A 55510-nucleotide genomic window follows, 5' to 3' on the forward strand; every position below is an offset into this window, starting at 1 on the left:
CGGCGCGGCCCCCGGCCTTGCCGGGGGCGTACCCCACGGCCGTACACTGGGCCGGGGAAGTCTGGCACTCGCGCACCGTGAGTGCCAGGGACAGACAGTGAGACAGGCAAGACGCCGGGCGGACGACGACATGCTGGAGGTGTGCGCGAGTGCTCAGTGAACGCAGGCTCCAGGTGCTGCGCGCCATCGTCCAGGACTACGTCGGCACCGAGGAGCCGGTCGGTTCCAAGGCGCTCACCGAGCGGCACAACCTCGGCGTCTCCCCGGCCACCGTGCGCAATGACATGGCGGCCCTGGAGGACGAGGGGTTCATCGCGCAGCCGCACACCAGCGCCGGGCGCATCCCGACCGACAAGGGCTACCGGCTCTTCGTCGACAAGCTGGCCGGCGTCAAGCCGATGACCCCGCCCGAGCGGCGCGCCATCCAGAACTTCCTGGAGGGCGCCGTCGACCTCGACGACGTGGTGGCCCGCACGGTGCGGCTGCTCGCGCAGCTGACCCGGCAGGTCGCCGTCGTGCAGTATCCGTCGCTGACCCGCTCGACCGTGCGGCACGTGGAGCTGCTCGCGCTGGCGCCCGCGCGCCTGATGCTCGTGCTGATCACGGACACCGGGCGGGTCGAGCAGCGGATGGTCGACTGCCCGGCGCCGTTCGGCGAGGCGTCCCTCGCGGACCTGCGCGCGCGGCTGAACAGCCGGGTCGCCGGGCGCCGTTTCTCGGACGTGCCGAGCCTGGTGGAGGAACTGCCGGAGGCCTTCGAGGCCGAGGACCGCGGTACGGTCTCGACGGTGCTCTCCACACTTCTGGAGACGCTGGTCGAGGAGAACGAGGAGCGGTTGATGATCGGCGGCACCGCCAATCTGACCCGCTTCGGGCACGACTTCCCTCTGGTGATCCGACCCGTCCTCGAGGCGCTGGAGGAGCAGGTGGTGCTCCTCAAGCTGCTCGGCGAGGCGAAGGATCCGGGCGTGACCGTCCGAATCGGTCATGAGAACGCCCATGAGGGACTCAACTCCACGTCCGTCGTGTCGGTGGGCTACGGTTCGGGCGGCGAGGCGGTTGCCAAGCTCGGCGTGGTCGGACCGACCCGCATGGACTACCCGGGAACGATGGGAGCGGTACGCGCAGTGGCACGGTACGTCGGACAGATCCTGGCGGAGTCGTAGGTGGCCACGGACTACTACGCCGTACTCGGCGTACGCCGCGACGCGTCCCAGGACGAGATCAAGAAGGCGTTCCGGAGGCTCGCCCGCGAGCTGCACCCGGACGTCAACCCCGATCCGAAGACCCAGGAGCGGTTCAAGGAGATCAACGCCGCCTACGAGGTGCTGTCGGACCCGCAGAAGAAGCAGGTCTACGACCTCGGCGGCGACCCCCTCTCGCAGGCCGCCGGCGGTGGCGCGGGCGGCTTCGGCGCGGGCGGCTTCGGGAACTTCTCGGACATCATGGACGCGTTCTTCGGTACGGCGTCGCAGCGCGGGCCGCGCTCGCGCACCCGCCGGGGCCAGGACGCGATGATCCGCATCGAGGTCGAGCTGGACGAGGCCGCGTTCGGTACGACCAAGGACATCCAGGTCGACACGGCCGTCGTCTGCAACACCTGCAACGGCGAGGGCGCGGCGCCCGGCACGTCGGCCCAGACGTGTGACATGTGCCGCGGTCGCGGTGAGGTCTCGCAGGTCACCCGGTCCTTCCTGGGCCAGGTCATGACCTCGCGGCCCTGCCCGCAGTGCCAGGGCTTCGGCACCGTGGTCCCGACCCCGTGCCCCGAGTGCGCGGGCGACGGCCGGGTCCGCTCCCGGCGCACGCTCACCGTGAAGATCCCGGCCGGCGTCGACAACGGCACCCGGATCCAGCTCGCGGGCGAGGGCGAGGTCGGCCCCGGCGGCGGCCCCGCCGGCGACCTGTACGTCGAGATCCACGAGCTGCCCCACTCGACCTTCCAGCGCCGCGGCGACGACCTGCACTGCACGGTCACCATCCCGATGACGGCGGCGGCCCTCGGCACGAAGGTTCCGCTGGAGACGCTCGACGGCATGGAGGAGGTCGACATCCGCCCGGGCACCCAGTCCGGCCAGTCGATCCCGCTGCACGGCCGCGGCGTCACCCACCTGCGCGGCGGCGGCCGGGGCGACCTCATCGTCCACGTCGAGGTCATGACCCCGAGCAAGCTCGACCCCGAGCAGGAACGCCTCCTGCGAGAGCTGGCCGCACTACGCGGCGAGGAGCGCCCGACGGGGCAGTTCCAGCCTGGGCAGCAAGGGCTGTTCTCGCGGCTGAAGGACGCCTTCAACGGACGCTGACGTGGTGCTCCCGAGGGCTGTGCCTGCTTGTCGGCGTGGCGCTCGGGGGGTCTGCCGGGGGTCCGGGGGTCGTCCCCCGGGTGGGCACTGTCAGCCTGGGCAGCAAGGGCTGTTCTCCCGTCTGAAGGACGCGTTCAACGGGCGCTGACGGGCACCGGTCACGGCGTACCGCCAGGGGCGTTCCGATGCGGATGCTCCTGGCGTATGCCAACGGAAGCCCGGATTCGGACTTGTTCGGAGGACGTGACAACATGCCGTCATGTCCTCCGCACTGACCGATCTCTTCCCCTACCCGATCGTGCAGGCGCCCATGGCGGGCGGCGTCTCCGTGCCGCAGCTCGCCGCCGCGGTCTGCGAGGCGGGCGGGCTGGGATTCCTCGCCGCCGGGTACAAGACCGCGGACGGGATGTACCAGGAGATCAAGGAGCTGCGCGGACTGACCGGCCGCCCCTTCGGCGTCAACCTCTTCATGCCGCAGCCCGAGACGGCCGACCCCGCCGCCGTCGGCGTCTACGCCCACCAGCTGGCCGGCGAGGCCGCCTGGTACGAGACGGAGCTCGGCGACCCCGAGTGCGGCCGGGACGACGGCTACGACACCAAGCTCGCGGTGCTGCTGGACAACCCGGTACCGGTGGTCTCGTTCCACTTCGGCGTCCCCAGCCGCGAGGTCGTCGACTCGCTGCACCGCGTCGGCACCTTCGCCCTGGTCGCCGCGACCACCGCGGAGGAGGCCAGGGCCGTGGAGCTGTCCGGCGCCGACGCGGTGATCGCGCAGGGCGCCGAGGCCGGCGGACACCAGGGCACCCACCGGGACCACCCCGAGACCGGCGGCGCCGGCACCGGGCTGCTGTCGCTGGTCGCCCAGGTCCGGGAGGCGGTGAGCCTGCCGATCGTCGCCGCCGGCGGCATCATGCGCGGCGGCCAGATCGCCGCGGTCCTCGCGGCCGGCGCCAGCGCCGCCCAGCTCGGCACCGCCTTCCTCGCCACCCCCGAGTCCGGCGCGCACGCCCTGCACAAGCAGGCGCTGACCAACCCCCTCTTCGTCCGCACCGAACTCACCCGCGCCTTCTCCGGCCGCCCCGCCCGCGGCCTGGTCAACCGCTTCCTGCGCGAGCACGGCCCCTACGCCCCCGCCGCCTACCCGGAGGTGCACCACCTCACCGCCCCGCTGCGCAAGGCGGCGGCGAAGGCGGGCGACGCGCAGGGCATGGCGCTCTGGGCGGGACAGGGCCACCGGATGGCCCGGGAGCTGCCCGCCGGGCAGCTGGTGGAGGTGCTGGCGGCCGAACTCGCCGCCGCGGGGACAGCGTTGTCAGCGTTCGTGACGGGAGGTACGGGCCGATGACGGCGCCGGTGTTCGTGGTCGACTCCCTCCCGCCGGGGGACCTGCCCGGAGGCGAGTACGTCCTGGACGGCCCCGAGGGACGGCACGCCGTCTCCGTGAAGCGGCTTCGGGCCGGCGAGGACGTCGTCCTCACCGACGGGCGCGGACGCTGGGCCGAGGGCGTGGTGAAGACCGCCGAGGGCAAGGACCGCCTGGTCGTCACGGACCTGGAGAGCGTCCGGGAGGAGCCCGAGGAGCGACCCCGCATCACCGTCGTCCAGGCCCTCCCCAAGGGCGACCGCGGAGAGCTGGCCGTCGAGACGATGACCGAGGTCGGCGTCGACGCGATCGTGCCCTGGGCGGCGTCCCGCTGCATCACGCAGTGGAAGGGCGACCGCGGCCTGAAGGCGCTCGGCAAGTGGCGGGCGACGGCCCGGGAGGCCGGCAAGCAGTCCCGCCGGGTCCGCTTCCCCGACGTCGCGGACGCGGCGACGAGCAAGCAGGTCGCCTCACTTCTTGCCGACGCCGACTTCGCCGCCGTACTCCACGAGAGCGGCGAGGAGCCACTGGCCGCCACCGAACTCCCCACCGCCGGGGACATCGTGCTGGTCGTCGGTCCCGAAGGAGGGGTGTCCCCCGAGGAGTTGGCGCTCTTCGCCCAGGCCGGTGCCAGGCCCTACCGTCTGGGGCGCAGCGTCCTGCGCACCTCCACCGCCGGTACCGCGGCGACGGCGGTGCTCCTGGCCCGCACCGGCCGCTGGTCCTGAGACCGGTCAGGCCGCCGACGCCAACGCGGGGAACAGCTCCCAGCCGTCCAGTTCCACCGGCCGCCCCTCGGCCCCGGGCAGCAGCCCGCGCCGTCCGGCCTCGTCCAGCAACTGCCGTACGACACCGGGTTCGCGCAGGTTGAGCAGGTTGCCGCGGCCGTCCGCCACGCAGCCCTCGCACCAGTAGCCGCCCTCGGAGGTGTACCGGCCCGAGTCCGGGCCGCCCGCGAGGAAGACGAACCGGATGCGGACCCCGTCGCGGTAGAGGGTCAGCGCGTCCCGCCAGACGCCGTCCCGGCCCCGTTTCTGCCGGTGGCTCCAGAGATACGTCGTCCGCTCGTCCACGACGAGCCTGCGCAGCCTGCGATCGTTGCCCACACGCCCACGGTAGTAAGGAGTGGCCGTATGCGCTCTACCGCGGGACGCCGCACCGGTGGCAGGCTGCCCTCCATGGGGGCATTGAGGCGGATTCGGCGTGTGGCTCCGGTGGTCGTCGGCTCGGTCGTCGCCGTCGGCGGTGTCGTCGCGTGCGACCCTGGCGGACTCAGTTCCGCGTCGGTGGCGTTCACGACCGACCAGACCGTGACCCGTGAACTGGAGCGGCAGAAGGCGGAGGTGCGGTGGCTCACCTGCACCGCCTCCTTCGGCGACGACGGTGGCGAGGGTGGCGAGGGTGGCGACAGCGGCGAGGGCGGCGACGGTGGCGGCGGGAAGACCGCCTCGGCCGGCGAGGACACCGTCGCCTCCGTCGACTGCGAGGGGGAGACCGACGACGGGAAGGACATCACCGTCGACGGCGAGGTGACCCGGGTCGTCAACGGCGCCTGCGTGCGCGGCGATCTGACCGCGAAAGTGGACGGCAAGGAGTGGTTCCGCGTCAAGGGGCTGGGCAACTGCGACGCCAAGAGCGCCCCGCCCGCGAACCGCCCCTCCCCGCACCAGCCGGGGCCCACGGTGACCGTCACCCGCACCATCTGGTGCCCGGACGACCCCCACTGCCGACCGGTCGAGGGCAAATAGCCCGGTGGCCCGGTGGCCGGTAAGTGATCCAAACCTCTGTCGGCGGGCCCCGCCCCTGCATAGGGTGAGGGGGTGACACAGCCCGCAGCGCCTGCCTACCTCCGCTTTCCGCACCCGCACGGCGAGTTGGTCGCCTTCACCGCCGAGGACGACGTGTGGCTCGCCCCGCTCGACGGCGGCCGGGCCTGGCGGGTCAGCTCCGACAACGTGCCCGTCAACCACCCCCGCGTCTCGCCCGACGGCACCACGGTCGCCTGGACCTCCACCCGCGACGGCGCACCCGAGGTGCACATCGCCTCCGCCGACGGCGGCCCCGCCAAGCGCCTCACGCACTGGGGCAGCCTGAAGACCCAGGTGCGCGGCTGGACCCCGGAAGGTCAGGTCCTCGCCCTCAGCACCTACGGGCAGGCCAGCCTGCGCCGCAGCTGGGCCCGTGCCGTCCCGCTCGACGGCGGACCGGCCACCACCCTGCCGTACGGGCCCGTCGGCGACGTCGCGTACGGCCCGCGCACCGTGCTGCTGTCCGCGCCGATGGGCCGCGAGGCCGCCTGGTGGAAGCGCTACCGGGGCGGCACGGCGGGCAAGCTGTGGATCGACGACACCGAAGGCGACGGCGAGTTCGTCCGGCTGCACAGCGACCTCGACGGCAACATCGAGTACCCCTTCTGGGTCGGCGACCGGATCGCGTTCCTCTCCGACCACGACGGCACCGGCGCGCTCTACTCCTCCCTCGCCGACGGCTCCGACCTGCGCCGCCACACCCCCCTCGACGGCTTCTACGCCCGGCACGCCGCCACCGACGGCACCCGCGTCGTCTACTCCAGCGCCGGTGAACTGTGGGTGCTGGACGACCTGGACGCGGCCGAACCGCGCCGGCTCGACATCCGGCTCGGCGGCTCGCGCGTCGACCTCCAGACGTACCCGGTGAACGCCGCCCGCTGGTTCGGCTCCGCGTCCCCCGACCACACCGCGCGCGGCAGCGCCGTCGCCGTACGCGGCGGCGTGCACTGGGTCACCCACCGCGCCGGACCGGCCCGCGCGCTGGCCGCGCAGTCCGGCGTACGCACCCGGCTGCCGCGCACCTTCCGCGCCGACGGCGAGGAGTGGGTGGTGTGGGTGACGGACGCCGAGGGCGACGACGCCCTGGAGTTCGCGCCCGCCACCGGACTCGCGCCCGGCGCCACCGCGCGGCGTCTCGCCGCCGGGCAGCTGGGCCGGGTGCTCGCCCTCGCCATGGCACCGGACGGCAGCCGCGCCGCCGTCGCCTCGCACGACGGGCGGGTCCTGCTCGTCGAGCGCGAGACCGGCGAGGTCCGCGAGGTCGACCGCAGCGACAACGGCGACGCGTCCGGGCTGGTCTTCTCGCCCGACTCCGCCTGGCTCGCCTGGTCCCACCCCGGCCCCGACCCGCTGCGCCAGCTCAAGCTCGCGGGCACCACCGACCTGTCGGTGAGCGAGGCGACCCCGCTGCGCTTCAAGGACTACTCGCCGACCTTCACCCTGGACGGCAAGCACCTCGCCTTCCTCTCCACCCGCTCCTTCGACCCGGTCTACGACGAGCACGTCTTCGACCTGGCCTTCGTCGAGGGCGCCCGCCCGTACCTGATCACGCTGGCCGCGACCACCCCGTCGCCCTTCGGCCCGCAGCGCCACGGCCGCCCCTTCGAGACCCCGGACCGGGACGAGACCCCCGACAGCGAGGGCACCCCGACCACCCGGATCGACATCGAGGGCCTCGCCGACCGCATCGTGCCGTTCCCCGTCGAGGCCGCCCGCTACTCCGGGCTGCGCGCCGCCAAGGACGGCGTCCTGTGGCTGCGCCACCCGGTCACCGGCGTGCTCGGCGCCTCCCGCGCCACCCCGGACGCCCCCGACCCGCACACCGAGCTGGAGCGCTACGACCTGGCCCAGCAGCGCGTCGAGCACCTCGCCGCCGACGCCGACCACTTCGAGGTCAGCGGCGACGGCAAGCGGGTGCTGCTGTGGACCGACGGACGCCTCAAGGTCGTGCCCAGCGACCGGCGGGCCTCCGGCGACGAGGACAGCGACACCAACATCACCGTCGACCTGAGCCGCGTGCGGCAGACCGTCGACCCGGCCGCCGAATGGCGGCAGATGTACGCCGAGACCGGCCGCATCATGCGGGACCACTTCTGGCGGCCCGACATGAGCGGCGTCGACTGGGACGGCGTACTCGACCGCTACCGGCCGGTCCTCGACCGCCTCGCCACCCACGACGACCTGGTCGACCTCCTGTGGGAGGTGCACGGCGAACTGGGCACCTCGCACGCCTACGTCACCCCGCGCGGCGGCGCCGGCGGCGGCGCCCGGCAGGGCCTGCTCGGCGCCGACCTCTCCCGGCACGAGGACGGCACCTGGCGCATCGACCGGGTCCTGCCCTCGGAGACCTCCGACCCCGACGCCCGCTCCCCGCTCGCCGCGCCCGGTGTCGCCGTGCGCGCAGGGGACGCGATCGTCGCGGTCGCAGGCCAGAGCGTCGACCCGGTCACCGGGCCCGGCCCGCTGCTGGTCGGCACGGCGGGCAAGCCCGTCGAGCTGACCATCTCCCCGTCCGGCGGCGGCGAGCCGCGGCACGCCGTCGTCGTCCCGCTCGCCGACGAGGAGCCCCTGCGCTACCACGCCTGGGTCGCCGACCGCCGCGCCTACGTCCACGAGAGCTCCGGCGGCCGGCTCGGCTACCTCCACGTCCCCGACATGCAGGCCCCCGGCTGGGCCCAGATCCACCGCGACCTGCGCGTCGAGGTGGCCCGGGAGGGCCTGGTCGTCGACGTCCGCGAGAACCGCGGCGGCCACACCTCCCAACTGGTCGTCGAGAAGCTCGCCCGGCGCATCGTCGGCTGGGACCTGCCGCGCGGCATGCGGCCGGCCAGCTATCCGCTGGACGCGCCCCGCGGCCCGGTCGTCGCCGTCGCCAACGAGTTCTCCGGCTCCGACGGCGACATCGTCAACGCCGCGATCAAGGCACTCGGCATCGGCCCGGTCGTCGGTGTCCGCACCTGGGGCGGCGTCATCGGCATCGACAGCCGCTACCGCCTGGTCGACGGCACGCTGATCACCCAGCCCAAGTACGCCTTCTGGCTGGAGGGTTACGGCTGGGGCGTGGAGAACCACGGCGTCGATCCGGACGTGGAGGTGCCGCAGCGTCCCCAGGACCACGCGGCGGGCCGGGACCCCCAGCTGGACGAGGCGATCAGGCTCGCGCTGGCGGCGCTGGAGGAGACCCCGGCGAAGACCCCGCCGAGCCTGCCGGCCTCGGACTGAGTGCCCGATCGATACGATGCCCCTGTACAAGATCACCAGCGTGAGGAGGCCCCATGACCGGGGAACCGCAGGACGACTGTCTGTTCTGCAAGATCGTCGCGGGGACGATCCCGGCGACCATCGTCCGTGAGACCGAGACGACCGTCGCCTTCCGGGACATCAACCCCCAGGCGCCCACCCACGTCCTGGTGATCCCCAAGGCCCACTACCGGGACGCCGCGGCCCTCGCCGCCGGCGCCCCGGAACTCGCCGCGGACGTCCTGCGCGAGACCCAGGCGATCGCGGACCAGGAGAAGCTCGACAGCTACCGCACGATCTTCAACACCGGCACCGGCGCGGGCCAGACCGTCTGGCACACGCACGCCCACGTGCTCGGCGGCCGCGGCCTCGAATGGCCCCCCGGATAACCCGGACGACCCGGATAACCCACGATGTCCGTACGTGAACTCGTCGTCCTCGGCACCGCCAGCCAGGTCCCCACCCGGCACCGCAACCACAACGGCTACCTGCTGCGCTGGGACGGCGAGGGCATCCTGTTCGACCCCGGCGAGGGCACGCAGCGCCAGATGCTGCGCGCCGGGGTCGCCGCCCACGACCTGAACCGGATCTGCGTCACGCACTTCCACGGCGACCACAGCCTCGGCCTCGCCGGCGTCATCCAGCGCATCAACCTCGACCAGGTGCCGCACGAGGTCACCGCCCACTACCCGCGCTCCGGCCGGCGCTTCTTCGACCGCCTGCGGTACGCCACCGCCTACCGCGAGACGGTCACCCTCACCGAGGCCCCGGTCGACTCCGACGGCGTCCTCGCGGTCACCCCCGCCTACACCCTCGACGCCCACCGGCTCTCCCACCCCGTCGAGTCCTACGGCTACCGCCTCACCGAGCCCGACGGCCGCCGCATGCTGCCCGAACGCCTGGCCGCGCACGGCATCAAGGGCCCCGACGTGGGCCGCGTCCAGCGCGAGGGCTCACTGAACGGCGTCCCGCTCGACGAGGTCAGCGAGGTCCGCCGGGGCCAGCGGTTCGCGTTCGTCATGGACACCCGGCTCTGTGAGGGCGTGCACGCGCTCGCCGAGGGCTGCGACCTGCTGGTCATCGAGTCCACGTTCCTCGACGAGGACGAGCGACTCGCCACCGACCACGGCCACCTCACCGCCGGCCAGGCGGCGCGGGTCGCCCGGGACGCGGGCGTACGGCACCTGGTCCTCACCCACTTCAGCCAGCGCTACTCGGACCCGGAGGAGTTCGAACGGCAGGCACGGGCGGCGGGCTACGACGGGGAGCTGACCGTCGCCCACGACCTCCTCAGAGTCCCGGTTCCGAAACGTCGGTAATGCGGCCGTACGATTCTCTGATGCCCCTACCCAAAGCTGAACTGCACCTGCACATCGAAGGCACCCTGGAGCCCGAGCTGGCCTTCGCGCTGGCCGCCCGCAACGGCGTGTCCCTGCCGTACGCGGACGAGGACGCCCTGCGCGAGGCGTACCGGTTCGAGGACCTCCAGTCCTTCCTGAACCTGTACTACGAGCTCATGGCCGTCCTGCGCACCGAGCGGGACTTCGAGGACCTCGCGGGCGCCTACCTCGCCCGCGCGGCCGCACAGGGCGTGCGGCACGCGGAGATCTTCTTCGACCCGCAGGCGCACCTCGCCCGGGGCGTGGAGATGGGCACGGTCGTGGAGGGCCTGTGGCGGGCGCTGAGCCGCAGCCGAGAGAACCACGGCGTCTCCACCCGCCTGATCATGTGCTTCCTGCGCGACGAGTCCGCCGAGTCGGCGCTGGCGACCCTCGACGCAGCGAAGCCCTACCTCGACCGGATCACCGGCGTCGGCCTGGACTCCGCCGAGGTCGGCCACCCGCCGGTCAAGTTCCGCGAGGTGTACGAGGCCGCCGCCGCCCTCGGGCTGCGCAGGGTCGCGCACGCGGGCGAGGAGGGGCCGCCGGAGTACGTCACCGAGGCCCTGGACATCCTGGGCGTCGAGCGGATCGACCACGGCCTGCGCTGCGTGGAGGACCCGGCGCTGGTCGAGCGGCTGGTGCGCGAGCGCGTCCCGCTGACCCTGTGCCCACTCTCCAACGTCCGGCTGCGCACGGTCGACACCCTCGCCGACCACCCGCTGCCCGCGATGCTCGACGCCGGGCTGCTGTGCACGGTCAACTCCGACGACCCGGCCTACTTCGGCGGCTACGCGGGCGACAACTTCGACGCCGTACGCGAGGCCCTGGGCCTCACCGAGGAGCGGCTGCGGGAGCTGGCCCGCAACTCCTTCCTCGCGTCCTTCCTGGAGGACGACGAGGAGCTTCGGGCGCGCTACCTCGCCGAGGTGGAGGCCTACCGCTTCGCGTAGCCGCGTTCAGCTCGGGTGGTGGCGGGCGCCAGCGCCAGTGGACCGAGCCGCTCGCGGGCGGAAGCACCGCTGGATTGCCGCCGACCCGTTGACGCCGCGCGTTCACCTATCTAACCTCCATTTCCATACGTGGATGACATCTGCATACGGAGACACCGCCGGACTCGCCCTCGTAGGAGCCGCCCTGTGAACCTCACCGTCGCCCACGTCCGCCTCACCCCGATCCTCGTCGCCGACCCGCCGCTGCTCAACACGCAGGGCGTCCACCAGCCGTACACCCCCCGCCTGATCGTCGAGGTGGAGACCGCCGACGGGATCACCGGCGTCGGCGAGACCTACGGCGACGCCAAGTACCTGGAACTGGCCCGGCCCTTCGCGGAGAAACTGGTCGGCCGTCAGGTCCGTGACCTCAACGGCCTGTTCGCCCTGGCCGACGAGGTCGCCGTCGACTCCTCCCGGGTCTCCGGGCAGGTGGACGTCGGCGGGCTGCGCGGCGTCCAGACCGCCGACAAGCTGCGCCTGTCGGTCGTCTCCGGCTTCGAGGTCGCCTGCCTCGACGCCCTCGGCAAGGCGCTCGGCCTGCCGGTGCACGCGCTGCTGGGCGGCAAGGTGCGCGACGCCGTCGAGTACAGCGCGTACCTCTTCTACAAGTGGGCCGACCATCCGGCGGGCGTGGCGTGCGAGAAGGACGACTGGGGTGCCGCCCTCGACCCGGCCGGCGTCGTCGCACAGGCCCGCGCCTTCACCGACCGCTACGGCTTCACCTCCTTCAAGCTCAAGGGCGGTGTCTTCCCGCCCGAGGAGGAGATCGCCGCGATCAAGGCCCTCGCCGAGGCGTTCCCCGGCCACCCCCTGCGCCTGGATCCCAACGGGGCCTGGTCCGTCGAGACCTCGCTCAAGGTCGCCGCGGAACTGGGGAACGTCCTGGAGTACCTGGAGGACCCCGCGCTCGGCACCCCGGCCATGGCCGAGGTCGCCGCGAAGACCGGCGTGCCGCTCGCGACCAACATGTGCGTGACCACGTTCGCCGAGATCCAGGAGGCGTTCACCAAGGGCGCCGTGCAGGTCGTGCTCTCCGACCACCACTACTGGGGCGGGCTGCGCAACACCCGGCAACTCGCCGCCGTATGCCGCACCTTCGGTGTCGGCATCTCCATGCACTCCAACACCCACCTGGGCATCAGCCTCGCCGCCATGACCCACGTGGCGGCCACTGTCCCCGACCTCCACCACGCCTGCGACTCCCACTACCCCTGGCAGTCCGAGGACGTGCTCACCGAACGGCTCACCTTCGACGGCGGCAAGGTCACCGTCTCCGACGCGCCCGGCCTCGGTGTCGAACTCGACCACGAACGGCTGGAGTTCCTCCACCGGCGCTGGCTCGACGATGACGGCACGCTGCGCGACCGCGACGACGCGGCCGCGATGCGGGTCGCCGACCCCGAGTGGGTCACCCCGTCCGTGCCGCGTTGGTGACTGACGGTGCGCTGAGCGTACGGCTGGGGCGCGGCGGCGGACGCGACGACCGGGTCCGTACCCGGTGCCACCACCTGACACCACCGGCGCGAACGCCACCGTCCTGTCGGTGGCGTGGTGCACACTGGCGGGGTCCGCACCATGCCAGGGAGCGCACCGTGACAGCGTCCACCGCGTCCGGCGTGCCCGCCATGCCCGTCATGCCGGCCGCCGAGAGAACACACCGCCATGCCTCGGACGAGGGATCGCACCACCGCCCCCAGGTCGATCCCCTCGCCGTCCTGCGCACGCCGCAGGACCCGCCCTGGGACGTGTATCTGACCGGCACCGTCTTCCTCGACGTCGTCTTCACCGGGCTCGATTCCGCACCGGTGCGCGGGACCGAGTCCTGGGCGCGCGGGATGGGGTCGAGCCCGGGCGGCGTGGCGAACATGGCGACCGCGCTGGCCCGCCTCGGCCTGCGCACCTCGCTGGCCGCGGCCTTCGGCGACGACCACTACGGCGACTACTGCTGGGACGCCCTCGCACAGGGCGAGGGCATCGACCTGACCCCCTCGCGCACCGTGCCCGGCTGGCACTCGCCGGTGACGGTCTCGATGGCGTACGAGGGGGAGCGCACGATGGTCTCCCACGGCCACGAGCCGCCGCCCGAGGAACCGTCCCCCGACTGCCCGCCCCGCGCGCGTGCCGCCGTCGCCTCCCTCACGCCCGGCGTCCGCGCCCCCTGGATCGCCCAGGCCGCCGCGCGCGGCACCCGCGTCTTCGCCGACGTCGGCTGGGACGACACCGGCGCCTGGGACCTGGCCGAGCTGCCCGACCTCGCGCACTGCGAGGCCTTCCTGCCGAACGCGGAGGAGGCCATGCGCTACACCGGCGCCACCTGCCCGCGCGCCGCCGCGCACGCCCTGACCGAGCATGTGCCGCTCGCCGTGGTCACCCTCGGCGCGGACGGCGCGTACGCGGTGGACCGGCGTACGGGGGAGAGCGCCGAGGTTCCGGCCATCGAGGTCGAGGCCCTGGACCCGACCGGCGCCGGGGACGTCTTCGTCGCCGGGTTCGTCACCGGCACCCTGGCCGGCTGGCCGCTGGCCGACCGCCTGGCCTTCGCCGGTCTGACCGCCGCCCTCTCCGTCCAGGAGTTCGGCGGCTCCCTGTCGGCGCCCGGCTGGTGCGAGATCGCCACCTGGTGGCGCAAGGTCCAGTCGGTCGAGAGCCAGGACCCGACGGCCCTGCGCCGTTACGCGTTCCTCGCGGACCTGGTCCCGGCCGACCTGGTGGCACCGTGGCCCCTGCGCCGCGCCGTCCCGACCATCGGCTTCCGCCCCCCGACCTGACCGGCCCCGCCCCCCGGAAGCCTCAGAACCCGAGCCGCCGCAGCTGCTTCGGGTCGCGCTGCCAGTCCTTGGCGACCTTCACGTGCAGGTCCAGGCTGTGTCGATGTGCGGCTGCCGCCGCGTGGCCGGCGTGCGGAGGCCGGCTGCGAGGGGCGGCGGGCGGCCCTGCGGGGCGGCCTCAGAACCCGAGCCGCCGCAGCTGCTTCGGGTCGCGCTGCCAGTCCTTGGCGACCTTCACGTGCAGGTCCAGGCTGTGTCGATGTGCGGCTGCCGCCGCGTGGCCGGCGTGCCGGGCCGGTCCCGGGCGTCGGACCGGAACGCCCCCGGGCGGTCTCAGAACCCGAGCCGCCGCAGCTGCTTCGGGTCGCGCTGCCAGTCCTTGGCGACCTTCACGTGCAGGTCCAGGAAGACCGGGGTCCCGAGCAGGGCCTCGATCTGTTTGCGGGACTTGATGCCGACGTCCTTCAGGCGCTTGCCCTTGGGGCCGATGATGATGCCCTTCTGGCTGGGGCGCTCGATGAAGACGTTGGCGTGGATGTCCAGGAGAGGCTTGTCGGCGGGGCGGTCCTCGCGCGGGAGCATCTCCTCGACGACCACCGCGATGGAGTGCGGCAGCTCGTCCCGTACGCCCTCCAGCGCGGCCTCCCGGATCAGCTCGGCGACCATGACCTGCTCGGGCTCGTCGGTCAGGTCGCCCTCGGGGTAGAGCGCGGGGCCCTCGGGCAGCAGCGGGGTCAGCAGGTCCGCGAGCAGGTCGACCTGCTGGTTCGCGGTGGCCGACACCGGGACGATCTCCGCCCAGGTGATCCCCAGCTCCTGGCCGAGCTGATCGATCGCGATCAGCTGCTCGGCCAGGGTCTTGGAGTCCACCAGGTCGGTCTTCGTGACGATCGCGACCTTCGGGGTCTTCTTGATCCCGGCCAGTTCCTTGGCGATGAAGCGGTCGCCGGGGCCCAGCTTCTCGTTGGCCGGCAGGCAGAAACCGATGACGTCCACCTCGGCCCACGTCGTGCGCACGACGTCGTTGAGCCGCTCGCCCAGCAGCGTGCGCGGCTTGTGCAGCCCCGGGGTGTCCACCAGGATCAGCTGCGCCTCCGGGCGGTGCACGATGCCCCGCACGGTGTGCCGGGTCGTCTGCGGACGGTTCGAGGTGATCGCCACCTTCTGCCCGACCAGAGCGTTCGTGAGGGTGGACTTGCCCGCGTTGGGGCGGCCCACGAAGCAGGCGAAACCGGCCCTGTGGACAGCCTCGGCCGACTCTTCGGATGACTGGGTACGAACGCTCATGGCGCCCATTGTCCCTGATCGCCGGAGCCCCGCCGTACCACGGTCGCCCACCGGGCCCGCGACGGTCGGGTCAGCCCGCGCGCACCGTGTCGCGCACCGTGCCGTCCGGCCCGGCGACGAGAACCGGCGTCTCGGGACCCCCCAGGTCCCGTACCGCCGCCCGGTCCTCCTCCGACGCCGACTCCGCCTCCGTCACCACGGCCGCCGCCTCCAGCGACTTCGCGCCGGACGCCACCGCCATCGCCACCGCCGTCCGCACCGCGCTGAGCTGCAGGGAGTCGAGCGCGACCGTGCCGGCGACGTAGGTGCGGCCGGTCTCGTCGCGTACGGCCGCCCCCTCGGGCACACCGTTGCGGGCCCGCGCGGAACGGGCCAGGGTGACGATCTTGCGGTCCTCGGGGTCGAGGTCGGGGGTCTCGGTCATGAGGTGAGCATACGTAGCCGCCCCGGCCGCAGACATGGCCGCCCCGGCCGCAGACGCAGCCGCCCCGGCCGCCGACCCGGTCACCCCGCCACCGGGTACATCGCCCCGCGCCGCCCCTCCGGCGAGGCCAGCCACTCCAGCTTCGCCGCGCTGTTCGCCTCGTCCAGCGGCGTGTGCAGCACGATCGTCAGATCGGGCCGCGCGGGCACCTTCAACGCCGTCGACTCCAGGCTGAGCAGCCCGACCAGCGGATGGTCCAGCTCCTTGCGGATCTGCCCGGCGTCCTCGATGTCCCGCTCCTCCCACAGCGCGGCGAACTCGGCACTGGCCGCCTTCAGGTCCGCCAGCACCTGCTGGAATCCCTCGTCGTCCGGATTGGCCGCGCAGGTGGCGCGGAACTGGGCGACGACCGTGCGCGCGTTCTGCTCCCAGCTGCGGGCACGGGCCCGGTACAGCGGGTCGGTGAAGAAGTCGACGATGCAGTTCCACGTCGTCCCGGGCCGCATGCCGAGCACCATCGACGCCGAGTCGTTGTACATCACGCAGTTGTAGTACCGGTCCATGATGTGCGCCGGATACGGCATCCACGTGTCGATCAGCCGCCGCAGCCCCTCGCACATGTCCCGCTTCGCCGGCTCCACCTCGGCCGCGGGCGGGTTCAGCCCGGCCAGCACGTACAGATGGCGGCGTTCGGCGTTGCTGAGCCGCAGCACCCGGGCCACGGCGTCCAGGACCTGCGGGGAGACGGAGATGTCGCGGCCCTGCTCCAGCCACTGGTACCAGGAGGCGCCGACCCCGGCGAGTACGGCCACCTCCTCGCGGCGCAGTCCCGGCGTCCGGCGCCGTGCCCCGCCGTCCGGCAGGCCGACCTCGGCCGGGGAGACCCGGGCCCGCCGGCTCATCAGGAACTCCCGCAGCTCACTGCGGCGACGGTCCCTGCCCGCCGACGCCACCTCGGCCCTCACGATCACGTCCGGCACGTATGCACTCCCCCGTAGCCATGCTGGCGGTGGCTGGTGGTGCCACCACCAGGACAACTTGCCGCTCCCCAGGCCTATTCCGGGGCCGTCAGGCTCCTCCCCATGGCGATCGACACCCCCTCAACCACCCCGACCACCCCAAAGACATCAACCACCCCACCGTCCGCCGAGCAGGCGGCTCCCCGCCTCTCACCCCGCGACCGGCTGGTCCTGTTCGTGCTCTGCGCGGCCCAGTTCATGGTCGCGCTCGACTTCTCCGTCCTGAACGTCGCCCTGCCCGTCCTCGGCGCGGACCTCGGCATGAGCACCTCCGCCCTCCAGTGGGCGGTCACCGCCTTCGCACTGCCGTCCGGCGGGTTCCTGCTGCTCTTCGGCCGCATGGGCGACCTGTACGGCCGCCGCCGGCTGTTCCTCACCGGCCTCGCGGTCTTCGGCGCCGCCTCGCTGCTGGCCACCTTCGCCTGGGACCCGGCCTCCTTCCTCACCGGACGCGCCCTCCAGGGCCTCGGCGCGGCGGCCATCGTCCCGACCGGCATGTCCCTGCTGACGACGACCTTCCCGGAGGGCCCGGCCCGCGACCGCGCCCTCGGCATCTCCGGCACCCTGCTCTCGCTCGGCTTCACGGTGGGCATGGTGGCCGGCGGGGTGCTGACCGACCTGCTGAGCTGGCGGTCCACCATGGGCCTGCTGGCGCTGTTCGCCCTGATCGTGCTGCCCCTCGCCCCGCGTCTGCTGCCCGAGTCCCGCACCCCCGAACGCCCCCGCCTGGACGTCCCCGGCGCGGTCACCGTCACCGGCGGTCTGCTGTCCCTGATCTACGCCCTGTCGACGGCCGCCGAGCACGGCTTCGGCCGCACCGACGTCCTCGTCACCCTCGTCGCGGGCCTGCTGCTCCTGGCCGCCTTCGTCCTCGTCGAGTCCCGTACCGAGGCCCCGCTCGTCTCGCTGCCGATGCTGCGGCGCCGCACGGTGGCGTGGGGCAACCTGGGCGGGCTGGTCACCTTCTCGATGATGTCGACGGTGGTCTTCGTCCTCACCCTGTACCTCCAGGAGGTTCTGCACCTCTCCGCCTTCGAGACCGGCCTGGTCTTCGGCGTGCAGGGCGTGCTGTCGGTGGTGGCCGGTTCCTACGCCCCCCGCGTCATCGGACGCTTCGGCGCCCGCCGCACCCTGGCCGGCTCGCTCGCCGGGCAGGGCGTGATCGGCCTGTCCCTGCTGGCGCTGGGGGAGGGCGGCTGGTCGGTCGTGCTCGCCACGGCCGCCGTCTCGCTGGCCAGCATGTGCCACCTGGGCGCGATCATCTCCTACGGCCTGACCGTCACCTCCGGCGTCCCCGACGAGGAGCAGGGCCTGGCGACCGGCCTGGTCACCTCCACCCAGCAGGTCGGCATCACCGTCGGCATCCCGCTGCTGGGCGTCCTGGCCACCACGTCCACGGATCTGACGTCCGGCGTCCACACGGTGCTCGTCCTGGACGCGGTGATCGTGCTGGCGGCGGCCGTGCTGGTCGCGTTCGGGCTGCGGGTCGGGCGCTCAGGGACGGTCGAGGCGGAGCCTGTCCGCGCGCGGTAGGCCGGCGACCACCAGGTCGTACGAGTCCTCGACCAGCTCCCGGACGACACGGTCCGGGAGCCCGCCGTCCACCGTGACCGTGTTCCAGTGCCGTTTGCTCATGTGCCAGCCCGGGACGATCAGGCCCGGGTGGTCGGCGCGCAGCCGGATCGCGTCGTCCGGGTCGCACTTCAGGTTGACGGTGAGGGGGCGCCCGTCCAGGAAGGACAGCGCGAACATCTTGCCCAGCACCTTGAAGACCGAGATCTCGGGGCTGAAGGGGAAGTCCTCCACCGAGGCGTTGAAGGACAGACAGAAGTCGCGCAGTTCCCCGGGGGTCATTCCGACACGGCCTCCTCGGCGCGCTTCACCGCGCCCACCGGCTCCACCAGCACCGTCACGATCTTGTTCCGGCGGCCCGCCGCGGCCTCCGCCGTCAGCCGCAGCTCGCGGCCGTCGGGCAGCTCCACGATCGACGAGGCACCGGCGATCGGCACCCGGCCGAGCGCCTTCGCCAGCAGACCGCCCACCGTCTCCACGTCCTCGTCGTCGAACTCCTCCAGGCCGTACAGCTCGCCCAGGTCGCCGATGTCGAGGCGGGCGGTGACCCGGAAGCGGTCCTCGCCCAGCTCCTCGACGGGCGGGAGCTCCCGGTCGTACTCGTCGGTGATCTCGCCGACGATCTCCTCCAGGATGTCCTCGATGGTGACGATGCCCGCCGTGCCGCCGTACTCGTCGATGACGACGGCGACGTGGTTGCGCTCCTTCTGCATCTCGCGCAGCAGGTCACCGGCGTTCTTGGTGTCGGGCACGAAGAACGCGGGCCGCATGGCCGTCGAGACCAGGTCGCTCTCCGCGTCCCGGCTGATGTGCGTCCTGCGGACCAGGTCCTTCAGGTAGACGATGCCGACGATGTCGTCCTCGCTGTCACCGGTCACCGGTATCCGCGAGAAACCGGAGCGCAGGGCGAGGGTGAGGGCCTGCCGGATGGTCTTGTAGCGCTCGATGACGACGAGGTCGGTCCGCGGGACCATGACCTCCCGCACCAGCGTGTCGCCCAGCTCGAACACCGAGTGCACCATGCGGCGCTCCTCGGCCTCGATCAGCGACTCCTTCTCGGCGTAGTCGACCAGCGCGCGCAGCTCCGCCTCGGAGGCGAAGGGGCCGCGGCGGAAGCCCTTGCCGGGGGTGAGGGCGTTGCCGATGAGGATGAGCAGCGACGGGATCGGGCCCATGATCCGGGCCAGCGGCACCAGGACGTACGCCGCCGCGGTCGCCGTGTTCAGCGGGTGCTGGCGTCCGATGGTGCGCGGGGAGACCCCGACGGCGACGTACGAGACGAGCACCATGACCGCGATGGCGATCACCAGCGCCTCGCCGGTGCCGTCGAACTGCTGCAGACAGGCATACGTGACCAGCGCGGCGGCGGCCATCTCGCAGGCGACGCGGACCAGCAGCGCCACGTTCAGATAGCGCGTCGGGTCGGCGGCGACCTTGGCGAGCTTCTCGCCGCCGCGCCGCCCGGACCGTACGGCCTCCTCGGCGCGGAAGCTGGAGACCCTCGCGAGCCCCGCCTCCGCGCACGCGGCGAGCCAGGCGATCACGACCAGGGCGACCGCGCCGGCGATCAGCGGGAGGCTCATGAGACGGTCGGAGCCGGGGACGGGCCGGTCAGGCCCTTCTCCGCACGCCAGCCGTCCACGATGGCGGCCTGCAGACCGAACATCTCGGCCTTCTCGTCCGGCTCCTCGTGGTCGTACCCGAGCAGGTGCAGCACCCCGTGGACGGTGAGCAACTGGAGCTCCTCGTCCATGGAGTGCTGCGTGGGTGCCTCGGTGCCCTGCCTGGTGGCGACCTCCGGGCAGAGCACGATGTCGCCGAGCAGCCCCTGCGGCGGCTCGTCCTCGTCCTTGGCCGGCGGACGCAGCTCGTCCATCGGGAAGGACATGACATCCGTCGGACCCGGCAGGTCCATCCACTGGATGTGGAGCTGCTCCATGGCGTCGGTGTCCACGACGATCACCGAGAGCTCGGAGAGCGGGTGGATGCGCATCCGCGCGAGCGCGTAGCGGGCGATGTCGAGGATCGCCTGCTCGTCGACCTCGGTTCCGGACTCGTTGTTGACGTCGATCGACATGGTCGTGCTGGTCTACTTCCCCTTGGCCTTGGCACCGTGCTTGGGTGCGCGACCGCCGTTGTGGCCGCCGTTCTCGGTGCCGTTCCTGCTGTCGTACTGCTCGTACGCGTCGACGATACGGCCCACCAGCTTGTGCCGGACGACGTCCTGGGACGTCAGCCGGGAGAAGTGGACGTCCTCGACGCCCTCCAGGATGTCCTGCACCTGACGCAGACCGGACTTCGTGCCGCCGGGCAGGTCGACCTGCGTCACGTCACCCGTGATCACGATCTTCGACTCGAAGCCGAGGCGGGTGAGGAACATCTTCATCTGCTCGGGGCTGGTGTTCTGCGCCTCGTCGAGAATGATGAAGGCGTCATTGAGCGTCCTTCCGCGCATGTACGCCAGGGGCGCGACCTCGATCGTCCCCGCCGCCATCAGCCGCGGGATCGAGTCCGGGTCGAGCATGTCGTGCAGCGCGTCGTACAGCGGGCGCAGGTAGGGGTCGATCTTCTCGTAGAGCGTGCCCGGCAGGAAGCCGAGCCGCTCGCCGGCCTCGACCGCCGGGCGGGTCAGGATGATGCGGTTGACCTGCTTGGACTGCAGGGCCTGCACCGCCTTGGCCATCGCCAGGTAGGTCTTGCCGGTGCCCGCGGGGCCGATACCGAAGACGATGGTGTGCTTGTCGATCGCGTCGACGTACCGCTTCTGGTTCAGCGTCTTGGGGCGGATCGTGCGGCCGCGAGAGGACAGGATGTTCTGCGTGAGCACCTCGGCCGGGGTCTCCTGGCCGTCGCTCTCCCCGTTCTCGCTCGCCTTGAGCATGGCGATCGAGCGTTCCACTGCGTCCTCCGTCATCGGCTGCCCCGTGCGGAGCACCAGCATCATCTCGTCGAACACGCGCTGGATGAGGTCGACGTCATGGGTGTCGCCGACCGCGCTGATCTCGTTTCCCCGGACGTGGATGTCGGCCGCCGGGAAGGCCTTCTCGATCACGCGCAGGAGGGAGTCGCCGGATCCCAGCACGGTCACCATGGGGTGCTGGGCGGGGACGGTGAACTGTGCTCTCGCCTGCCCCTGCGCGGGGGTGTGAGCTGTGGGTGTCTGAGTCATGGGCCGGCGCTCGAGGCCTGCAAGTCCTCCTCTGCGGCGTGCGCCGCGTGACTGGCGTGTCTGATGTCTCCAGCGTACGACTCCCCACCGACAGCGCCGAGGCCTTTTATCCGACCGGTGCCCGGCGTACCGCCCGCGTTCACCCCACGCCCCGGATGCGGCCCGTCGCCACTGCCGTCGAACACCGTCCCCACCCCGTCTGATCACCCTGCGTGACCAGACGTCACCCGTGCCGGTCACGCTGAGCCCGCAGCACCTCCCGGAACCAGCCGTACGACGCCTTGGGCGTGCGCCGCTGGGTGTCGAAGTCGACGTGCACCAGCCCGAACCGGCGCGCGTACCCCTCGGCCCACTCGAAGTTGTCCAGCAGCGACCACACGAAGTAGCCGCGCACGTCCACGCCCGCCTCCAGCGCACGGTGCAGGGCGCGGACGTGCCCGTCGAGGTAGGTGATGCGGTCCTGGTCGTCGAGCCCCTCGTAGGAGCAGCCGTTCTCCGTGATGACGACGGGCGGGAGCCGGTCGCCGTAGCGGTCGCGGAAGCCGGTGAGCAGCTCGGTGAGCCCCTCGGGGACGACGGGCCAGCCGAAGTCGGTCAGCGGCCGGCCCTCGATCCCGCGCACCGAGAAGGGCAGTTCCGCGGGGAGCGCCAGCCCCCCGAACTCGATCTCCGCACCCTGCGGGGCACCCACCCTCGTCGGCGCGTAGTAGTTCACGCCGTACCAGTCCAGCGGCTCGGCGATGATCTCCAGGTCCGCCCGCACGTCCCCCGGCATCAGCTCCCCGATGCCGTCCGGGTAGCGCCCGGTCAGGACGGGGTCGGCGAACAGCCGGTTCAAGAGGACGTCGTAGAACTCGGCCGCCTCCCGGTCGGCCGGGTCGTCCGATGCCGGCCAGGTCGGACCGTGCGAGTTGGCGATCCCGATGTCGGCGGCGCCACACGCGCGCAGGGCCCGTACCGCCAGGCCGTGCGCGAGCAGCTGGTGGTGGGCCGGCGGCAGCGCGTCGAACAGCAGCTTCCGGCCGGGGGCGTGCGCGCCGAGGGCGTGGCCCAGCAGGGTGTGCTCGGCTGGCTCGTTGAGGGTGATCCACTTGCCGACGCGGTCGCCGAGCCGGTCCGCGACCACCGACACGTACTCCGCGAAACGCGACGCCGTGTCCCGTTCCAGCCAGTCCAGGCCCGCCGGCAGGTCCCAGTGGAAGAGCGTCGGCACCGGCCGGACGCCCGCCGCGCACAGCTCGTCGACCAGCCGGTCGTAGAAGCCGAGGCCGCCGGGGGAGTCCACCCGCGGCCAGGAGACCGAGAAGCGGTACGCGTCCACGCCCAGGTCCGCCAGCAGCGCCACGTCCTCGCGGTAGCGGTGGTAGTGGTCGCAGGCCACCGCCGCCGTCGAGCCGTCCTTCACCCGCCCCGGCTCGGACGTGAAGACGTCCCACACGGACGGTCCCCGCAGCTCGGCCGCGCCCTCGATCTGGTGCGCCGAGGTCGACACGCCCCACAGGAAGCCGTCCGGGAACCGGGGTACCGGGTTCGTCGCCATGCGCGCCTCAGTCGCCATGCGCGGATCATCCGTACCGCCGGTAAGGGAAGTCAACGCCCGTGCACGCCAAGGGCGTTACGCACCCTCCTTCAGTACCCGCGAGATCAGCCTCCGCTGCTCGTCCGTCAGCCGGGGATCGGCGGCGTACACCGTCTTCCCGTCCACGGTGATCTGGTAGCTGAACCCGTCCGGCACCCCGACGGGCGGCGTGCCCCGGCCGTCGGCGGCCGCCCGCTCGGCCAGGGCGTGCCAATCGGCCGCGTCGGGGCGTCCCGCGGTGTCGACCTCCGCGTGGCGTTCGATGCCCGCGAAGCCTCCTGTGCGCCTCACCTGAATCCGCATGGGTCCGTGTCTAGTACGGAACTAGAGCGTGCGCACCCCGACCTGCTCCCAGGCCTTGCGCACCGCCTCCAGCTCCTCGGCGTCGCCGTAGCGCTCCCGGGCGGCCTTCACCGTCAGCGTCGCGAAGTCCGCGAACAGCGCGTCCTGCGCCAGCTCGCCGCCGGTCAGCACGTCGTACCAGACCAGTCCCGCCCGCTCCCAGGCGTGCCCGCCGAGCGCCGTGGCGACCAGGTAGAAGGCGTGGTTGGGGATGCCGGAGTTGATGTGGACGCCGCCGTTGTCGCGGCCGGTGCGCACGAAGTCGTCCATCGTCGCGGGCTGCGGGTCCTTGCCGAGGACGTCGTCGTCGTACGCCGTGCCCGGCGCCTTCATGGAGCGCAGCGCCACTCCCGTCACGCGCGGGGCGAGCAGCCCGGCGCCGATCAGCCAATCGGCCTCGGCGGCGGTCTGGCCGAGCGAGTACTGCTTGATGAGGGCGCCGAGGACGTCGGAGACCGACTCGTTGAGGGCGCCCGGCTGGCCGTAGTAGGTCAGGTTGGCGGTGTGCTGGGTGACGCCGTGGGTCAGCTCGTGGCCGATCACGTCGAGGGGGATGGTGAAGTCGAGGAAGATCTCCCCGTCCCCGTCGCCGAAGACCATCTGCTCGCCGTTCCAGAAGGCGTTGTTGTACTCGCGGTCGTAGTGCACGGTGGCGTCCAGCGGCAGCCCGCCGCCGTCGATGGAGTTGCGCCCGTACACCTTGAGGAAGTGCTCGAAAGTCGCTCCCAGGGCCGCGTAGGCGCGGTTCACGGTGGCGTCCTTGCCGGGCTCCTCGCCCTCCCCGCGCACCTTCTTGCCCGGCAGGTCGGTGCCGTGCCGGGCGTCGAAGATCGTGCGCTGCGGCTTCCCGGTCTCGGCGTCGGCGCGCGGGGCGACGGTGGGGGCGCCGATCACCGTGGTCAGCTGGCGGTGGGTGCGCTCGAAGGCGTCGCGCTGGAGGGTCCGGCGGGCGGGACCGGCGAGCACGGGGTCCTCGTGCTGGGCGAGCTTGTCGAGGACGTGGGGCGGCACGATGGTGCAGAAGACGGGCTCGAAGCCCCCGTATGTCGTCATGTCCGGCACCCTTGCACTGCGTGATGTGACTGTCACCATTCGCCACCACGATTGGTGAAAAGCGACGCCAAGACGGCCCCGTGGCGGGTCGCGAGTGGTATACGGCACTTTTTGTCCCGGTTCCCTCCGTGGTCCCGCATACTGATACGGACCCACGCGCGCGGCGTGACTCGGCTAAGGTGCTGGGCATCATGCGTTTCGGGCTGCTTCTCCTTAGCTGCCGCGGCGAGGGCCTGTAGAGGCCGACTCCCTCCCCGCGGAGCTTGGTGGTGCCGTCGGCCGTCCTTCCGGAACACGCGGACGTCGCGGACGTCGCGCACACCGCGGACATCACGAGGAGCCCACGCCATCATGGCCAACCGCCAGCAGCCCACTTCCATGCCGACCGCCAAGTACCGCGGGTACGAGCAGGTCGACATCCCCGACCGCACCTGGCCGGACCGGCGCGTCACCACCGCCCCCCGCTGGCTCTCCACCGACCTGCGCGACGGCAACCAGGCGCTGATCGACCCCATGTCGCCCGCCCGCAAGCGCGCGATGTTCGACCTGCTGGTCAAGATGGGCTACAAGGAGATCGAGGTCGGCTTCCCGGCCTCCGGCCAGACCGACTTCGACTTCGTACGGTCGATCATCGAGGACCCGGACGCCATCCCGGACGACGTGACGATCTCCGTACTGACCCAGGCCCGCGAGGACCTGATCGAGCGCACGGTGGAGTCCCTGAAGGGCGCCAGGCGGGCCACCGTCCACCTGTACAACGCCACCGCCCCCGTCTTCCGCCGCGTCGTCTTCCGCGGCTCCAGGGACGACATCAAGCAGATCGCCGTCGACGGCACCCGCCTGGTCATGGAGTACGCGGAGAAGCTGCTGGACCCCGAGACGGAGTTCGGCTACCAGTACAGCCCCGAGATCTTCACCGACACCGAGCTGGACTTCGCGCTGGAGGTCTGCGAGGCGGTGATGGACACCTACCAGCCGGGACCCGGCCGCGAGATCATCCTCAACCTGCCCGCCACCGTGGAGCGTTCCACCCCCTCCACCCACGCGGACCGCTTCGAGTGGATGGGCCGCAAGCTCTCCCGCCGCGAGTACGTCTGCCTGTCCGTCCACCCGCACAACGACCGCGGTACGGCGGTGGCGGCGGCCGAACTGGCGGTCATGGCCGGCGCGGACCGCGTCGAGGGCTGCCTGTTCGGGCAGGGCGAGCGCACCGGCAACGTCGACCTGGTCACCCTGGGCATGAACCTGTTCTCCCAGGGCGTCGACCCGCAGATCGACTTCTCCGACATCGACGAGATCCGTCGCACGTGGGAGTACTGCAACCAGATGGACGTCCACCCGCGCCACCCGTACGTGGGCGACCTGGTCTACACGTCCTTCTCCGGCTCCCACCAGGACGCCATCAAGAAGGGCTTCGACGCCATGGAGGCCGACGCGACCGCCAAGGGCGTGTCCGTCGACGACATCGAGTGGGCCGTCCCCTACCTGCCGATCGACCCCAAGGACGTCGGCCGCTCCTACGAGGCGGTCATCCGCGTCAACTCGCAGTCCGGCAAGGGCGGCATCGCCTACGTCCTGAAGAACGACCACAAGCTGGACCTGCCGCGCCGGATGCAGATCGAGTTCTCCAAGCTGATCCAGGCCAAGACGGACGCCGAGGGCGGCGAGATCACGCCCACCGCCATCTGGGACGTCTTCCAGGACGAGTACCTGCCCAACCCGGACAACCCCTGGGGCCGCATCCAGGTCGCCAACGGCCAGACCACGACCGACCGCGACGGCATCGACACCCTCACCGTCGACGCCACGGTCGACGGCGCGGAGACCACCCTGGTCGGCACCGGCAACGGCCCGATCTCGGCGTTCTTCCACGCGCTGCAGGGCGTCGGCATCGACGTACGGCTGCTCGACTACCAGGAGCACACGATGAGCGAGGGCGCCTCCGCGCTGGCCGCCTCCTACATCGAGTGCGCCATCGGCGACAAGGTGCTGTGGGGCATCGGAATCGACGCGAACACCACGCGCGCCTCGCTGAAGGCGGTCGTCTCCGCCGTCAACCGCGCAACTCGCTGACCAGCCGAATCGGCGGTTTGAGGCCCCGCTCGCCGGAAGACGGCGGGCGGGGCCCCGTCGTATACCGGCCATCTCCGTGTGCAGGTCACGGAAAGGTCTCGTCCTGGGTACTGACTCCACGTCGGTGATGTGGCTAACATCACGCCAGCGCGACGATGCTGTCGCGCGGTTACGGAGGTGCGACGTGCTGCCTGGACGGGGACGAAACGGCCGAGCTGCCCGGCTGCCGCGCATCCTGGGCACACGCACCGCGTGGACACCCGTCGGCGACGGCGAGTTCTTCTGCCCCGGCTGCGGAGGCGACCGCAACTACCAGCGGCTCACCGGCCGCCGCCGCTTCACCATGCTCGGCGTGCCCGTGCTGCCGCGCGGAGAGTCCGCGCCGACCGTCGAGTGCGCGGCCTGCCGCCGCCACTACGGCACCGACGTCCTCGACCACCCGACCACCACCCGCTTCTCCGCGATGCTCCGCGACGCCGTCCACACCGTCGCCCTCGCCGTCCTGGCCGCGGGCGGCACCTGCTCCCGTACGTCGCTGGAGACGGCGGCCGTCGCGGTGCGCGCGGCCGGCTTCGAGGACTGCACCGAGGACCAGCTGAACGCGCTGGTCGAAGCGCTGGAGGCGGATACCGGCCGGGTCCACGGGGAGCCCTGTGTACCCGGCCTGGCCATAGAGCTGCACGAGGCGCTGGACCCGCTGGCCCCGCACCTCGCCGCCGTCGGCCGCGAGTCGATCCTCCTCCAGGGTGCCCGCATCGCTCTGGCGGACGGCCCCTACACCCCCGCCGAACGCGACGCCCTGGCGACGGTCGGCGCGGCCCTGACCATCTGCTCCGACGACGTGACCCGCCTCCTGGAATCGGCGGGCACGCCCTCCTAGCCGCCCTGGCCCTCGCCCCCCTGGCCCTGGCCGCCCTGGCCCCGGCCCCCCGGCAGATCCAGGCGCAGGATCTGGCGGTCCATCCCCGGGCCGAAGTAGTCCCGGCGCAGGCCCGCGTCGGGTTCCTCCGGGTGGAAGCCCAGGGAGCGGTAGAGCAGGATGGCGGCGAGGTTGGCCGGTTCCACGGTGAGGCGGACCACCCCTATGCCGTCCCGGCGCAGCCGGGTCAGGACCTCCGTCATCAGCTCCCGGCCCAGCCCGTGCCGGCGCCGGTCCTGGGTGACGCACAGGCCGAGTATCCAGCTGTCCCCGCCGAGCGCCCTGGTGGCGGCCAGTACGTAACCGCGCAACCGGCCCGTGCCGTCGTCGAGTACCAGGAAGTGTTCCTCGTACATGTCGAAGAGCTGGCGCAGCAGGAAGCCGGGATAGGCGACCTCCTGGAAGACCTCCTCGTCGAGCCGCCGCAGTTCGGGCAGGTCGGACTCCCGCGCCGTCCGCAGAACCAGTGGCGGTGCGTACGGATCCGGCCTCGTGAGCTGTTCGTGGCGGTCCAAGGAGCGTTCCAGCGGTTCGGCGGTCATGCCACCCCCAGTCAGGACGTGCGGACGTCAACTCGACGACACCGGAACCGTTCACGAAGGAATGAGCCGTCATGTGGCGGCCGGTGACACCTTCTGGCTAGAGTGAGCTTCCAACTTGTCCCGTGCAAGGGCGAGTTCGGGTGTGCGACGATGCGCCGGACGTGCGCCCGGCGGAAGAGGACTGGCGTGTTCCCGGCTGTCTCGACATGTCCTGGTGGCTTACCGTGCACGACACTGGGGCTTGTCCGGAATCGAATGGAACGCGGCAGGGTGACTATGGACCGCAATGCCGACGCACCTTGGTCGAAGTTCGATCCAGAGGTGTACGTCGACAACAACTACCGGACACCACTCGAAGTCGATCTGCTGATCGTCCGGTTGATGCGTGACTATTTCAGCCGCTGTTTCTCCGGGAGCGTCCCGGATTCGGTGCGGGGCGTCGACGTCGGTGCCGGTGCGAATCTCTATCCCGCGCTCTCCATGCTGCCGTGGTGCGAGAAGACGCTGCTGCTGGAATACGCCCGCCCGAACGTCGAATACCTGGAGAAGCAGGTCTCCCCGGGCGGATACGACACCGCGTGGGACGCGTTCTGGGAGGTGCTGCGCGAGTCGCCCGCCTACGCCGCCGTCGAACCGAGGAGCCGCGTCAGCGAGATCGTCCGGGTGGAGCGCGGCAACCTCTTCGACCTGGAGCACGGAGACCGGCGCTGGGACATCGGGACGATGTTCTTCGTCGCCGACTCGATGTCCGAGTGCCCCGACGAGTTCCACCGCGGAGTGCGGTGCTTCATGAACGCGCTCGGTGAAGGCGCGCCGTTCGCCGCCGCGTTCATGAAGGAGTCGGTCGGCTACCGCGTCGGCGAACACGACTACCCGGCCTACCGGGTGAACGAGAGCCGGGTCAGGGAGAGCCTGGAACCGTTCACCCAAGAGCTGGAGATCCACGATCTGCACCACATGGTGCGGCCGGGACACGAGGGAATGATCCTCGCCCTGGGGCGGCGCGATTCGGAGGTTGCCGCCCCCTAGGAACGGGGACCATGCTGAACACAGGGCAACGAGATCTGTACGAGGGGTGCGGGGATGCAGATCAAGCCACGCCAGCACATGCTGGAGATCTGGCAGGCCATGGCCCGTCATTCGTTCGACGACGGGAAACTGCTGTGGGGCGACACCGACGGGCTGAGCAGCGTCGCGGACGCCGAACGCCTGCTGTGCCTGCTCTATCCGGCCACCGAGGTCCCCGCCTTCCGGCTCGACCAGCCGGACACCACCGAACGTGACGTCCTGCGCGCCCTCGACCGGATCGGCAGCCGGCTGGAGATCCCGCCCAACCTGATCACCGCGCTGACCCAGTTCATGCGCACCCACACCGGGACGGACGACAGCCCCACCTTCTCCGGCGGCCACTACTTCCGGCCCGCCGAACCCGACGGCCGGATCACCCACGAGCAGGGCCAGTTGGGCGTGGTCGACTCCTACTCCATGTCCGTCACGCTCTGCCTCGCCACCCTCGGATTCCTCAAGGTCTACGAGGGCACCACCACCCGCCCCGAGGTGCGCAAGGCGATCACCGAGCTGAGAGAGGCCACGAACGCCCGGCTGACCGCCGCCATGGTCAGCCTGCTGCGCTCCTTCACCGTCAACGTCTTCGACGCCGAGTCCGAGCAGGGCAAGCGGCTGATCCAGGTCGTCGGACAGGGCAGACAGTCCGACCGGGCCGTCCTCCAGCAGTTCTCCCGCAAGTTACGCCCCCTGCGCGCCACCATCATCGAGAGCCTCAGCCGCGGCATCGAGGTCGACGAGGGCATCCGCGACGAGAGCCAGCTCTTCGAATGCGGCTGGGCCTGGGGCGTCGTGCAGGACGCCCCGGAGATCTCCGACCTGAGCGTCCCGGTCCCCGGCCAGCCCGCCGGCATCGCCGACCGGCTGCCCTACGTGTACTTCACCGTCGTCGCCCTCGACGGTATCCAGGACCTCTTCTCCGACCGCACCCTCACCCTCGGCCTGCTCGACGCCGACCAGCAGAAACTCGCCGAGGCACTGCGGCTGCGCTGGGAACTCAGCCAGCAGTACTGGTCCGCGATCGCCCGCTTCGGCACCGAACGCTGGCCCCTGGAGGACCTGCCCTGGCAGACCACCGGCCTGCGCCTGGAGTCCGAGTACTTCTCCCTGACCGTCGCGGCCATCCTCGTCCACGACCTGGTCCGCCGGAAGGCGACCGACGACGACCTCACCCGCACCGTCGCCATCATGGAGCGCCTCGCCGACCGCGGCCGGGTCACCAGCCGGATGACCAAGGAGGACACCACCATCCGGCTGCACAACCCCGGCGTCACCATGCCGCTCGCCGGGTCCGAACGCTCCGGCGGGCTCCTCCTGTGGCGGATGACCGACTTCTCCGCCCAGCTCCTCAAGCGGATCATCCAACTCGCCGAACTCTCCCGGAACATCGGCGCGCAGGACCGGCTGCTGCGCCTCGCCGAGCAGTCCTTCGAGCACCTGTGGTCGCGGCGGATCGACGACGAGGACGGCGCCGGCCTCTGGGACAACGTCCGGGCCGTCTACCCCGACGCGCACGACGTCGGACTGCGCATGTCCTGGAGCATCACCGAGCGCGTCACCGAATGCCTCGTCGCCGCCCGCAACCTGTACGAGCAGCAGCCGATCCGCAGTCCCGAACTCGCCGAACTCGCCCGCGAACTGCTCAGCGAGGCCACCCACCTGTTCGGCAAGGAGCAGCTGGAGGCATCGGCGGCCGCCGACGGCAGCAGAGCCCGCGCCATGCGCAGCATCGAGAGCCGCCTCGACCACGCCCGCGGCCTCGTCGACGACCGGCCCGCCACCGCCTTCGCCCTGGCCCTGCCCGTGCTCCAGGAACTCGACACCCTGGCCCAGGCCAGGGGCGCCGCCGCGCAGGAGGTGTGAGTGTGCTCGTCTTCGCCGCCTCCGACAAAGGAGGCACGGGGCGCTCGGTGACCAGCGCCAATCTGGCGTACCAGCGCGCCCTCACCGGCGACCACGTGGCGTACGTCGACTTCGACTTCGGCTCGCCCACCGCGGCCGCCGTCTTCGACGTGCCCGGCGCCATGCGCGGCACCGAGGAACGCGGCCTGCACTCCTACCTGGAGGGCGAGGTCGCCGAACCGGCCAGGATCGACGTCTGGCGGCAGACCGAGCACCCCCTGCTGCGCGCCCGCCCCAACCAGTCCGGCCGCCTCGTCCTGCTCCCCGGCGACGCGGGCGGCGGCGAGTTCGCCACCGGCGAGGAGACCCTGGAGCGGTGCGTCGACCTGCTGCTGCGGCTCAACGGCGAGTTCGACGTCACCGTCGTCGACCTCAGCGCCGGCCGCAGCTACGCCGTCGACATGGTCCTCGCGGCCACCGCCCACCCCCGGATGCGCAACGTCCCCTTCCGCTGGCTGGTCTTCCACCGCTGGACCCGGCAGCACGTCATCGCCGCCTCCGGGCTCGTCCACGCCGACCACGGCATCATCGGCGGCGGCGTCGAGCGCGGGCACGACGAGGAGAACCTGCGGGCCGCGATCCGCTTCGTGCGGGCCGCCGTACCCGACCCCGAGTCGCCGCTGTGGTCCCAGGGCTCGCCCGCCCAGGCCGCCTGGATGCAGGCCTGCGACGAGGCGCTGCGCCGGCTCGCCGCCGAGCACCGCATCGGCGACAGCGTCGTCCTCGGCGTCGTACCGCTGGAACCCATACTCCAGTGGCGCGAGCAGCTGATCACCGAAGAAGACGTGCTCTCCACCCAGATCGCCAACAAGGAAACCCTGGAGGCGCTGGAGGAGATCGCCCGGCGCCTGACGGACGACTCGCACTGGGGGCGGCCATGACGGACGCGGTGTTCCGCGAGACCGCCGCCGAGGCACGCACCCAGTCGCTGCCGCTGGCCCACCTCTCCCTGGAGCTGGGCCACCTCTACATGGAGGACTTCGAGGCCGGACCCGAGCGCCTGCGCCGGCACTTCACCGAAGTACGCCCCTGGGTCGACGCGGCCCGCACCGCCGCCACCGCCCGGGCCGGCGGCAGACGCGCCCGCATCAGCACCTGCTTCCTCGTCGACGACTACTTCACCCGCTTCTCCACCCCCGCCGAAGTCGTCCCCATGCTCCTCGCGGAGGCCGAGCGGGCCGGGCTGAGCATCGACTACCTGGCCCGCGAGTCCGGCTGCGCCACCACCGGCAAGGTGCCCGTCGCCGAGGCGGTGGCCGGCCGCATCGTCGAGTCGCCGCCGCCCGGCAGCTACGGCCTGCGCCCGCCCGCCGCGCAGACCGGCTGGCTGGCCAACGGCGAACGCAGCCCCGCCGCCCGCGCCCCACAGGCCATGAAGCGCGCCGCCGCCTGGCAGCCGCCCCGGGAGACCGCCGCCCGCCGCCACTCCGTCTTCCTCGACGTCGAGCTGTGGAGCGACGACGCCGACGGGCACCGCACCTGGTCCTGCCCCTTCCTCGCCGCCGTGTGGCAGCTCGCCCGCCTCGGACTGCTGCGCGACGAGGGCGAGGCCGTACTCGTCCCCCAGCCGCACACCGCCACCGGCTTCCCCGACGACTGGGACGAACTTCCCTCCCTGCTCCGCCTCAACGCCCGCGCGGACCCCTTCTCCGCCTACCGCACCTGCTCGGTCCTGCCCACCCGCTTCCTCCCCGTCGAGCACGCCGTCCGCGTGATCCTCGACCAGATCGAAGTCGACCCCGGGGCCCTGGACCAGGTCGCCGAACGCTCCGGCCGCGAACGCACACCCGTCCCCGACTCGGTCGCCGACCGCGTCTCCTACGTCTACTACTCGGGGCCCTGACATGCCGCCGGGGGAGAGCACACCGCGCGCCGTACTCGTCTGCGGCGAGGTCCGCACCTGCCTGCTGCCCGCCCGGCAGGCCCTCGACATCCGCTCCGCCGCCCAACTCCTAGCCCTGCGCGCCGACGAACGCGTCCTGCTCTCCGAGCGCCCGGGCCTCTACGCGCGTTCCCCCGACACCCTCACCGGCGTCGACTGCCCGCTGCCCAGCGCCAACGGCGCCCGGATCCGCGCGGTCGGCACCGTCGCCGCACACGCCGCGCTCACCGAGGGGCGCGTCCTGCAGACCTCCGCCCACTTCCGGCTCCCCGCCACCGGACCCGACCAGCGGCGGCCGTGGGGCGAGTACCTGGTACGCCCCGGCGTGGTCGAACCCCTCGGGAAGCTCCCCCACGAGGCGGTCGCGCAGGGCGTGCTCGGCGGCGGACGGCACGGCGACCTCGACGTCGGGCTGATCGCCGACGGACTGCTCACCCGGCTGCTGCGCCACGCCCTGCTCGACCAGCGCCCGCCCTTCAGGTCCCGGCCCACCCGGCTGCGCTGGGTGGCCCTGCCCGCGGGCCCGGGCGACGGCCCGTCCATCGAACGGTTCACCCTCGCCGAGGACGAACTGCGCACCGTACGCCTGCGCGTGCCCGAGGACACCGCCGGCGCCGACCTCGCCGCACTCTGCGACGACCTCGCCCTGCACGACTGGCTGCTCACCACCGTCGTCCGCATGCTCGACGGCATCCGCCTCGGCGGCTCGGCCGCGCAGGACGCCACCGCCGTCGTCAGGGCGCTGCGTCCGGCCGTCGACCACCTGCTGCACCTGTGGATGCCCCGGGCCAGGGTCGCCAAGGAACTGGCCCCGCTGTGGGACCCGCTGGAGGAGCGGCCAGGCTTCAGCCGGCAGTGGCAGGCCCTGGTGCAGCGCATCCGCGACCAGCTCACCCTCCAGGCCATTCCCGCGCCCCACCGGGAGGTGGAATCGGTCCCCTGACCGGGCGCCGACACCTCCCACGCACATCCCCGCACCCCGTCCGCCCCGATCCGACGCGTATCCCAACGGGGGGAGAAGCGAGATGAGCACGGCACAGTCACCCCAATCCGACGACACGGCCCGCACCCCGGGCCCGGCCGACCTGAGGGGGGAGTCCCCATGGGCGCGCATGCTGCTGGTCGCCCTGGTCGTCGGCGCCCTCTTCTGGAGCGTCATCGCGCTGCTGAGTCCACAGGACGGCACGCTGCGGCAGTTCGTGGCCGCCGTGCTCTGCGCCGGTGCCGCACTGCTGGTCCAGTACCTCCTCGGCCTGGCCCCACGCCCGGGACACATCCGTCTGGAGGAGCACACCCGCCGGGTGGAGAGCGCCCTCGCCGAGAACACCGCCGCCGTACGAGAGGGCCTGAACCGCTACGACGACGAGCTGAAGACCGGCCTGACCCGGCACACCGAGGACGTGAAACAGCTGGTCGAGACCCACGTCACGCAGGTGGACCACCGGCCCTCCGAGCCCTACCCCCAGCTGGACCGCGCCCGCATCGACAGCGTGCCCGACCTGGCCAAGGGCTTCGCCGACGTACTGCTGCCGGAACCCTCGATCCTGCACACCTTCGTCCACCTGGAGATGGCGCGGGTGGTCGGCCACATGGCGGACCTCACCAACCAGAGCGCCGAGTGCCCCGGCGAGAACCACGACTGGATGCTCACCCTCACCCGCGCCGCCGAGCAGTCCATCTGCGCCACCAGCACGTCGGTCGACCGGGAGTTCTGGAACAGCGAGCCCGCCGGCCGCTACCTCGACGCCCAGCAGGCGGCGATCGACGAGCAGGGCGTGTCGGTGCGCCGGCTGTTCCTGCTGGAGAGCGCGCGCGAGCTCGACGACCGGCTGCTGCGGCTGTGCGAGGAGCAGGAACTGCGGCGCATCGACGTACGCGTCGCCGTCCTGCCCGAACTGCCCCCGCACCTCCAGCGCGGCACCACCAACGACTTCATCCTCTACGACGAGGAGGTGTCGTTCGAGATCGAGCAGGACCTGCGCGACGTCAACGTCCGCACCCGGCTCACCGCGCGCCAGGACTACGTACGGGACCGGCTGAAGCGCTTCAGGGAACTCTGGGACGCGGGCATGGGCCTGCGGGAGCTGGAGGTGCGGGTCGACGCGGAGGAGGACGGCAACTGGATGGTCGACCGGGCCTGACCCCCGGCCCTCGGGTACGTCCCGGGTACTCCCCGGGGAGTAACGACAGCCCCGCGTCACCCCGGGCAGTAGCCGCCGACTCGCCCTCACGCCCGACGCGTCGGCGGCCCGCCGCCGGAAGTCTGGAGACCTACCCAGACATCCGACCGGAGGGAGGCCCGCCAGATGGGGGCCGTAAGGACAAGTGGGGGGCGACGGCGGGCCGTGCCCTGGCTGGTGCTCGGGCTGTGGATCGCCGTACTCGCGATCGCCTCGCCGTTCGCGTCGAAACTCTCGGACGTGCAGCGCGACCGCGCCGTCGACTACCTGCCGGCGAGCGCCGACTCGACCCGGGTCGCGAAGATCCAGGACCGGCTGCCGGGCGGCGAGGCCACCGAGATGGTCGTCGTCTACCACCGCGACGCCGGACTGACCGCCGCCGACAAGGCCACCGCCGCCGACCAGATCGCCGAGATCGCGGGCGCGCACCGGCTGACCGACCGCCCGGCCGGTATCCCGTCGAAGGACGGCAGCACCCTCATGTACCCGGTCGCCAGCACCGAGCCCGGCCAGGACGAGGAGGCCCGCGACGAACTGGTCAACTCCGTACGGGACGTGGCGCAGGGCGGCGACGGGCTGAGCGTCGAGGTCGGCGGCGCGGGCGCGTTCGCCACCGACGCCGCCGAGGTCTACAACTCCCTCGGCGGCCCGCTGCTGTACACCACCGCCGCCGTCGTCGCCCTCCTCCTGATCCTCATCTACCGCAGCCCGTTCCTGTGGCTGGTCCCGCTCGCCGTCGCCGGAATCGCCGACTACCTCTCCATGGGCGTCGCCTACGGCCTCAACCAGTGGTTCGGCACCTCGGTCTCCGGCCAGAGCAGCGGCATCATGACCATCCTCGTCTTCGGCGTCGGCACCGACTACGCGCTGCTGCTGATCTCCCGCTACCGCGAGGAACTGCGCCGCGTCGAACGCCCCTACGACGCCATGCTCGCCGCCCTGCGCGGCTGCGGCCCCGCCGTGCTCGCCTCCTCCGGAACCGTCGCCGCCGGACTGCTGTGCCTGCTCGCCGCCGACCTCAACTCCAGCCGGGGCATGGGCCCGCTCGGCACCGTCGGCGTGCTGTGCGCGCTGGCCGCCATGCTGACCCTGCTGCCCGCGCTCCTGGTCCTGCTCGGGCGCCGCGTCTTCTGGCCGCTCGTACCCCGCTACGGCAGCACGCCCAAGGCCCGCAGGTCGCTGTTCACCGCGATGGGCAGCTCCGCCGAACGCCGGCCCCGGGCCGTCCTCGTCGGCGGCGCCGTACTCCTCGGCGCACTCGCCCTCGGCTCGTTCAACCTGCCCGGCTCCCTCAAGCAGGAGGACTCCTTCACCACCAGGCCCGAGGCCATCGCCGCCATGGAGACCCTCGCCGCCGCCTACCCGGAGCGCGGCACCCAGCCCATCACCGTCATCGCCCCCACCGACCGCGCCGACGCCGCCCTCGCCGAGGCCCGCGACACCCGCGGCGTCAAGAGCGCCGAGAAGGGTCGCAGTGGCGACGGCTGGACCGAGCTGACCGTACTGGCCTCCGCCCCGCCCCAGTCGGCGGCCGAGACCGCCACCATCGAGTCCTTGCGCGACACGCTCGACGGCTCCTACGTCGGCGGCCCCAGCGCCCAGCAGATCGACCTGGAGGACACCAACGCCCGGGACACCGCCATCGTCGTCCCGATCGTGCTGCTGTCGGTCCTGCTGATCCTCGTGGTGCTGCTGCGCTCGCTGGTCGCGCCGCTGATCCTGGTCGCCGCCGTCGTCGCCGTGTGGGGCGCCGCCCTCGGCATCGGCGGACTCGTCTTCGGGCCCCTCTTCGGCTTCGAGGGCACCGACCCGGGCCTGGGCCTGCTGTCCTTCGTCTTCCTGGTGGCACTGGGCGTCGACTACGGCATCTTCCTCATGCACCGCATGCGCGAGGAGTCCCTGCACGGCGCCGAACCCACGCGGGCCGCGCTCACCGCGCTGCGCACCACCGGCGGCGTCATCGCCTCCGCCGGGCTCGTCCTCGCGGCCACCTTCGCGGTGCTCACCAACATGCCGATGGTGCAACTCGTCGAGCTGGGCTTCGTCATCGCCGTCGGCGTCCTCCTCGACACCTTCCTCGTCCGCACCTACCTGGTGACCAGCGCGAGCGTCGCCCTGCGCCGCCGGGTGTGGTGGCCGGGCCGGCTGTCCCGGGTACCCGAGGAGCCGGTGCCGGCGGGGGAGCGGGAGACCGTCGGTGTCTGAGGTGCCCGACGACCGGAGTGCGCCCCTCCCCTCCCGGAGGGGCGCGTCCGTCGCGGAGGATGGGCGCGTGCAGGCAACCACTCCTCCGTCGGCCTCCCGGCCCCGCGTCGGCGAGCGGATCATGGCCGCCATCAACCGCGCCCCGTCGGCCGCCCCGCACGCCGACCGCAACGACACCGTCCTCGCCGCGGTCCTCTTCACCGCGGCGGCCTGCATCGCGCTGCTCACCGACGAGGGCCGCCGGCCCGACGCGGTGGGCTGGGCACTGCTCCTCGCCGGCCACGTGCCGCTGGCCCGGCGCAGGCACCGTCCCCTGCTGGTCCTCTGCCTGGTGGCCGTACCGGTCGCCGCCTTCCACACCCTCGACCACAACCACTCCGCGCCGGTGCCCGCGACGATGGTCGCGCTCTACACGATCGCGTCGACCGGCACCGTACGCCGCACCCTGGCCGTCGGCGCCGCCGTCATCGGCCTGGGCCTGACCATGAACGCGCTCACCAACCCCGAGGGCATGGGCGAGCTGCTCCGGATCACCGGCTGGGTCGTCGCCGTCCTGTTCTGCGGCATCGACGTCCGCTACTACCGCCAGTACGTCGCCTCCATCGTCGAACGCGCCGAGCGCGCCGAACGCACCCGCGAGGAGGAGGCCCGGCGCCGCGTCGCCGAGGAGCGCCTGCGGGTCGCCCGGGACCTGCACGACCTGCTCGCGCACAGCATCACCCTCATCGGCGTGCAGACCTCGGTCGCCGCCCACGTCCTGACCGCCGACCCCGAGCGTCTGGACCGGGCCGCCGTCGCCAAGGCCCTCGACGACATCGCCGAGACCTGCCGGAGCGCGCGCGGTGAACTGCGGACCACGCTGGAGGTACTGCGGGAGCAGGACGCCCCCGACGCCCGCGGCCCACTGCCCGGCCTGCACGGCCTGCCCGACCTGGCCGAGGCCGCGCGGCTCGCCGGAGCGCGGGTGGACCTGTCGGTACGCGCCGACGACGTCCCGCCCGCGGTCGGTGCCGCCGCCTATCGCATCGTGCAGGAGGCGCTGACCAACGCCGTACGGCACGCGGGGCCGGAACCGTCCGTCCGTGTCGAGGTGCACGCCGAGCGGGGCGCCCTGCGCCTGGCCGTGACCGACGACGGCACTGGGCCCGACCCCGACGGCATCCCCGGCTTCGGCCTCGTCGGCATGCGCGAACGGGCCCGCAGCGTGGGTGGCACACTCGACGCCGGGCCGCGGGGCGGCGGCGTCGGCTTCGAGGTGACGGCCGTACTGCCGACTCCCGCGCCACCCCCGGTCCCCGCCGCACCCCTGACGACCGTGACCCCGGAGAGAGACGGATGACCATACGAGTGCTGCTCGCGGACGACCAGAACCTCGTCCGTGCCGCGTTCGCCCTGCTCGTCGCGTCGGCCCCCGACATGGAGGTCGTCGGCGAGGCGGGCACCGGCCGCCAGGCCGTGGAACTGGCCCGCGCCGAACGCGCCGACCTCGTCGTCATGGACGTCCGCATGCCCGACCTGGACGGCATCGAGGCGACCCGGCTCATCGCGGCCGACGAGGACCTCGCGGGCGTGAAGGTGCTGGTGCTGACCACATACGACACCGACGAGAACATCGTGGAAGCGCTCCGCGCGGGCGCCTCCGGATTCCTGGTCAAGGACACCAGGCCCGCCGAACTCCTCGACGCCATCCGCACGGTGACGGCGGGCGACGCGCTCCTGTCGCCCGGCCCGACGGCACGGCTGATCGAGCGCTTCCTGCGCAGCCCCTCGACGCCGGTGCCGGGCGGCGGCGGCCCCGGCTGCCTCTCGGACCGGGAGCGCCAGGTGCTCACCCTGGTCGCCCGTGGCCTCAACAACACGGAGATCGCCGACTCCCTGGGCCTGAGCCCACTCACCGCGAAGACCCACGTCAGCCGCATCATGGGGAAGCTGGGGGCGCGGGACCGGGCGCAACTGGTCATCGTGGGCTACGAATCGGGGCTGGTGACGCCGGGGGCCCGCTAGGGCCGGGCTAGCCTGACCCGCATGGAGACGTTCAACGGGGTGGAGGTCGTCGCGTTCCCGGACGCCGCGGCCTTCGAGGAGTGGCTGGGCGAGCACCACACCCGCGGTGAGGGCGTGTGGGTCAAGGTCGCGAAGAAGGCGTCCGGGATCGCGTCGGTCACCGATGACGAACTGGTCGACGTGGGACTGTGCTGGGGCTGGATCTCCGGGCAGCGCCGGGGCCTGGACGACCGGTACTACCTTCAGAAGTACGGGCCACGGCGACCGAGGAGCATGTGGTCACGGGTGAACGTCGAGAAGGTCGCGGCGCTGGCGGGGGCGGGCCGGATGCGGGAGCCCGGCCTCGCCGAGGTCCGCCGGGCCCAGGAGGACGGCCGCTGGGACCGCGCGTACGCGTCGCAGGCGACGGCCGTCGTCCCGGACGACCTCGCCGCGGCGCTCGCCGCGAACCCGGCGGCGCGTGCGGCCTTCGACGCGCTCGACCGGACATCCCGCTACCTCGTGATGCTCCCGCTGCTCCAGGCGGCGACGCCGGGGACCCGGCGGACGCGGCTGGAGCGGGCGGTACGGGACCTGGGGCAGCGGCGGCAGCCGGGCGACGGGTGACCGTCCCGGTCGGGGCACGGCACCAGGAAGCCCCGCGCCAGGGCGTCCCGTCGGCGACGTCATGACCGGCTGCCGCCGGCGGCCAGCACCGCCGCGAGGCCCTCTCGCAGATCCTTGACGAAGTACTCGGGGACCTCCAGCGACGGGAAATGTCCCCCGGCCTCGGGCGTCCCCCATCGGACGATGTGCCTGAACCGCTCCTGCGCCCAGGGGCGCGGGCACTTCTCGATGTCGCGGGGGTACACGCTGATGGCCGACGGAACGTCGACCCGGAGTCCGGGGTCGAGCGAGTCGTGGCTCTCGTAGTAGATGCGGGCTGCCGAGGCGCCGGTCCGTGTCAGCCAGTACAGGGTGACGTCGTCGAGAACGCGGTCCATGGAGATCGTCTCGAACGGGCTGTCCTCGGTGTCCGTCCACTCGTAGAACTTGTCGAGGATCCAGGCGAGCAGCCCGACCGGTGAGTCGACGAGCGCGTAGCCGATGGTCTGCGGCCGGGCCGCCTGCTGCTTCGCGTACGCCGCGCGGTGGTCCCAGAAATCGCTGGTCGCCTCGGTCCATTCGCGCTCGGCCGCCGACAGCCCGTCCGTCGTCAACCCGGGCGGCGCCTGCGCGGTCACTGTGTGGATGCCGAGAACCCGCTCCGGGAACCTGCCGCCGAGGATCGTGGTGATCACACCTCCCCAGTCGCCGCCGTGGGCCACGAACTTGTCGTAGCCGAGCCTTCCCATCAGTTCCACCCAGGCGGCCGCGATCCTCCCGGTTCCCCATCCGGTGGTGGTCGGCTTGTCGCTGTAACCGAAGCCGGGCAGCGACGGGGCTACGACGTGGAACGCCGGTGCGTCCGCGTCCTCCGGATCCGCCAGTTCGTCCACTACGTGGGCGAACTCGGCAACGCTGCCCGGCCAGCCATGGGTCAGGAGCAGCGGGGTGGCATCCGCGCGAGCGGACCGGCGGTGCAGGAAATGGATTCCCAGACCGTCGACGGTCGTGCGGAACTGCCCGATCCGGTTGAGCCGCGCTTCGAACGACCGCCAGTCGTATCCGGTGCGCCAGTAGTTCACGACGTCCACGAGGTCGGCGAGAGGAACGCCCTGCCCCCATCGCTGAGGACCGGGCGCGGCGCGGTGGACCGTCTCGGCCTCCGGCAGCCGTGCCGCGGCCAGTCGTGCGCGCAGGTCGTCGAGGTCACTGTCGCTCGCGTGGGCTTCGAATGCCCGCACGTCTGCTTGCACGTCGCTGGTTCGGCGATTCATGAGACCTCCTGGCCATCGGGGAACCGGCTAAGACGGTTCTAGTGGATCCCGATGCCGGCGCGCAACCGGCTAAGGTGGTTCCATGCGTGATCAGTTCCCCGACTTCCGGCTCGGCAAGGTGCTGGCGACCAGCTTCACGGCGACCCTGACGGAGCGTCGCGGCGACGCCGTGGAACGCATTCCCACGCCGAACCGGCTCGTCGACTGGCTGGCGGTGAGCGGCCTCGCCGTGGAGTCCTGCACCACCGCCCAGCTCGAACGCGCTCGGGAGCTGAGGGAGGCGATTCACGCCGCCGCGACAGCGGCCGCCCGCCGCGACCCTCTCCCCGTGTCCGCTGTCCAGGTCATCAATGACTGCAGCACGCGGAGTCGGGCCGCGGCCGTCCTGACGCCCGAGGGCGCTCGGCAATGGCGACTTGGCTCGGCCTCCTCCGTGGAGGACGCCCTGGGGGTCATCGCCGCCGACGCGATCAGCATCATCGCAGGCGAACGAGACGGGAAACTGGCCTTGTGCGCCTCGCCGACCTGCCAGGCGGCCTTCTTCGACACCAGCCAGAGCCGCACCCGCAGATGGTGCGAGATGAACACGTGCGGCAATCGTCAGAAGAAGGCACGCTTCAACGCCCACAGGCTCGAGAACCCGGTATCGGGTCAGTCGCAGTAGGTGTCCGCGGCCGGCCGCTGTCCGGTCGCCAGGAAACGGGAGACGGTGCGGTCGCCGCAGGCGTTGCCGTTGGCCAGATAGGCGTCGTGGCCGGTGGAGTTCACGGTGACCATGACCGCCCGCCGGCCGAGCGCCTCCCGCATTTTCAGAGCCCCGCTGAGCGGGGTGGCGACGTCCCGCTCGTTCTGGACGAGCAGGATGTTGGACGGCCCCCGGTCGTTGATCCGCACCGGCGCCTCACGCGGCGGGTACGGCCAGGCGGCGCACAGCATCGCGTTGCGAGGCATGCCGGCGGTGAGCGGGAACTTGTCGCGGCTCACGGCAACGTCCTGCTGGTACACCGTGGCGGACTTCGGCCAGGCGACGTCGTTGCAGAGCGTCCCGGCGCCCACGGCGGCGACGTTCTGCAGCACGGCCTCGGGCGGCGCCTCCGGCGCGGGCGGCACGGTGCCCTTCCGCGCGGCCAGCATCAGCTTGGCGAGCGTCGGATAGCGGCTGGGGCGGTAGAGGCCGTCCAGCATCGCCTGGCGCAGCACGTTGCCGTTCAGCTCCTCCGGGTTGGCGCCGGGCCAGGGGATCGGCTCGCGGTCGAGCCGGGCGGCGAGCCGCAGGAACATCGGCCGTACGTCGGCGGCCCTGCGCGCCACGCGGTCGGGGTTGCCCGGCTTCGACGCCCAGGCGGCGAAGTGCGGGAAGGTGTCCTCCACGCCCTGCTCGTGCCCGGCCAGCCAGGCGCGGGAGACGCGGGTGGGGTCGGGGTCGTCGACGCTGTCCAGCACGATGCGGTCGGTGCGGTGCGGGAAGAGCTGCGCGTACACCGCGCCGACGTACGTCCCGTACGAGACACCCCAGGCGGAGATCTTCCGCTCGCCGAGCGCGGCCCGGAGGCGGTCGATGTCGCGGGCCTCGTTGGCGGTGCTGAGGTGCCGGATCAGCTCACCGCCGTTGCGGGCGCAGGCGTCGGCCATGCGCCGTGCGGTGACCATGTTCCCGTCCACCGAGCCGTCGGCGGCGGGCCAGGGGCGGAGCTTGGAGGTGGCGAGGTCGCCGTACTCCAGCCCGCAGCCGACGGAGGCGGACGGGGCGAGGCCACGCGGCGCGAACCCGATGAGGTCGTAGGTGTCACGGACGCTCTGGGGCAGCTTCTGCCCCTTTCCCGAAGGGTCGTTGAGGCTGGAGCCGCCCGGTCCGCCGGCGATTAGCAGGAGCGCGCCGCGCCGGGCGTCCGGGTTCTCGCTCGGGATGCGCGAGACGGCGATGTCGATGAGAGGGCTGTCGGGGTCGGCGTAGTCCATGGGGACCTGGAGGGTGGCGCACTGCTGACGGGGGTCGGCGGCGGTGCCCTCGCAGGCGGTCCAGGTGAGGGGCTCGGCCGGGCCCGCCGTGGCGGAGGCGTTCACGGGTGCGGTGATGCCGAGGAGGGCGGTGGACACGCCGACGATGGCGGCGTTGCGGATGGTTCGCGTGCGCTGCGTCATGCGACGAGCCTCGCGGATGCCCAGGGCCCTCCCCATCCGGGCAACAACCTGAAATGCAGGGGGGATTACCCCAGTGCCACTGGTCGGGGTTCTCCCTGACCCGTCACACGAAGAAGCTGTCGTGCTTCACCTGGAACTCCCGCAGCTCCTCGCCGCCACGCTGCGCGAACTCGGCGATGCGCTCGAAGTACTCCTCGCGCGGGGCGCCCGGTGAGAACAGCATCAGCATCGACACGGGGTCGTCGCTGTCGTTCTTGAAGGCGTGCAGTCCGCCGACCGGGACGTACAGGAAGTCGCCCTGGCGTCCGGTGACCCAGCGCTCGCCGTTGTAGAGCTCCACCTCGCCGGACAGGACGTAGAAGGACTCGGAGATGCTCCGGTGGAAGTGCGTCTTGGCGCCGGGCGCCTTGGGGCCCATGTCGACCTTGTACAGCCCGAACTCACCTCCGGTGGAGGTGTGGCTCGCGAGGTAGTGAGTGTTGGTGCCCCCGGGGGAGACGATGTCCGGTGGGGTGTCGGCCCCCCTGAACACGGCGTTGATCTCGCCCTTGTCGCCGAGGTAGCGCGGCTCCGGGTACGACATGGGGTGCCCCCTTTGTTCGTTGCGACTCTGTGGGGCAAGTCTTGCGCATGGGGGCGTTGTTGAGACCGCGTGCTGGTGAGGTGACCGTGGGGCCGCCCGCTTCTTGGCCAGTGTCGTGCCTCCGCGACCCGAGTAAAGGGCGCTCCCTACGGTCGCGTCGGCTGCGCCGATGCCCCTTCGGGTCACCCTTGACTCGGCTCGCTCCAGCACGAGTGAGAAGCGTGCGGGCGGCCCGGGAGGGTGGGTGGCCCGGGCCCGCCGGTCCCTTCCGTCGGTTGCGCAGGCGTCCGGCGTGTGGGGGCGCGTCCGCGTCTCGCCAGCACGCCGGGTGGGCTCAGCGGCTTGCGGTGGTGGGCGGTGAGGGGTGGATTGCGGGCGGGGTGCGGAGGGGGGTCTGGAAATGGATGACACTTCGGGGTGAAGTGTCATCCGTTTTCAGGGGGTGGTCCGGGGCGCGCCGCCGCACCGCCAACCGGCCGCAAGCCGCTGAGCCCACCCGGCGTGCCGGCGAGGCGCGAGCGCGCACCGCCGACGCCGGGGGCGTACGTAGCTGACGGTTGATCGTGAACCCGGCCCGGCCACCCGTCTTTCCGGGCCGCTCGCTCGCTTCTGACCCGTGGTGGAGCGAGCCGAGTCAAGGGTGGCCCGCAGGGCCATCGCCGAAGGCGACGCGATAGCGCCCTTTACTCGGGTCGCGGAGGCACGACACTGGCAAGGAAGCGGGCGGCCCCAACGGTGCGTACGAACTCCGTCCAGGCCACCGCCCCCACGACGACCATCGGCCCGGCAGCCACCTTGCTGTCCCGGACCGGCACGACGCCGGGGACTCCGTCGGCGACCTCGAGGCACTCCTCACCGCCGCTGCCGCCGCTGTAGCTGCTTTTGCGCCAGTATGCGTTGGTCAGGTCGTCCCCGCGCATCGTCTGTAGCCTTCCGCCGCCGCCTCGATCATGGCCAGGGACGCGTCCGGTGCCAGAGCTGCGGCCCTGAGAAGATCGTAATCCGCCCGCACCCGCTTCACTACTGCCGGATCATCCAGCAGATTGCCCGACAGCACGGCCTCTGTATAGACGGTCGGCGGTGCGTCGTCGAACTCCATGAGCCTCGTCAGCTTGCCCATCTGCGGATGCGCCCCGGCGGAGAAGGGGACGACGAGGACCAGGGCCTTGCGGCTGCGTACGGTCTCCACGATGTGCTCCAGTTGTTCGCTCATCACCGTGGGCGGTCCGACCTGGACCCGCAGCACAGCCTCATGCAGGAGCACCCAATACACGGGCCGTGTGGCGTCCTTGAGGAGCTGCGTTCGCTCCATGCGGAGACCGACCATCTCCTCGACGTACTCGACCGGGGAGAGCGGGTTGCTCGCGAAATAGATCGCGCGAGCGTAAGCAGGTGTCTGCAAGAGCCCCGGGACCACGGCGGGCGCCCACTCGCAGATGCCAGTCGCCAGCCGCTCAAGCTCCGCCGCGTGGGCGAAGTACTCCGCGAACTGCTGTTCCTTGATGAGTTTCCGCCAGAGGCGTTCGAAAATACCGTCGGTTTGTAGCGCCTCGTCAATCCGCTGCGCCACATCCAGCTGAGGCTTGCGAATTGCCTGTTCGAACTGGCCGATGTAACCCCCGGACACGAATACCCGTGCCCCCAGCTCGACTTGGGTGATTCCGGCGTCCTCTCGCCGGCGTTTGAGTTCCGTGCCGAAGAACTCCCACGCCGCCTGCCGTGAACCGTTGGCCATAACCAACCCCCATGCGCTGACCCGCACTTGTAGTGCAACGACTCCTGACGAGTGTAGGCACAGAGAGGCATTCTGGGGACACGAAGAGTGAAACCGTAAAGGGAAGGGGAACACGGTGGAGGCACGACACTCGGCGCTCTGCGTCGAAGAAGCGGAGGTAGCGGTGAAAGAATTGCGCGCAGCACTCGCGGAGGCAGGAATTACTCTTCCCTCCCTCGGGCTCGACCCGGTGAGTCTTGCGCGGGAGGCCCCCAGTCCACTCATCGAATTGGGGCGGTGTTCCGTCGAGACCGCGCAGCGCCTCGCGGCGGCGCTGCGATGACGTACCCGCCCGTCGGTGTCTACGCCATCGACACCCGCACCGGGCGCGTCGGCCTCGTCATGGGGCACGAGGGGCCGTACGTGCAGATGCGCCCCTACGGCGGTGGCCGGGAGTGGGACGCGGAACCGGGTGACGTACGCCACGCCACCCAGTCGGAGCGGCTCAGCGCGGCGACGGCGTACACCAACGCCCGAAGTCGTGGCGAGGTGCCTTGAAGCATGCGCGAGAATGGGCGCCATGAGTCTGTTCCGCGACGACGGCATCGTGCTGCGCACCCAGAAGCTGGGTGAGGCGGACCGGATCATCACCTTGCTCACGCGCGGTCACGGACGCGTACGCGCCGTGGCGCGCGGGGTGCGGCGGACGAAGTCGAAGTTCGGGGCGCGGCTGGAGCCGTTCTCGCACGTGGACGTGCAGTTCTTCGCCAGGAACAGCGAGCTGGTCGGGCGCGGGCTGCCACTGTGTACGCAGAGCGAGACCATCGCGCCGTACGGTGGTGGGATCGTCACCGACTACGCGCGGTACACCGCCGGTACGGCCATGCTGGAGACGGCCGAGCGGTTCACCGACCACGAGGGCGAGCCGGCGGTGCAGCAGTACCTGCTGCTGGTCGGCGCGCTGCGGACCCTCGCCCGGGGCGAGCACGCGCCGAACCTCGTGCTGGACGCGTTCCTGCTGCGCTCCCTCGCCGTGAACGGGTACGCGCCGACCTTCGGGGACTGCGCGAAGTGCGGCATGCCCGGTCCGAACCGGTTCTTCTCGGTCGGCTCGGGCGGTTCCGTCTGCGCCGACTGCCGGGTGCCCGGCAGCGTCGTACCCTCGCCGCAGGCCCTGGAACTGCTCGGGGCGCTGCTCACGGGAGACTGGGGGACCGCGGACGCGTGCGAGCCGCGGTACGTCCGGGAGGGCAGCGGGCTGGTGTCCGCCTACCTGCACTGGCACCTGGAGCGCGGCCTGCGCTCCCTGCGATACGTAGAGAAATCCTGAAGGAGACGAGAGACACATGGCCGTACGCGGGATCCTGGGGCGTCAGCGCCGGGACTACAGGACGCCGGAGCCGCACCCGTCCGGCGCGCGGCCCCCGAGGCTCGGCGAGCTGGTACCGGAGCATGTGGCGATCGTCATGGACGGCAACGGGCGCTGGGCCAAGGACCGCGGGCTGCCGCGCACCGAGGGGCACAAGGTCGGTGCCGAGCGGGTGCTGGACGTGCTCCAGGGCGCGATCGAGATGGGCGTGAAGAACATCTCCCTGTACGCCTTCTCCACCGAGAACTGGAAGCGGTCGCCGGACGAGGTGCGCTTCCTGATGAACTTCAACCGGGACTTCATCCGCAAGACCCGCGACCAGCTCGACGAGCTGGGGATCCGCGTGCGCTGGGTCGGGCGGATGCCGAAGCTGTGGAAGTCGGTCGCCAAGGAGCTCCAGGTCGCCCAGGAGCAGACCAAGGGGAATGACCGGCTGACGCTGTACTTCTGCATGAACTACGGCGGGCGCGCCGAGATCGCCGACGCGGCGCAGGCCCTCGCCGAGGACGTGCGGGCCGGGCGGCTCGACCCGTCGAAGGTCAACGAGAAGACGCTCGCGAAGTACCTGTACTACCCGGACATGCCGGACGTGGACCTGTTCCTGCGGCCGAGTGGTGAGCAGCGGACGTCCAACTACCTGCTCTGGCAGAGCGCGTACGCCGAGATGGTCTTCCAGGACGTGCTCTGGCCCGACTTCGACCGCCGCGACCTGTGGCGCGCCTGCCTGGAGTTCGCCTCCCGCGACCGCCGCTTCGGCGGCGCGATCCCGAACGAGGAGCTGCTTGCCATGGAGGGCCGCACCGAATAACTCAGCCCGTCCGGATCATCGAGCCCGTCCGGCGATTGAGGACGAGGCCGTCAGGCCGAAAAAAGGGGCCCGGGGCCCAGCCCCGGCCCCACGGCTCAACCGCCGGAGGCCCCCGCGCAGTCCGCGCACGTGCCGAAGATCTCCACCGTGTGCGCGACGTTGACGTAGCCGTGCTCGGCGGCGATGGCCTCCGCCCACTTCTCGACCGCGGGGCCTTCGACCTCGACCGCCTTGCCGCAGGTGCGGCAGACGAGGTGGTGGTGGTGGTCGTCGGTGGAGCAGCGGCGGTAGACGGACTCGCCCTCGGCGGTGCGCAGGACGTCGACCTCGCCGGCGTCGGCGAGGGACTGCAGGGTGCGGTAGACCGTGGTGAGCCCGACCGAGTCGCCCTTGTGCTTGAGCATGTCGTGGAGCTCCTGTGCGCTGCGGAACTCCTCGACCTCCTGGAGGGCCGCCGACACGGCGGCCCGCTGCCGGGTGGCGCGGCCCTTCACGGGCGGTCCAGCGGTCGTCACCGGTACTCCTCCTCACGTCTGCCGTCTGGGCTTGCCGGGCCATTGTGCCAGCCCGGCAGGCCGGCAGTCAGACGCCGACCTCGTCGGTGGCCCCCCTGGTGGCCGGAATCTTGCACTCCGCCGGATCCGCGGCGGCCTGCGCCGCGGTGACCGCCCGCGCGCGTCGCCGGGCCAGCGGCGCCGCCAGCACGGTGAGCAGGACGAACGCGCCGATGGTGAGCAGCACGATGGTCGCGCCGGGCGGCACGTCCTGGTAGTACGACGTGACCGTGCCGCCGATGGTCACGCTGACGCCGATGGCGACGGCGACCGCGAAGGTGGCGGCGAAGCTGCGGGTGAGCTGTTGGGCGGCGGCGACCGGGACCACCATCAGGGCGGACACCAGCAGCAGCCCGACGACGCGCATCGCGACGGTCACCGTCACCGCCGCCGTGACGGCCGTCAGCAGGTTCAGCGCGCGCATCGGCAGGCCGGTGACCCGGGCGAACTCCTCGTCCTGGCTGACCGCGAACAGCTGGCGGCGCAGGCCGAGGGTGGCGGCGACCACGAAGGCGGCCAGCAGGCAGATCGCGGTCACGTCGGACTCGGAGACCGTCGACAGCGAGCCGAAGAGGTACGAGGTGAGGTTGGCGTTGGAGCCGCCAGGCGCGAGGTTGATGAACATCACGCCGCCGGCCATGCCGCCGTAGAAGAGCATGGCGAGGGCGATGTCGCCGCGAGTCTTGCCGTACCAGCGGATCAGCTCCATGAGGACCGCGCCGAGCACGGAGACCAGGGTGGCCATCCACACCGGGGACCAGGAGAGCAGGAAGCCGAGGCCGACGCCGGTCATCGCCACGTGGCCGATGCCGTCGCCCATGAGGGCCTGGCGGCGCTGGACCAGGTAGATGCCGACGGCGGGGGCGGTGATGCCGACCAGGACGGCCGCCAGCAGTGCCCGCTGCATGAAGGCGTAGTTCAGGATTTCCATCAGCTCAGCAGTCCCGTGCGGATCGGTTCGGCGCCCGCCGGTGCGTGCGGGTGTACGTGGTCGTGGCCGGGCAGCGCGTGCTGGCCGACGGCCTTGGGCGGCGGGCCGTCGTGCGTGACGCAGCCGTCGCGGAGCACCACCGCCCGGTCGATCAACGGCTCCAGGGGGCCGAGTTCGTGCAGTACCAGCAGGACGGTGGTGCCGGCCGCGACCTGCTTCCTGAGCGTTTCGGCCAGCACCTCCTGGCTGGCCAGGTCGACGCCCGCCATCGGCTCGTCCATGATCAGCAGCTCGGGTTCGGCGGCGAGCGCGCGGGCGATCAGTACGCGCTGGTGCTGGCCGCCGGAGAGGGCGTTCACGGAGTCCTTGGCCCGGTCCGCCATGCCGACCAGGTCGAGGGCCCCGCGTACGGCCTCGCGGTCGGCCTTGCGCAGGACGCCGAAGCGGGCGCGGGAGAGGCGGCCGGAGGAGACGACCTCGGTCACCGTCGCGGGGACGCCGCCCGCGGCCGTGGTGCGCTGCGGGACGTAGCCCACGCGCGCCCAGTCGCGGAAGCGGCGTCGCGGGGTGCCGAACAGTTCGATCGCGCCGGCCGTCACCGGCACCTGGCCGATGACCGTGCGCACGGCCGTGGACTTGCCCGAGCCGTTGGCGCCGAGCAGGGCCACGACCTCGCCGCCGCGCACGGTGAGGTCGATGCCGCGCAGGACGGGGCGTGAGCCGAGTTCGGCGCGGACGCCGCGCAGGGATATGACGGTCTCGTCGCTCACGAGGTCCTCCGTAACGATCGGAACGCTCACTTGGCGCCGAGGGCGGCTTCGAGCGCCTTGAGGTTGGACTCCATGACCGCGAGGTAGTCGTCGCCCTTGGACTTGTCGGTGATGCCCTCCAGCGGGTCCAGGACATCGGTCTTCAGGCCGGCGTCCTTGGCGAGGGTCTTCGCGGTCTTGTCGGACACCAGTGTCTCGTAGAAGACGGTGGTGACGCCGTCGGCCTTGGCCTCCTCCTGGAGCTCCTTGATCCGGGCGGGGCTGGGCTCGCTCTCCGGGTCGAGGCCGTTGATGGCCTCCTGGGTGAGTCCGTAGCGCTCGGCGAGGTAGCCGAAGGCGGAGTGGTTGGTGAAGAAGACCTTGGTGTCGGTGTTCTTCAGGCCGTCCTCGTACGCCGTGTTCAGACCGGCCAGCTTCTTCGCCAGCGCGTCGGCGTTCTTCCGGTAGTCGGCGGCGTGGTCCGGGTCGGCCTTCTCGAAGGCATTGGCGACGCCTTCGGCGATCTCGGCGTACTTCACCGGGTCCAGCCAGACGTGCGGGTCGAGGGCGTGCTCCTCCTCCTCGGAGTGCTCCTCGGCGTGGCCCTCCTCGGCGTGCCCCTCGCCTCCGTGGCCGTGGTCGTGCTCGACGCTCCCGTGGTCCTCCAGCGTCGTCAGCGTGGCCGCGTCGATCTTGGTCTTCACGTCGGACTGGGTGATGGCCTCGTCCACGGCGGGCTGGAGGGACTTCAGGTAGAGCACCGCGTCCGCCTCGCCCATCTCGGCGGTCTGCTTGGCGCTCAGCTCCAGGTCGTGCGGCTCCTGGCCGGGCTCCGTGAGGGTGGTGACGTTCACGTGCTCCCCGCCGATCTGCTGGGCGAGGTACTGCATCGGGTAGAACGACGCGACGACGTCGAACTTGTCCGTGTTGCCCGCCGCCGCGCTGTCGCTGGAGCAGGCGGAGAGGGTCCCCAGGCCGAGTGCGGCGGCCGCGGTGACTGCTATGCCGGATATGTGGCGTCGTCGTACGTTCATGGCATTCATTTTCAACAAATATGGAAACCGTTGTCAACAATGCCCGGTCGCGACCGGTCACGAGAAGGGGAGCCCCCCGATTTGGTCGGGGGGCAGTCCACGCCGGTAACCTGAAGCATTCTCTGGAAGCATCTCGCTTCGTCGCCCGTCGTCGTAATGAAGAGAGCACCGTGGCCGCCGACAAGATCGACACCATCGTCAGCCTGAGCAAGCGCCGTGGCTTCGTATTCCCCTGCAGTGAGATCTACGGCGGACAGCGCGCCGCCTGGGACTACGGTCCGCTGGGTGTCGAGCTCAAGGAGAACCTCAAGCGCCAGTGGTGGCGCTACATGGTCACCTCGCGCGAGGACGTCGTCGGTCTCGACTCGTCCGTGATCCTGGCCCCCGAGGTCTGGGTGGCCTCCGGCCACGTCGCCACCTTCACGGACCCGCTGACCGAGTGCACCTCCTGCCACAAGCGGTTCCGCGCGGACCACCTGGAAGAGGCCTACGAGGAGAAGAAGGGCCGCGCCCCGGAGAACGGCCTCGCCGACCTCAACTGCCCCAACTGCGGCAACAAGGGCACCTTCACCGAGCCCAAGCAGTTCTCGGGTCTGCTCTCCACCCACCTCGGCCCGACCCAGGACAGCGGCTCCGTCGCCTACCTGCGGCCCGAGACGGCGCAGGGCATCTTCACCAACTTCGCCCAGGTGCAGACCACGTCGCGCCGCAAGCCGCCGTTCGGTATCGCCCAGATGGGCAAGTCCTTCCGCAACGAGATCACGCCCGGCAACTTCATCTTCCGGACCCGCGAGTTCGAGCAGATGGAGATGGAGTTCTTCGTCAAGCCGGGCGAGGACGAGAAGTGGCAGGAGTACTGGATGGAGCAGCGCTGGAACTGGTACACCGGCCTCGGCATGCGTGAAGAGAACATGCGCTGGTTCGAGCACCCGGCCGAGAAGCTCTCCCACTACTCCAAGCGCACCGCCGACATCGAGTACCGGTTCTCCTTCGGCGGCAGCGAGTGGGGCGAGCTGGAGGGTGTCGCCAACCGGACGGACTACGACCTCTCTTCGCACGCCAAGGCCTCCGGCCAGGACCTCGCCTACTACGACCAGGAGGCCGGCGAGCGCTGGACGCCGTACGTCATCGAGCCGGCGGCCGGTGTCGGACGGGCGATGCTCGCCTTCCTGCTCGACGCGTACATCGAGGACGAGGCGCCGAACGCCAAGGGCAAGATGGAGAAGCGCACGGTGCTGCGCCTCGACCCGCGCCTCGCGCCGGTGAAGGTCGCGGTCCTGCCGCTGTCCCGGAACCCGGAGCTGTCGCCCAAGGCCAAGGGCCTCGCCCAGGCGCTGCGGCAGAACTGGAACATCGAGTTCGACGACGCCGGTGCGATCGGGCGTCGTTACCGGCGCCAGGACGAGATCGGTACGCCGTACTGCGTGACGGTCGACTTCGACACGCTGGACGACAACGCGGTGACGGTGCGGGAGCGGGACACGATGAAGCAGGAACGCGTGTCGCTGGACCAGATCGAGGGGTACCTGGCGTCTCGGCTCGTGGGCTGCTGAACGTCCGTTTGCGTTGCCGTACCAGGGGGCTCCGCCCCCTGGACCCCCGGGCCTTCGCCCACCCACCACCCGACTCGGTCGGGGGAGGGGTGGGCGTCTTGGTCGGGCAGGGGAGCGGCGTTCGCGATTGGCCCCCGATAAGGGACCCCCAGTGGTCCTCTGTCGGGGGCCGTCGTGTTGCCAGGGTGGTGGTCATGAGCATCGCGTTTCTGCTGACCACCCTCGTGGTCGTCGCCACCCCCGGTACCGGGGTCGTCTACACCCTTGCCGCCGCCCTCTCCCGCGGGCGCCGCGCGAGTGTCGTCGCCGCCCTCGGGTGTGCGCTCGGCATCGTGCCGCACCTGCTGGCCACCGTCACCGGCGTCGCGGCGGTGCTGCACGCCAGTGCCACCGCCTTCCAGATCCTCAAGTACGCCGGTGTCGCCTACCTGCTGTACATGGCGTGGGCCACCCTCCGGGACAAGGAGGCGCTCACGGTGGGGGAGGAGCGGGGCGGTCCCGTTCCGGCGGGGCGGGTGATTCTGCGGGGTGTGCTGATCAACATCTTGAATCCGAAGCTGACGTTGTTCTTCTTCGCCTTCCTGCCGCAGTTCGTGGACCCGGGCCAGGCCGGCGCCCTGCCGCGCATGCTGCTGCTGGGCGGCGTGTTCATGCTGGTGACCTTCGTCGTGTTCGCCGGGTACGGCGTCCTGGCCGCGTCCGTGCGCAGCCACGTCATCTCCCGGCCGAGGGTGATGGCGTGGCTGCGGCGGAGCTTCGCCGGGTCGTTCGTGGCGCTGGGGGCGAAGCTGGCGTTCACGGCCCGGTGAGGGGGCGTCAGCGGCCCTGGAGGGCCTTGACGTTGTCGCCGAAGGTCCAGTTCTTCGAGCCGTCCCAGTTGATCGACCAGGTCATCAGGCCCTTGAGGGCGCCGTTGTAGTGGTTCCAGGCCTGGGCGACCTGGGACGGCGCCATGTGGCCGCCGCCCGCGCCGGGCTGGGCGGGCAGGCCCGGGACCTGCTTGTCGTAGGGGACGCGGATCGTCGTGCCCTGGATGACCAGGCCCCTGTCCAGGCAGTCGGTCTGGGCGGTGAAGCCCTGCACCGTGCCCGCCTGGTAGGAGTCGCCGGAACAGCCGTACATGCTGCCGTTGTAGTACTGCATGTTCAGCCACCACAGGCGGCCGTTGTCGGCGTACTTCTTGATGATCGGCAGGTACGCACCCCAGATCGAGCCGTAGACGACGCTGCCGCCGGTGACGTAGGCGGTCTCCGGGGCCATCGTGAGGCCGAAGTTGGACGGCATGCGGGCCAGGACGCCGTCGATGATGCGGATCAGGTTGGCCTGGGACGTGGAGAGCTGGTTGATGTTTCCGCTGCCGACCAGGCCGGTCTCGATGTCGATGTCGATGCCGTCGAAGTTGTACTTCTTGAGGATCGGCACGATCGTGTCGACGAAGCGGTCGGCCACGGCGGCCGAGCTGAGGTCGATGCCGGCCGTCGCGCCGCCGATGGAGAGCAGGAGCGTCTGCCCGGACGCCTTGGCCGCGCACATCTCCGCGGGCGTCGCCACCTTCACGTCCCGGTCCATGCCGTCCTCCCACAGGGCCGTTCCGTCGGAGCGGATGACCGGGAAGGCCGCGTTGATCACGTTGTAGCCGTGGGCGGCGATGCGGGAGTCGGTGATCGGGGTCCAGCCGAAGGGCGGGTGGACGCCGTTGGCGGCGCCGTCCCAGTTCTCCCAGTAGCCCTGGAGCACCTTGCCGGCGGGCTTCGACTTCACGGCGCAGGTGTCGGCGGGTGCGGGTGCGGGAGCGGCGGACGCGGTGGCGACCCCCAGTGGGGCGAGCACGGTGCCCGCGAGTGCGGTGGCGAGCAGGCGGAGCTTGCGGCGGATCATGCCGGGCCTCCCGGTGGGGGTCGGTGAGGTGTCGTAGGCATGACAGTGGTTTGGTCCAGACCTTTCGTCAAGAGGGCTGGACCGGAAAGTCCCCCGGGGTGAGCGCCCGAAGTGCGGGAACCCGGAGAAATGCGGAAGGTGATGTTCCCAGGGTTTCCACAGCTTGCAGAAGCTTGCACAGGCGAGGACGAACAGTCATGGCTGAGCAGAAATCGGCGCAGACGCTCCCGAGGCCGTTGCACGCGGCCGCGTCGGCGCTGCGGAAGGTTCCGGGCGCGGGGACGGTCGGCAGGGTCGCCGAGGGCGCGCTGGACAGGATCGGGGCCGTGTCGCCGCGCGGGCGGCGTGCGGTCGTCTACACGGGGGCCGGGGTGCTGGGCATCGCCGGGTTGGTGGAGTGGCCGGTGGCGGCCACCGGGGCGGCGGTGGCGTGGCTGACCCGGCCACGGCCGCAGGAGTCGCCGGAGGCGAAGACCGCGCGGGTGCTGCAGAACGGGGCGAAGGCCCCGAGCGGCGGTGCGGACGGCGGCGGCTCGGAGAAGGCCGGTACGGCTGGAACGCGTACGGCCGGAACTCGTACGGCCGGAACTCGTACGGCGAAGAAGAGCCCCGCGCGGCGGAGCCCCGCCAAGAAGACCGCGACACAGGCCGCCACCAGGAAGAGCACGGCGACGAAGGGCACCGCGAAGACGAGCCCCGCCAAGAAGACCGCGGCGAAGAGCACGGCGGCGAAGAGCACCACCAAGAAGGCCGCCGCGAAGAGCACCGCCGCGAAGAGCACCGCCAAGAAGACGGCGGCGAAGAGCACGGCGGCGAAGAGCACCGCCAAGAAGGCCGCCGCGAAGAGCACCGCGGCGAAGGGCACCGCCAAGAAGAGCGCGGCCAAGAAGAGTCCCGCGAAGAAGAGTCCCGCGAAGAAGAGCACCGCGAAGAAGAGCACCGCGAAGAAGGCCACGTCCGGTCCCTCCCGCGGTACGTCCTCCCGCGGCCGGAGCAAGAAGACGGCCGCGTCCACACGAAAGGCGGGCTGAGAGACAACGATGGTCGGTGGACTTCTGACGCGTTCCCAGGGCGCCGTCACCGGGATTGTGCTGGCCGGGCCCCGGCTGCTCGCGCGCGGCACCGCGCCCGCGGTGGGTGCCGCGGCCGGCGCGGTGGCGGGCACCGCACGGGCCGGTGTGCGCGGCGCCGACTTCGCGGCGCGCGCGGCACGGGTGGCCCGCGCAGCGCTGCCGGACGGCACCCGGGACTGGAGGGCCGGAT

Annotated in this window: 55 protein-coding genes; 33 read left to right on the plus strand and 22 right to left on the minus strand. The window is 71.6% G+C overall.

Annotated elements, in window-relative coordinates; genetic code table 11:
- Positions 1-149: 149 nt before the first annotated feature.
- The 4 genes from hrcA (at position 150) to ACFCZF_RS21455 (ending at position 4394) form a co-directional block, all read left to right on the plus strand.
- Complete coding sequence (gene hrcA, locus ACFCZF_RS21440; protein ID WP_375913104.1) at positions 150-1166, plus strand: heat-inducible transcriptional repressor HrcA; 1017 nt, start codon at positions 150-152, stop codon at positions 1164-1166.
- A complete protein-coding gene (gene dnaJ / locus ACFCZF_RS21445) occupies positions 1167-2303 on the plus strand; it encodes a molecular chaperone DnaJ (protein WP_121746964.1) in 1137 nt (378 codons plus the stop codon).
- A gap of 259 nt (positions 2304-2562) precedes the next feature.
- Positions 2563-3648 (plus strand): nitronate monooxygenase, encoded by a 1086-nt coding sequence (locus ACFCZF_RS21450; RefSeq protein ID WP_376672993.1) that lies wholly within the window; start codon positions 2563-2565, stop codon positions 3646-3648.
- Positions 3645-4394, plus strand: a complete 750-nt coding sequence (locus tag ACFCZF_RS21455) for a 16S rRNA (uracil(1498)-N(3))-methyltransferase (RefSeq protein ID WP_376672994.1) — start codon at positions 3645-3647, stop codon at positions 4392-4394. The genes ACFCZF_RS21450 and ACFCZF_RS21455 overlap by 4 nt, the downstream gene beginning before the upstream one ends.
- Before the next feature lie 6 nt (positions 4395-4400).
- Here ACFCZF_RS21455 and ACFCZF_RS21460 read toward each other — a convergent pair whose 3' ends face one another.
- Positions 4401-4772 carry a hypothetical protein gene (locus ACFCZF_RS21460; RefSeq protein ID WP_376672995.1) on the minus strand — a complete coding sequence of 124 codons (372 nt, stop codon included), beginning with the start codon at positions 4770-4772 and terminating at the stop codon, positions 4401-4403.
- A gap of 72 nt (positions 4773-4844) precedes the next feature.
- Between ACFCZF_RS21460 and ACFCZF_RS21465 the strand changes: the two genes are divergently transcribed.
- From ACFCZF_RS21465 to ACFCZF_RS21495, 7 genes are all read left to right on the plus strand, one after another.
- The gene (locus tag ACFCZF_RS21465; protein ID WP_376673035.1) at positions 4845-5414 is read left to right on the plus strand and encodes a hypothetical protein; all 570 of its coding nucleotides are present in this window, start codon (positions 4845-4847) and stop codon (positions 5412-5414) included.
- 72 nt (positions 5415-5486) lie between these two features.
- Positions 5487-8696: a S41 family peptidase gene (locus tag ACFCZF_RS21470; RefSeq protein ID WP_376672996.1), complete on the plus strand. Its 3210-nt coding sequence runs from the start codon at positions 5487-5489 to the stop codon at positions 8694-8696.
- A 53-nt stretch (positions 8697-8749) separates the two neighbouring features.
- A complete protein-coding gene (locus ACFCZF_RS21475; RefSeq protein ID WP_376672997.1) occupies positions 8750-9103 on the plus strand; it encodes a histidine triad nucleotide-binding protein in 354 nt (117 codons plus the stop codon).
- Between the two features lie 24 nt (positions 9104-9127).
- Positions 9128-10033 carry a ribonuclease Z gene (locus tag ACFCZF_RS21480; protein ID WP_376672998.1) on the plus strand — a complete coding sequence of 302 codons (906 nt, stop codon included), beginning with the start codon at positions 9128-9130 and terminating at the stop codon, positions 10031-10033.
- Between the two features lie 20 nt (positions 10034-10053).
- Positions 10054-11046, plus strand: coding sequence for an adenosine deaminase (locus tag ACFCZF_RS21485; protein ID WP_376672999.1), 993 nt, complete (start codon positions 10054-10056; stop codon positions 11044-11046).
- Between the two features lie 186 nt (positions 11047-11232).
- Positions 11233-12522, plus strand: a complete 1290-nt coding sequence (locus ACFCZF_RS21490) for a glucarate dehydratase family protein (RefSeq protein ID WP_376673000.1) — start codon at positions 11233-11235, stop codon at positions 12520-12522.
- Positions 12523-12722: 200 nt separating this feature from the next.
- Positions 12723-13856 carry a carbohydrate kinase family protein gene (locus ACFCZF_RS21495; RefSeq protein ID WP_376673036.1) on the plus strand — a complete coding sequence of 378 codons (1134 nt, stop codon included), beginning with the start codon at positions 12723-12725 and terminating at the stop codon, positions 13854-13856.
- Positions 13857-14189: 333 nt separating this feature from the next.
- Here the strand turns inward: ACFCZF_RS21495 and era are convergent, their stop codons facing one another.
- The 3 genes from era to ACFCZF_RS21510 all read right to left on the minus strand — a co-directional run bounded on the left by era (position 14190) and on the right by ACFCZF_RS21510 (position 16547).
- Complete coding sequence (era, locus tag ACFCZF_RS21500; protein ID WP_193776243.1) at positions 14190-15143, minus strand: GTPase Era; 954 nt, start codon at positions 15141-15143, stop codon at positions 14190-14192.
- Between the two features lie 70 nt (positions 15144-15213).
- Positions 15214-15567 (minus strand): cytidine deaminase, encoded by a 354-nt coding sequence (locus ACFCZF_RS21505; RefSeq protein WP_376673001.1) that lies wholly within the window; start codon positions 15565-15567, stop codon positions 15214-15216.
- A gap of 80 nt (positions 15568-15647) precedes the next feature.
- Positions 15648-16547: a helix-turn-helix transcriptional regulator gene (locus ACFCZF_RS21510; RefSeq protein ID WP_376673002.1), complete on the minus strand. Its 900-nt coding sequence runs from the start codon at positions 16545-16547 to the stop codon at positions 15648-15650.
- A gap of 102 nt (positions 16548-16649) precedes the next feature.
- On the opposite strand from ACFCZF_RS21510, the gene ACFCZF_RS21515 reads away from it, so the two are divergent.
- Entirely contained in the window at positions 16650-18119 is a 1470-nt protein-coding gene (locus ACFCZF_RS21515; protein WP_376673003.1) for an MFS transporter, read from the plus strand.
- Here the strand turns inward: ACFCZF_RS21515 and ACFCZF_RS21520 are convergent.
- From ACFCZF_RS21520 to ACFCZF_RS21550, 7 genes are all read right to left on the minus strand, one after another.
- Positions 18081-18440 (minus strand): MmcQ/YjbR family DNA-binding protein, encoded by a 360-nt coding sequence (locus ACFCZF_RS21520; RefSeq protein ID WP_375913143.1) that lies wholly within the window; start codon positions 18438-18440, stop codon positions 18081-18083. The genes ACFCZF_RS21515 and ACFCZF_RS21520 overlap by 39 nt on opposite strands.
- The gene (locus tag ACFCZF_RS21525; protein ID WP_375913146.1) at positions 18437-19741 is read right to left on the minus strand and encodes a hemolysin family protein; all 1305 of its coding nucleotides are present in this window, start codon (positions 19739-19741) and stop codon (positions 18437-18439) included. The genes ACFCZF_RS21520 and ACFCZF_RS21525 overlap by 4 nt, the downstream gene beginning before the upstream one ends.
- Positions 19738-20235, minus strand: a complete 498-nt coding sequence (ybeY, locus tag ACFCZF_RS21530; RefSeq protein ID WP_121746951.1) for an rRNA maturation RNase YbeY — start codon at positions 20233-20235, stop codon at positions 19738-19740. The genes ACFCZF_RS21525 and ybeY overlap by 4 nt, the downstream gene beginning before the upstream one ends.
- A gap of 12 nt (positions 20236-20247) precedes the next feature.
- Entirely contained in the window at positions 20248-21327 is a 1080-nt protein-coding gene (locus tag ACFCZF_RS21535) for a PhoH family protein (RefSeq protein WP_376673004.1), read from the minus strand.
- Positions 21328-21550: 223 nt separating this feature from the next.
- Positions 21551-22885: a GH1 family beta-glucosidase gene (locus ACFCZF_RS21540; protein ID WP_376673005.1), complete on the minus strand. Its 1335-nt coding sequence runs from the start codon at positions 22883-22885 to the stop codon at positions 21551-21553.
- Between the two features lie 57 nt (positions 22886-22942).
- Positions 22943-23209, minus strand: a complete 267-nt coding sequence (locus ACFCZF_RS21545) for a protealysin inhibitor emfourin (RefSeq protein ID WP_376673006.1) — start codon at positions 23207-23209, stop codon at positions 22943-22945.
- 21 nt (positions 23210-23230) lie between these two features.
- Positions 23231-24301 (minus strand): M4 family metallopeptidase, encoded by a 1071-nt coding sequence (locus ACFCZF_RS21550; RefSeq protein WP_376673007.1) that lies wholly within the window; start codon positions 24299-24301, stop codon positions 23231-23233.
- Between the two features lie 351 nt (positions 24302-24652).
- On the opposite strand from ACFCZF_RS21550, the gene leuA reads away from it, so the two are divergent.
- Complete coding sequence (gene leuA, locus ACFCZF_RS21555; protein ID WP_376673008.1) at positions 24653-26374, plus strand: 2-isopropylmalate synthase; 1722 nt, start codon at positions 24653-24655, stop codon at positions 26372-26374.
- A gap of 184 nt (positions 26375-26558) precedes the next feature.
- On the plus strand, positions 26559-27254 hold the full coding sequence (locus ACFCZF_RS21560) for a TerB family tellurite resistance protein (protein ID WP_375913166.1): 696 nt from the start codon (positions 26559-26561) through the stop codon (positions 27252-27254).
- Here the strand turns inward: ACFCZF_RS21560 and ACFCZF_RS21565 are convergent.
- Entirely contained in the window at positions 27251-27835 is a 585-nt protein-coding gene (locus tag ACFCZF_RS21565; protein ID WP_376673009.1) for a GNAT family N-acetyltransferase, read from the minus strand. The two genes, ACFCZF_RS21560 and ACFCZF_RS21565, sit on opposite strands and share 4 nt — an antisense overlap.
- A 255-nt stretch (positions 27836-28090) precedes the next feature.
- On the opposite strand from ACFCZF_RS21565, the gene ACFCZF_RS21570 reads away from it, so the two are divergent.
- From ACFCZF_RS21570 to ACFCZF_RS21615, 10 genes are all read left to right on the plus strand, one after another.
- Positions 28091-28864 (plus strand): SCO2525 family SAM-dependent methyltransferase, encoded by a 774-nt coding sequence (locus tag ACFCZF_RS21570; protein WP_376673010.1) that lies wholly within the window; start codon positions 28091-28093, stop codon positions 28862-28864.
- A 54-nt stretch (positions 28865-28918) separates the two neighbouring features.
- Positions 28919-30763: an SCO2524 family protein gene (locus tag ACFCZF_RS21575; RefSeq protein ID WP_376673011.1), complete on the plus strand. Its 1845-nt coding sequence runs from the start codon at positions 28919-28921 to the stop codon at positions 30761-30763.
- 2 nt (positions 30764-30765) lie between these two features.
- A complete protein-coding gene (locus tag ACFCZF_RS21580; RefSeq protein WP_376673037.1) occupies positions 30766-31683 on the plus strand; it encodes an SCO2523 family variant P-loop protein in 918 nt (305 codons plus the stop codon).
- Positions 31680-32645 carry an SCO2522 family protein gene (locus tag ACFCZF_RS21585; RefSeq protein WP_376673012.1) on the plus strand — a complete coding sequence of 322 codons (966 nt, stop codon included), beginning with the start codon at positions 31680-31682 and terminating at the stop codon, positions 32643-32645. The genes ACFCZF_RS21580 and ACFCZF_RS21585 overlap by 4 nt, the downstream gene beginning before the upstream one ends.
- 1 nt (position 32646) lies before the next feature.
- Positions 32647-33627, plus strand: coding sequence for an SCO2521 family protein (locus tag ACFCZF_RS21590; protein ID WP_376673013.1), 981 nt, complete (start codon positions 32647-32649; stop codon positions 33625-33627).
- 82 nt (positions 33628-33709) lie between these two features.
- Entirely contained in the window at positions 33710-34825 is a 1116-nt protein-coding gene (locus ACFCZF_RS21595; RefSeq protein WP_376673014.1) for a hypothetical protein, read from the plus strand.
- Positions 34826-34990: 165 nt separating this feature from the next.
- Complete coding sequence (locus ACFCZF_RS21600; protein ID WP_376673015.1) at positions 34991-37069, plus strand: MMPL family transporter; 2079 nt, start codon at positions 34991-34993, stop codon at positions 37067-37069.
- Between the two features lie 121 nt (positions 37070-37190).
- The gene (locus ACFCZF_RS21605) at positions 37191-38408 is read left to right on the plus strand and encodes a sensor histidine kinase (RefSeq protein ID WP_376673038.1); all 1218 of its coding nucleotides are present in this window, start codon (positions 37191-37193) and stop codon (positions 38406-38408) included.
- Entirely contained in the window at positions 38405-39073 is a 669-nt protein-coding gene (locus ACFCZF_RS21610; RefSeq protein WP_376673016.1) for a response regulator, read from the plus strand. The genes ACFCZF_RS21605 and ACFCZF_RS21610 overlap by 4 nt, the downstream gene beginning before the upstream one ends.
- 21 nt (positions 39074-39094) lie before the next feature.
- Complete coding sequence (locus ACFCZF_RS21615) at positions 39095-39679, plus strand: YdeI family protein (RefSeq protein WP_376673017.1); 585 nt, start codon at positions 39095-39097, stop codon at positions 39677-39679.
- 59 nt (positions 39680-39738) lie between these two features.
- On the opposite strand, the gene ACFCZF_RS21620 is transcribed toward ACFCZF_RS21615, so the two are convergent.
- Positions 39739-40932: an epoxide hydrolase family protein gene (locus ACFCZF_RS21620; RefSeq protein ID WP_376673018.1), complete on the minus strand. Its 1194-nt coding sequence runs from the start codon at positions 40930-40932 to the stop codon at positions 39739-39741.
- An 82-nt stretch (positions 40933-41014) separates the two neighbouring features.
- Between ACFCZF_RS21620 and ACFCZF_RS21625 the strand changes: the two genes are divergently transcribed.
- Positions 41015-41596, plus strand: coding sequence for a CGNR zinc finger domain-containing protein (locus tag ACFCZF_RS21625; protein WP_376673019.1), 582 nt, complete (start codon positions 41015-41017; stop codon positions 41594-41596).
- Here the strand turns inward: ACFCZF_RS21625 and ACFCZF_RS21630 are convergent.
- From ACFCZF_RS21630 to ACFCZF_RS21645, 4 genes are all read right to left on the minus strand, one after another.
- Positions 41584-43074, minus strand: a complete 1491-nt coding sequence (locus ACFCZF_RS21630; protein WP_376673020.1) for an alpha/beta hydrolase — start codon at positions 43072-43074, stop codon at positions 41584-41586. The genes ACFCZF_RS21625 and ACFCZF_RS21630 overlap by 13 nt on opposite strands.
- A gap of 103 nt (positions 43075-43177) precedes the next feature.
- Positions 43178-43657, minus strand: a complete 480-nt coding sequence (locus tag ACFCZF_RS21635; RefSeq protein ID WP_376673021.1) for a cupin domain-containing protein — start codon at positions 43655-43657, stop codon at positions 43178-43180.
- Positions 43658-44340: 683 nt separating this feature from the next.
- Complete coding sequence (locus ACFCZF_RS21640; RefSeq protein ID WP_376673022.1) at positions 44341-44577, minus strand: DUF397 domain-containing protein; 237 nt, start codon at positions 44575-44577, stop codon at positions 44341-44343.
- On the minus strand, positions 44559-45392 hold the full coding sequence (locus ACFCZF_RS21645; protein ID WP_376673023.1) for a helix-turn-helix domain-containing protein: 834 nt from the start codon (positions 45390-45392) through the stop codon (positions 44559-44561). Before ACFCZF_RS21645 ends, ACFCZF_RS21640 begins: the two co-directional genes overlap by 19 nt.
- A gap of 115 nt (positions 45393-45507) precedes the next feature.
- Between ACFCZF_RS21645 and ACFCZF_RS21650 the strand changes: the two genes are divergently transcribed.
- From ACFCZF_RS21650 to ACFCZF_RS21665, 4 genes are read left to right on the plus strand one after another with little or no spacing between them, the layout of a single operon-like run.
- Positions 45508-45714 carry a hypothetical protein gene (locus ACFCZF_RS21650; protein ID WP_376673024.1) on the plus strand — a complete coding sequence of 69 codons (207 nt, stop codon included), beginning with the start codon at positions 45508-45510 and terminating at the stop codon, positions 45712-45714.
- Positions 45711-45929 (plus strand): hypothetical protein, encoded by a 219-nt coding sequence (locus tag ACFCZF_RS21655; RefSeq protein WP_375913214.1) that lies wholly within the window; start codon positions 45711-45713, stop codon positions 45927-45929. The genes ACFCZF_RS21650 and ACFCZF_RS21655 overlap by 4 nt, the downstream gene beginning before the upstream one ends.
- 22 nt (positions 45930-45951) lie before the next feature.
- On the plus strand, positions 45952-46701 hold the full coding sequence (recO, locus tag ACFCZF_RS21660; RefSeq protein ID WP_375913217.1) for a DNA repair protein RecO: 750 nt from the start codon (positions 45952-45954) through the stop codon (positions 46699-46701).
- Positions 46702-46717: 16 nt separating this feature from the next.
- The gene (locus ACFCZF_RS21665; RefSeq protein WP_376673025.1) at positions 46718-47548 is read left to right on the plus strand and encodes an isoprenyl transferase; all 831 of its coding nucleotides are present in this window, start codon (positions 46718-46720) and stop codon (positions 47546-47548) included.
- A gap of 95 nt (positions 47549-47643) precedes the next feature.
- Here the strand turns inward: ACFCZF_RS21665 and ACFCZF_RS21670 are convergent, their stop codons facing one another.
- The 4 genes from ACFCZF_RS21670 to ACFCZF_RS21685 all read right to left on the minus strand — a co-directional run bounded on the left by ACFCZF_RS21670 (position 47644) and on the right by ACFCZF_RS21685 (position 50816).
- On the minus strand, positions 47644-48063 hold the full coding sequence (locus ACFCZF_RS21670; protein ID WP_375913223.1) for a Fur family transcriptional regulator: 420 nt from the start codon (positions 48061-48063) through the stop codon (positions 47644-47646).
- 67 nt (positions 48064-48130) lie between these two features.
- The gene (locus ACFCZF_RS21675) at positions 48131-49033 is read right to left on the minus strand and encodes a metal ABC transporter permease (protein WP_376673026.1); all 903 of its coding nucleotides are present in this window, start codon (positions 49031-49033) and stop codon (positions 48131-48133) included.
- On the minus strand, positions 49033-49803 hold the full coding sequence (locus ACFCZF_RS21680; protein ID WP_376673027.1) for a metal ABC transporter ATP-binding protein: 771 nt from the start codon (positions 49801-49803) through the stop codon (positions 49033-49035). The genes ACFCZF_RS21675 and ACFCZF_RS21680 overlap by 1 nt, the downstream gene beginning before the upstream one ends.
- A 26-nt stretch (positions 49804-49829) precedes the next feature.
- A complete protein-coding gene (locus ACFCZF_RS21685; protein WP_376673028.1) occupies positions 49830-50816 on the minus strand; it encodes a zinc ABC transporter substrate-binding protein in 987 nt (328 codons plus the stop codon).
- A 170-nt stretch (positions 50817-50986) separates the two neighbouring features.
- Here ACFCZF_RS21685 and ACFCZF_RS21690 point away from each other — a divergent pair, with 170 nt between their 5' ends.
- Together ACFCZF_RS21690 and ACFCZF_RS21695 are read left to right on the plus strand one after the other, a co-directional pair.
- The gene (locus ACFCZF_RS21690; RefSeq protein ID WP_375913232.1) at positions 50987-52369 is read left to right on the plus strand and encodes a glycine--tRNA ligase; all 1383 of its coding nucleotides are present in this window, start codon (positions 50987-50989) and stop codon (positions 52367-52369) included.
- Between the two features lie 194 nt (positions 52370-52563).
- On the plus strand, positions 52564-53178 hold the full coding sequence (locus ACFCZF_RS21695; protein WP_375913235.1) for a LysE family translocator: 615 nt from the start codon (positions 52564-52566) through the stop codon (positions 53176-53178).
- Between the two features lie 7 nt (positions 53179-53185).
- Here the strand turns inward: ACFCZF_RS21695 and ACFCZF_RS21700 are convergent, their stop codons facing one another.
- The gene (locus ACFCZF_RS21700) at positions 53186-54247 is read right to left on the minus strand and encodes a chitinase (protein WP_376673029.1); all 1062 of its coding nucleotides are present in this window, start codon (positions 54245-54247) and stop codon (positions 53186-53188) included.
- A 197-nt stretch (positions 54248-54444) separates the two neighbouring features.
- On the opposite strand from ACFCZF_RS21700, the gene ACFCZF_RS21705 reads away from it, so the two are divergent.
- The gene (locus ACFCZF_RS21705; RefSeq protein WP_376673030.1) at positions 54445-55278 is read left to right on the plus strand and encodes a hypothetical protein; all 834 of its coding nucleotides are present in this window, start codon (positions 54445-54447) and stop codon (positions 55276-55278) included.
- A gap of 9 nt (positions 55279-55287) precedes the next feature.
- Positions 55288-55510: hypothetical protein (locus tag ACFCZF_RS21710; protein WP_376673031.1), on the plus strand; the 223-nt coding region annotated here is incomplete at its 3' end.

It is taken from the genome of Streptomyces sp. NPDC056296 (genome assembly GCF_042268605.1).
In the GTDB taxonomy this organism is placed as follows: Bacteria; Actinomycetota; Actinomycetes; order Streptomycetales; family Streptomycetaceae; genus Streptomyces.

Coding starts and splice junctions, on each gene's coding strand:
- ACFCZF_RS21465 (WP_376673035.1), top strand. CDS start 4,845: ATGGGGGCATTGAGGCGGATTCGGCGTGTGGCTCCGGTGGTCGTCGGC.
- ACFCZF_RS21455 (WP_376672994.1), top strand. CDS start 3,645: ATGACGGCGCCGGTGTTCGTGGTCGACTCCCTCCCGCCGGGGGACCTG.
- ACFCZF_RS21605 (WP_376673038.1), top strand. CDS start 37,191: ATGGCCGCCATCAACCGCGCCCCGTCGGCCGCCCCGCACGCCGACCGC.
- ACFCZF_RS21570 (WP_376673010.1), top strand. CDS start 28,091: ATGGAACGCGGCAGGGTGACTATGGACCGCAATGCCGACGCACCTTGG.
- ACFCZF_RS21600 (WP_376673015.1), top strand. CDS start 34,991: ATGGGGGCCGTAAGGACAAGTGGGGGGCGACGGCGGGCCGTGCCCTGG.
- ACFCZF_RS21635 (WP_376673021.1), bottom strand. CDS start 43,657: ATGTCGTACCCGGAGCCGCGCTACCTCGGCGACAAGGGCGAGATCAAC.
- ACFCZF_RS21475 (WP_376672997.1), top strand. CDS start 8,750: ATGACCGGGGAACCGCAGGACGACTGTCTGTTCTGCAAGATCGTCGCG.
- era (WP_193776243.1), bottom strand. CDS start 15,143: ATGAGCGTTCGTACCCAGTCATCCGAAGAGTCGGCCGAGGCTGTCCAC.
- ACFCZF_RS21545 (WP_376673006.1), bottom strand. CDS start 23,209: ATGCGGATTCAGGTGAGGCGCACAGGAGGCTTCGCGGGCATCGAACGC.
- ACFCZF_RS21450 (WP_376672993.1), top strand. CDS start 2,563: ATGTCCTCCGCACTGACCGATCTCTTCCCCTACCCGATCGTGCAGGCG.
- ACFCZF_RS21585 (WP_376673012.1), top strand. CDS start 31,680: ATGACGGACGCGGTGTTCCGCGAGACCGCCGCCGAGGCACGCACCCAG.
- recO (WP_375913217.1), top strand. CDS start 45,952: ATGAGTCTGTTCCGCGACGACGGCATCGTGCTGCGCACCCAGAAGCTG.
- ACFCZF_RS21685 (WP_376673028.1), bottom strand. CDS start 50,816: ATGAACGTACGACGACGCCACATATCCGGCATAGCAGTCACCGCGGCC.
- ACFCZF_RS21515 (WP_376673003.1), top strand. CDS start 16,650: ATGGCGATCGACACCCCCTCAACCACCCCGACCACCCCAAAGACATCA.
- ACFCZF_RS21695 (WP_375913235.1), top strand. CDS start 52,564: ATGAGCATCGCGTTTCTGCTGACCACCCTCGTGGTCGTCGCCACCCCC.
- ACFCZF_RS21630 (WP_376673020.1), bottom strand. CDS start 43,074: ATGACGCAGCGCACGCGAACCATCCGCAACGCCGCCATCGTCGGCGTG.
- ACFCZF_RS21485 (WP_376672999.1), top strand. CDS start 10,054: ATGCCCCTACCCAAAGCTGAACTGCACCTGCACATCGAAGGCACCCTG.
- ACFCZF_RS21590 (WP_376673013.1), top strand. CDS start 32,647: ATGCCGCCGGGGGAGAGCACACCGCGCGCCGTACTCGTCTGCGGCGAG.
- ACFCZF_RS21480 (WP_376672998.1), top strand. CDS start 9,128: ATGTCCGTACGTGAACTCGTCGTCCTCGGCACCGCCAGCCAGGTCCCC.
- ACFCZF_RS21675 (WP_376673026.1), bottom strand. CDS start 49,033: ATGGAAATCCTGAACTACGCCTTCATGCAGCGGGCACTGCTGGCGGCC.
- ACFCZF_RS21700 (WP_376673029.1), bottom strand. CDS start 54,247: ATGATCCGCCGCAAGCTCCGCCTGCTCGCCACCGCACTCGCGGGCACC.
- ACFCZF_RS21550 (WP_376673007.1), bottom strand. CDS start 24,301: ATGACGACATACGGGGGCTTCGAGCCCGTCTTCTGCACCATCGTGCCG.
- ACFCZF_RS21620 (WP_376673018.1), bottom strand. CDS start 40,932: ATGAATCGCCGAACCAGCGACGTGCAAGCAGACGTGCGGGCATTCGAA.
- leuA (WP_376673008.1), top strand. CDS start 24,653: ATGGCCAACCGCCAGCAGCCCACTTCCATGCCGACCGCCAAGTACCGC.
- ACFCZF_RS21655 (WP_375913214.1), top strand. CDS start 45,711: ATGACGTACCCGCCCGTCGGTGTCTACGCCATCGACACCCGCACCGGG.
- ACFCZF_RS21535 (WP_376673004.1), bottom strand. CDS start 21,327: ATGACTCAGACACCCACAGCTCACACCCCCGCGCAGGGGCAGGCGAGA.
- ACFCZF_RS21505 (WP_376673001.1), bottom strand. CDS start 15,567: ATGACCGAGACCCCCGACCTCGACCCCGAGGACCGCAAGATCGTCACC.
- ACFCZF_RS21525 (WP_375913146.1), bottom strand. CDS start 19,741: ATGAGCCTCCCGCTGATCGCCGGCGCGGTCGCCCTGGTCGTGATCGCC.
- ACFCZF_RS21565 (WP_376673009.1), bottom strand. CDS start 27,835: ATGACCGCCGAACCGCTGGAACGCTCCTTGGACCGCCACGAACAGCTC.
- ACFCZF_RS21640 (WP_376673022.1), bottom strand. CDS start 44,577: ATGCGCGGGGACGACCTGACCAACGCATACTGGCGCAAAAGCAGCTAC.
- ACFCZF_RS21625 (WP_376673019.1), top strand. CDS start 41,015: ATGCGTGATCAGTTCCCCGACTTCCGGCTCGGCAAGGTGCTGGCGACC.
- ACFCZF_RS21495 (WP_376673036.1), top strand. CDS start 12,723: ATGCCGGCCGCCGAGAGAACACACCGCCATGCCTCGGACGAGGGATCG.
- ACFCZF_RS21615 (WP_376673017.1), top strand. CDS start 39,095: ATGGAGACGTTCAACGGGGTGGAGGTCGTCGCGTTCCCGGACGCCGCG.
- ACFCZF_RS21540 (WP_376673005.1), bottom strand. CDS start 22,885: ATGGCGACTGAGGCGCGCATGGCGACGAACCCGGTACCCCGGTTCCCG.
- ACFCZF_RS21520 (WP_375913143.1), bottom strand. CDS start 18,440: ATGACCCCCGGGGAACTGCGCGACTTCTGTCTGTCCTTCAACGCCTCG.
- ACFCZF_RS21665 (WP_376673025.1), top strand. CDS start 46,718: ATGGCCGTACGCGGGATCCTGGGGCGTCAGCGCCGGGACTACAGGACG.
- ACFCZF_RS21645 (WP_376673023.1), bottom strand. CDS start 45,392: ATGGCCAACGGTTCACGGCAGGCGGCGTGGGAGTTCTTCGGCACGGAA.
- ACFCZF_RS21610 (WP_376673016.1), top strand. CDS start 38,405: ATGACCATACGAGTGCTGCTCGCGGACGACCAGAACCTCGTCCGTGCC.
- ACFCZF_RS21595 (WP_376673014.1), top strand. CDS start 33,710: ATGAGCACGGCACAGTCACCCCAATCCGACGACACGGCCCGCACCCCG.
- ACFCZF_RS21705 (WP_376673030.1), top strand. CDS start 54,445: ATGGCTGAGCAGAAATCGGCGCAGACGCTCCCGAGGCCGTTGCACGCG.
- ybeY (WP_121746951.1), bottom strand. CDS start 20,235: ATGTCGATCGACGTCAACAACGAGTCCGGAACCGAGGTCGACGAGCAG.
- ACFCZF_RS21575 (WP_376673011.1), top strand. CDS start 28,919: ATGCAGATCAAGCCACGCCAGCACATGCTGGAGATCTGGCAGGCCATG.